Raw genomic sequence first — 54,238 nt, forward strand, 5'->3', positions numbered from 1 at the left:
CGAGCATGGGATAATTGCGGACTATTCCAAGGTGTCCGCCATTCCCCTGCTTCTTCCGGAAGGAGTTACCCTCAGCCGTGCGCTGGGAGATACAGCGGATTTACTGATTCTTCCGGGCGAGATTGAAGGTCAGGAGATTTTGTGGGAAGCAGGCGGCGACATAGCCATTGACGACAGCCACCAGGTTCTGGTGTCAGGAAAGACTGTGGGTCTTATATCAGCCGAGGCGGCTGAGGAAGAAGATACCACACAGGCGGAAGATATCACACAGGCGGAAGATACTGCACAGGCGGAAGATACGGAGCAGATATCATTTTCTCCCAGAGAACCTGTGCTGGTGCAGTCATCTTTGAATGATAATCAGGAATTCGAGGAGGATGTGCCACAGCCAGCGACATCAAATGGTAATTTAAAAGCGTCCATCGGCAGTATTTCCAAAACATTTTCCCTGTCAGGAAGCGAGGGGGAGATATCTGCCGGGGGTTACGCGGATTGGAACGCCGTGGGGAAAGCCGTACACGACGGAACACTGCCGATGCCGGAAACGGACACGGATGACGCCTATTTGTTAAGCCAGCCCTCTCATCTGGCATGGTTCATGTACATGGTAAATGAGGCAGGAGAGACCGGAATTCACGGAAAGCTGACAGCCGATATCAATATGGATGGAACGGCGGAAACTGATGTCTTCAACGTATTAAATACGGAGTGGCGCCCCATTGGAAATACGGAAGAACATGCATTTACCGGAGAATTTGATGGAGACGGACATACCATCAGCGCCATCAAAATAGAACGGGAGCAGACTTCGGGAAATGCCTACGGGCTGTTCGGTTACGCAAGAGATGCCCGCATTCAAAACCTGTATCTGAGCGGTACGGAAATACTGCTGGCCGGCACAAAACCGGTCTTGGCCGGAAGCCTGATTGGCCAGTCAGCCGGAAATACCGTGGTATTCAGAATTGGGGTGAAGAACAGCCGTATCCAGATCAGCAGCGCCGCCGGGGCCGTCCATGGCGGTGGAGTAGTTGGAAATCACGAAACGGGAGCCCTGGATTTCAGCGCCTGTTACGCCCGCGACACTGTCATTGAGTCGGAAGCGTCGGGAGATAATTGCGAGACGGCCGCCGGCCTGGTGACCGTGAACGGAACGGATGCTGGAGCCGCCGAAAGCTCTGTGAGAAGCGCCTATTTCACCGGGACAGCTTCCATCCTTGGAGGCGGGGCATCTCCACAGTCCGGCGCGGGAACCGTATGCCTGCGTGGCGGGACCGATACAATGGTTACCAACATTTACTATAACAGTATAGCCAGAAGCGCTCCGGAAGGAAGCCAGGCCGGGGAGGAATTGACGAGAGAACAGCTGACCGGAAAAGAGGGAACGTATCTGCTGAACGGTGAAAATGTGACCGGAGTGTGGGCTTATAGCGAAGGAGAACTGCCGGAGCTGTCTTTGTATGAGGCAAGGCTGACATTTTCCAACTGGATAGAAGTTGGCGAGGCCCTTGATAACGGGACACTTAGTACAGGAGCGAAACCATCAGGTGACGGTTCGGAAGCCCATCCTTATCAGATATCTACCCCTGAACAACTGGCGTGGTTTTCGTACCGGGTTTGGAAATTCAATGGCACGGACGGCGCAATCTGTGGAGATTTGACCAATGATATTGATTTGACAGGTGAGACATATGGAGGGACAACTGAAAACCCACTTGGCTGGATTCCGATTGGAAGAAACTGTGGAATAAATGTGGTAAGGCAGGAATATAAAGGAAAGTTTGGAGAAAATCATGAGAGAATCTACCGCATAAGCAATATGAACATTTATGGCACTAATTCCGTATCCAGATATGCTGGCCTGTTTGGAACTTGCAGTGGAGATGCGAGTATCAGGCGCATAGGTATTGAAAGTGGGAGTCTGATAGGATGTGTGATGGGCGGCATTGTAGGGGCAATAAAGGATAATGTAAAGGTGGAGGAATGTTACAATAAGGTATTCGTTAATTATATTTCGGATAATTATCACGATATAGGAGGCATAGTTGGAATGGCCTCTGGCAATTGTGTTATCAAAAACTGCTTTAGTTTGGGAGGAGTTGATGGCGGCTCAACCAGAGAGAGTTATGCAGGGGGAATTGTGGGTGCATCAAGTAAAAGTGTTCCAATTATTAATTGCTATTCTGGATTGGGAACATTGAGATGTTCGAATTCTCTAGGGGCAATTACGTCTAGTGCAGATGCGACGGTTCTTAATTGCTATTATGAAACAGGACTTGGAGGAACGGATAAAGCTGCTACCGGTGTTACCAAAACCCAGCTTCAGTCCTGGGCGGCGGCCTATGCGCTGAATGGCCAGAACATGGACGGCCTCTGGGTATTTACAGAAGGCAGCTATCCTGGCTTTGGTGAACTTGACCGCCCCAACGACTGGTCTGTGGTGGGCCAGGGACTGATCGATGGATTGATAACCTCCCCGTCCCTGCCAACAGGAGATGGAAATGCATCTTCACCGCTCCAGATAAGTTCAGCCGAACAGCTGGCAGTTTTGGCGGCAAGGGTGAATGCCGGGGAGACATCCCTCTATGCCGACCTGCTGATGGATATCAACCTGACTGGCGAGCGGTATAAGGGGAGCATAGGCAATCCCATCCGGTGGAAGCCGATCGGAATATCCTCCACGAACGTGTACCAAGGAGGGTTTAATGGAAAAGGAAACGCGATCGGTTACATGAAGGTGGAGGAGAACGGATATGCCGGCCTGTTTGGCTGTGCCGGAGGCGGAGCTGTCATCAGGGGATTAGGCCTTTATCCCAGCTGCAGTGTGACAGCAACCGGAACGTCTGGCGGAGAAGGAACCGGTGGATTGGTAGGAATGATGGTAAAGTGCAACGACGTTTCTCCACAGCTCAACATCTACAACTGCTATAACCGTGGTTCTGTCGCAGGCATGACAGGTAAGACAGGAGCTTTGGTCGGAAGCAGCACGACTACAAGTGGTTCCGCATACCGGATTGCAGGCTGTTACGCGGCCGGCTCTATCACTTCAAAAACAGGAACGCCAGGTGCGATTGCAGGAATGGGAGGGGTATCATCTACAAATATACAATACTGCTTTTGGAATAAAAACATAGCACCCGGATTAGCAGTGACAGGAGACGGTTTGGGAGAGGGGTTCGATTGCCGAGAAAAAAGTACGGCAGAAATGAATACCACAATAGCGGAGGAAAATTTGGGGATTCTTCACTATCTGAATTATAACGGTACAGATGATGGCCTGACATGGAAGAGAAGTGACCTGCGAAACGATGGCTACCCGGTGTTGGTATCCGGAGATGTCGCGGCGGTAACGTGGGCGGATGTAGGAGGGAAGGCAATTGCTCCCAGGTGTAAAGACCTGACATCCCCCGGAACCGCAGGCCAGGAGTCGAATCCATATCAGATTATGTCGGCGGAGGAGCTGGCGTGGTTTGCCCTCCAGGTGAATAACGGGAACCCGGAACTGTGTGCGGAGCTGAAAGCAGATATCAATCTGTTTGGAGGGTTGTACAGCGGATTTGCCTATGACACTGGGGACCCGGATATCATCAATAAGGCCTTGCAGTGGATGCCAATTGGCAGTGATGCGGATGGAAAACGGTATACAGGAACCTTCAACGGTAATGGATATACCGTTTCAGCCATGCTGGCAAAAGGTACGGAAAATCAGGGCCTGTTCGGCACCCTGGGTGATAATGCTGCCATCAAGAAAACCAGCATCTCCGACAGCCGGATCAAGGTGACAAACATGGGTGGCGGAGGAATTGCAGGATATGTGAATGGAACAGGAGTTAAGATAACGGAGTGTGGGAATAAAGGAAGTTTAAGCGGAACAGTCGGATATTTTGGAGGCTGTGTGGGGGTGTCGTCTGAGTCGGCAGAACTGATTCTGGATGGATGCTATAACATTGGGAACATCAGTGTACCGGGAGGAACAGTGGTAGGTGGAATTGTAGGTTTCGTATTGGGCGAAAATGGTGGTCATGGGACCATTCGAAACTGCATGAACATGGGTAAAGTAGAAGGGGATTCTATGATTGGTGGAATCGTCGGGGTTGCGAACACCGGGGGAATCACAGTAACCGGATGCTGGAATGCTGAAACTGTGACAGCAGCCGCAGGCAGTTCTTTGGCGGGTTCCATAATTGGTGTTTATTCAGGCAGTGCGGATGATGTCAGGGACTGTCTGATAGATGAAAATTATAATTACGGAAAAAGCTGGAATAATCCGGTGGTTAAAAAGGAAGCATTTGGAACCTGGGGAGCCGCCTGGCGGCTGAACGGAGGCAGTTTAAAGCAGACCACAGGCCTCTCCTGGACTTACGATAAGACGAGCCCCTATCCGGTCTTAAACACCACAGGCCTGCCATCCGCAGAAAGCTGGGAGCAGGTAGGGGAAGCGGTGGAATACGGCCTTATCAAAGACAAGGGTAAACCATCATCTGGAGATGGAAATGCATCCCCCTATCAGATAACAGCCCCGGAACAGCTGGCGTGGTTTGCCTACCAGGTCAATGTGCCAAAGGAGAGGGAAATCAAAGGGGTTCTTGTAAACGATATCGATATGAAAGCGGCGGAGGGAAGCTACATATCCGATGGGCGCCTGAACTGGATACCAATCGGAAAAGACCAGCTCCATATGTACCAGGGAACCTTTGAAAGTAAGGATTTATCCAATCCTGATGATACCCATAAGATATACCGGATTCAGAACCTGTATGCCAGCACAGAAGATGCCGCCGGATTATTCGGCTATGTGTGGAACGGAACAATTACCAGAATCGGATTAGCCAATGCACAGATAAGCGGAACGTCAGCCGGGGGAATTGTAGGAAGTCTTCTGGGGACGGCGGAGGCTGCCCAGTGCTACAACCGGAGTGAAAGCCCTGGAAGCGGGAGCGTGACAGCCAGTGACAGTGCCGGAGGAATCGCGGGACAGGTAAGTGGCGGGGTAGTCCGGGACTGTTATAACCAGGAAACTGTGATAAAGGGGACAGAAGCATCGTCCAGCGCCGGAGGAATTGCAGGGAGTGTGTTGGGAACGATACGAAACAGTTACAGCGCCTGCGGAACAGCTGGAAGTATTACGGCCGGCGGCAGCACCAGTGCCGCTGGAGCGGTAGCCGGATATCCTGACGGTGTAATGAGCCAGTGTTACAGTGATACCGGATGGAGTGGAGACGGCGTGTCGATGGCGGACAGCACGCATGTCAGCCGTCTGTATGCCACCGGGAATACGGAGCTGCAGAAGCAGACCGCCGAACTGAACACCGTAAACGGGACCCAGCAGATGAAGGAAAACCGAATCTGGTATACCAGTTTGGAATCAGAGGCAACAAAAGGTTGGCCGACACTGGAGCCGCCAGTAAAGATGCTGTCCCTGGGAACGGTGACGCCAGTGGACAACTCATCCGGAGCAGCCGGAGAGCAGTTATCCCTGGGCTCAGGAGTAACTATATCCGATGCAAAAGTACGCGATGTCCGCCAGGAAACCACCGGAACGCAGACGGTATCTCTGGCGGAGTGGAAGACTGAATACTATACCGGCTGGGGAACCACAAGCGCCAATGGAAAGATCGGTCTGTCCGGAGTGGGAGGCACATCCGCCATACTGAAGCCGGACCAGATGTCACTGGAGAATCCGGTGCAGGGACTTGGAACCATCAGCGGCCTGAAGGTATATATAGGAGCAGCATGCACGTATCCGACAGACAGAGACATCCTGGTGGAACTGTCTTCGGGAAGTGACCGTTATGAGATACGGTTTACTATCAAGGGAGTAACTGGCAAAAGTCTGGTAGTGGATTTGCCGCGTAGTGTGGCGATGGCAGATGAACTGATGCCGGATGGAACCGAGAAGACCGCATACAGCGTGGATACGGCCATCCAAAACAGCCAGAATTATCCCATGGAGGGAAAGATACTGAAAGCAGTGCCCATCAGTAAAACAGACATAGCCACCTACCAGGCTCTGAAACCAATCGCGAAAACGACGAATTATGGAAGCGGCCAGATTTATGAAGCTGGAGTCAGACTGGGAATCACGAATCCGAAGACGGGAACCGGAGTTATTAGTGGAGACCTTTACTATAATCCGGATGCAACAGGAGATACCAATCCCTGGATGACATGCCAGTTAAAAGCCGCCGGAGGGACTCTGCCATACCGGTATTTCCTGAAATACAAGGCAGACCCGTACTATGACAGCGGACATCCAAACTTTGGATACACCATCAGCTATCAGTTCGGGCTGATGGCGGATGATTACAGCGCTGCGGCCGGAGCCGTGGCATGGCAGTAGACGGGTGGCAGAACAGATGAGAGAACAGAAGAGAAATCAAGAAAGCCGGCCAGAAAAACGGAAAGAAAACCAGCCGGAAAGCCGGCAGATTGGGGACGGGCCAGTCTCCGCCCCGGCAGGAACGAAGACCAGCCATTCCAAGCACCGTCACCGCAGAAATTGGTGGATATCTGTGACAGCCGTGCTGCTGTTCATGATATTAGGCTTAGCCGCCGCTGTGTCCTGTTATGGGTTCCCCACACCCATCCAGGCCCAGCTTGATATCCGCCCGGAGAAGCATGCCAAAAAGGGGTCCCTGACATCAGGAGAACCAGGGGAATCAAAACCGGTGGAAGCCGGAAGCTTCCGGGTGATGCTCAACCAGCTGCCCACCATAGAGACAGGCAGCCAGGACTGCAACATCGAATACGAGAACCCGGAGGAAAACCATTACAGCTCCAGAATCAGTCTGTATCTGAAAGAAACCGGCAGATTGATAGGCGGCACCACCCGCGTGGACCCGGGATACTACGTGGAGAGCGTCTGGCTGAAAGAGAGTCTACCGCCCGGAGAATACCCGGTTACAGTCAGAATTGAATTGTTTGAGGACAAAACACCGGCTGGTGAGATGTCCATCGATATCACACTGCGGATGATAGAAAACCAGGGAGGAGAGACAGGATGAGCCACAAAAGAACACGCGTAACCCATATGAACCTGCTGGTCATCGGCCTGTCAGTCCTGTTCTGCCTGGCGGTGCTGGTGGCAGCCGGATACCTGGTATCCACCCGCACCCAGCCAGTCCAGGCTGCTGCGGAACCCGTTTCCCTGGCTGCTGAAGGCAACGTGAAAACAGGAACCTTGAACCAGGACCCGGAGAAACGCCAGGAGGAGTTAAACCAGGTGGTGGAGGAGGGCATGCTGGCCTTCTCCATCAACGCCACCCCGTTCATGAATAACGGGGCATCCACGGCCAACCTTCTGATAGAGAACCCGCCGGGCAATGGAAAGCGGTTCACGATCACTATCCAGAGAAATGACACGGAAGAAGTTATCTACCAGTCCGGCTACCTGGACCCGGAGCAGTACATCGATGATGTACCTCTGGACGTGGTGCTCCCCAAAGGGGAATACCCCTGCACGGCCTACTTTGACGCTTACCGGATCGAGGACAACGTCTACATCGGAAGAGCCGGAGCGGAGATTAAACTGTATGTCCTGGAGTAAGCCCGGATGCCGTCCGGGCACTGGGCAGAAAGCAGGGAGGTGAAAGGAAATGGAGATAGCGGAAGAAACACAAATCAGAGAGAGCCGGGGCAGCCGCAGAGGGGCCCCCGGCGGCAGAAACAGAAAAACGAATATCAAAGTGCTGGCTTTTCTCCTTCTGGCCGTCTGCTGTACGGCCGGAGCCGCTGCAGGCGTCTACCTGAGCCGCCAGAGGGCCGCCCCGGTATCCCAGCAGGGCCTGACCTACGAGGCAAACGTGGTCTCCGGTGATATCCCCGGAAAGACGAGGGAACAGCGCCAGAAAGAGCTGGACAGCGTAGTGGAGGAGGGCATGCTTGCTATGTCCATGAATGTAACGCCCTTCGGAAAAACCACCGGGGCGGACCGCTCCATCAACTGGATGATAGAAAATCCCTCCAACCAGGGAAAATTAATCCGCGTGGAAATCACCCGTGACGACACCGGGGAGAAGATATTTGAGACAGGAGCCATCCGTCCCGGAAACTATCTGGAGTCCGGCCCGTTGCTCGCACCTCTTCCCGCCGGGGAATACGACTGCACCGCCGTCTTCCTGGCATACCAGGAAGAAACCGAGGCCCTGATGGGACAGGCCGCCGTCAAAATCAAACTGGTCTTACGGGAATGAAAGGAGGGAAACGCTTATGAACAAGAATAGGAAACAGAACCATAGAACATCCGGTATGTCAGACACTGCCGGGATCTCCGGAAACTCCATAATCGCCGGAATCCGGGCCATTCTTCTTGCGTTTGTCCTCTGCACCGCACAGACCGGTCCAGTTTTGGCAGAGGCAGAGATGGGCGATGTCACCTTCCCCATCCAGGATTCCAGTGCGGCGCAGGACTCCGTCCTGACTGGCAACATCAACGTGGAACTGTTATCCATCGCCCTTCCGGCCGGCGGCCTGGAGTTCACCGTGGACACATTAAGGGAATTCAGCCTGGACAATCCCGGCGGCCAGTTTGAGGACATGGACCTGCCAATCATGAACCGCTCCAAAGTTCCCATCCAGGTAGAAGTCTCCCAGGTGGCAGAGGTGACAAAAGGAGACCTGCATTTCGAGGATAAATTCTCCGACCAGGAGAAACAGTCCTTCCAGCTGGTAGACCAGATATCCAAGGTAGGCCCCATGGGAACAGCCATCCTGGTGCTGGGAGTCTCCGGCCAGACATACAGTACTGCCCAGGAATTCGAACGGCAGGCATTCCTTCCAGGAAGAACCGGCAGCATTTACATCACGGAAATCCCGGCGGAGGAGACCGTACACCTGAAACTGTACGGAAAAGTGGCCCCAGATTTCTACGGACAGTACCAGTTCACCGTCCGTCCCACATTAAAAATCAGCGCAGCCAGATAACAGGAACCGCCGGCTGGTTGATATAAAGCAGCAAAGCATCAAAAAGAAAAAGGAGTAGGAGGATTCACACAATGAAAAGAGGAAAAAGAGCAGCAGCGGTGGTCTTAGCCATCGGAATGGCAGTGACGGGAAGCATGGCATCCTTTGCAGCCAATGACAAAGATCTGGTAGAAGGAAACTATGGAGGCGTAACCGATGGTAAGGCAGATTCCGTCTTAACAGGAACCATCAAGATTACTAACATCCAGGTGAAGGTGCCGATAGCGGCCAGCTTCGACATCGACCCCAACGTAACCGTGGCAGCCGATGTAGCAGTCACAACCAGCAACAACCAGATCATAGCCCAGGCCAGCAATTACACCATAACCAACACATCCAAGGTCCCGCTGGTAGTGAGCATCACAGGCGTAAAAACAAAGACCGGCTCCAATGAAAACACGCCGACCCTTGTCAATAAAATGGACGACCTTACCGGAAAAAATGTGATGTTTGCCATTTGCAAAAGCGGGGACAGCATCAAGTATCCATCCGCAGCCACGGACAGCAGCAGAAAATGGATGACGACAACGACCGTCACCACCGACTCCCCCTATCAGGTAGCATCCACCGCGGGAGACAATACCCTGGCACCGGAAGGCACATTAAACATGACCCTGTACGGAGCCACCGGAGCCGGCTGGAAAAACGGAGACAGCTTCCAGGTCATCCCGACCTTCACCATTGCACTGCAGAGTTCATAAGACTTAAAAATCAAACAACAAGGAGGAAACCCATATGGCAACAAGAATCCCATGCACCCCATTCGGCAAAAAGATGAAAATCGCAATGGTAGAGCAGGACATCCCCCAGCAGGAGCTGGCGAAACGTCTTGGCATCGCCAACTCCACCGTCAGCGACATCATTTATGGCCGCAACCAGTGTGAGCGCACCAAAGAACGCATAGCTGAAACACTTGGAATTAAAGGGTAAGATGAATAATGTATTATAAAAGCTAACCAATCTAACCATAACGATAGACAAGAATGGTTAGATTGGTTAGAATCTTACAAATAGGATGCAATTAAATAAAAGAAAGAGTTTTATTAATCACTATCGGAGTAGTCAACAAAATCATTTTCAATATCATCAAAGGCACCATCGCTTAGTTTGGTGACTGGCTTTGGACGTTCGGGTGGTATATAATTTAAAACCATATTTTGTTCATTTGCTAACGCAAGAGAGGCACTTACAATAGGTGTTTCTGCAAGCTGGTTTAATAATATTTCTAACTCAGTATCATAACTGGTGCTGATATCAGGGAGTGATATAGATACTTTTGGCAAAGGGTCTGCAGGGGGTGCCTTATATTGCATATTAGATTTAGAAACATCAAGAGCAGCATTATAGGTAAAAAGTCCTGCTCCAGTTCTAAATTCAATAGGAGTAGATGCTTGGGAGAGTATAGAAGTTAGTAATTCGTCCATTTGCCGTAAAGTTTCATTGGTCTTTTTCTTGGATATGAGGCCATATTCAGGAGGTTTATAATAACTGGTAGATGTTCCTATTCTCTGTATCAGGTATAAGCTCTTAAGCCTTGTATATATATTTAGGGCCCAAGAAGAAGTATCATAGAGAATAGAATCGCAGTTAAATATAGGCCATCCTGCCATGCGTATATTGAATGATTTAAATTGTTTAATTAATTCGTTAAGTGTTATTCTTAATTCGGAGAGAGTACTTTGGGGTATCCAATTAATGTTAATATTATTACAGTGTTTAGTTATTGGTTCTTCATCAAAGGTACGTATTAGATTTAAACCTATTTGAAGTGTATTCACCCAATAGAGCGCTAATTTTGAATCCTGCGATGTAACTGTGTCGTCATCACGACAAAGGGTTCGATAAATAGGAATACCAGAATCTGTGGGAGTAACAAAGACCGTATTGGAAGAACCTAATATTGTTATAGGGAACTTCATCTTTTGTACGATTGCGGAAGCTGTCTCTTGGATGAGATTACCTGTACTACACCCTAAAAGTATCAATCGTCCATGCCAAGGGTGTGCTTGGCTAAATCTATTTATATCGAGAAGAAGACAGATTAATTCAGCCAGCATAGATGGTGTGTATGATTGCATAGAATTAACCTCATGTACATCATCCGAAATCTGCCCATCAAATGTACCATGTCCTTCCAGTACAATATCTTCATGTTCTGTTATGCTCCTACGCAGTGATTCCGTAATGATTTTACTTTGGCTTAAACGTTCTTGAAAAGCAAGCGATGTTTCTGTGGTATTCAAAGAACTGTCTGACCATATCTTTTGAAGCTCTTCAGGTGCAGCCCTAATATCAGCTTCAGGAATAGCTGAGACAGGAATTTTTCTTATTACTTGAAAAAATTTAAAATCTTCCGGATTACTGTTTAAACTGAGCCGAAAAAATTGAGCAACAGGTTCCTGCTGTTGATGAGCGGGATGAGATACGAATGTTTGGGTATCCGGGCTAAAAGGACGTAAATTCAAATGAATTTGAGTTCCTGACATGGAATGGAGAGGTTTTGGGGAAGAATTAGAAGTTTGTTTACCGGGATGGATTTTTGCTTTATTTTCTTTGATATAACTTTCCATTAAAAACTCCTTCTCTATATAAAATATGGTAGTTTCATTATAACTTAACTACATATTTAGTAGTTTAAAGATTTATTAAAATATGAAAAAGGCATCTGCGATGGTGTTTATCACAGATGCCAATAAGGGAAGGTTATTGATACCGCTGCTCCACCGCCCCGCCAGGCACCGCCGGGTCCTTCATCTGGTATACCCGGTAGTATTCCTTGGTCTCCTGGTTTTTGATGGTTTCGGAGCGGTTCATGGCGAGGAACTTGGTCAGTTCGTAGCAGTTGACCCAGATTTCGTTGTTGCCTTCCTTCTGGGACTCGTCGAAGATGAGTTGGAGGCCGAAATGAAGGTGGGGCTCGTCGATGTTGTTGGTGTTTTCGGTGCGGCTGTATCCGGTGCGGCCCAGGTAGCCGATGACGTCGCCGGCCTGGACGACACTGCCTTCCTGGAGGGTCTTGTGGTAGGGGTAATTCTTTCGCAGGTGGGCGTAGTAGTAATAGCGCTTGCCGTCAAAGCTGCGGATGCCCAGCCGCCAGCCGCCGTACTGGTTCCAGCCGATGGCTTCCACGTAGCCGGACTCCACGGCGATGACGGGGGTTCCCACCTGGCCCATCATGTCGTGGCCCAGGTGCTGGCGTTTGAAGCCGTAGCTTCTGGCGACGCCGAAATCGTCAAAGTCGCTGTATGGGTAATTCTTCGCAATGGGGGAGAAACCCTTTAACCCGTATTTGGTTACCCAGACGCAGCCGTCGCTGACAGATGTAGACGTATCAGGGGATTCCCCTGCGGCCTGCTCCAGCACCCAGGCCGGCGCTTCCGTGGCCGGAATTTCCATCTGGTAAGTGCCCACCAGACCGCCCAGGACGGCCGTGTAGGCTTCCAGGTAGTAGGAGTAATATTTCATGTCGGCTGTGATATCGTCCATGGATTCCCCCGCCAGCAGCCGGTCCGCGATGGCGGCCATATCTTTGGAACTGTATTTGGAGAAATCCCCTCCGTATCTGGCGCCCAGGTAGGCCAGCAGGGAGATCCAATCCAGATGAATGTCGGACTGGACGGTGTCGACGTCATAGCGGAACGCCTGTTTCATGGCCTCGCTGGTGACGTCGAAATCGACCCATTTGATATATTTTTTCTCGGCGTCAGCCGGACTGGCGCTGACGGCCCCGGTGATGGTTTTCTCCACATGGTTGAGAGCCGGGGAGAGGCGGGGGGCCAGGGTGACCAGGAGCGTCAGAAGAACGGTGGATTCCAGTGCGATGACAGCGATATTTGTTTTTGGAGAGAAACGCATGGCAGTTTCCTTTCACTTGGGATTGTAGACGGGTGGATAACGAATAATATCTACGTAAAAGATATGCCGGAATGGATAGAAATATGAAAAAACCAGCCATCAGGCGGACGACCGTGTCTGCCAGGTGGCTGGTTTGTCTGTGTCAAAGTTCCAGAATCTCCCCGTCATAGGGAATAAAAAGGTTACCGTGATAGTACTGCGTTCCCTCGGCCATGTAGGTCTCCTTCCTGGTATCCAGGGATTTGTCCTCCGTGTGCCACAGGACCAGATTGGGAATGTGAAGTTCCTCCGCCAGCTGGCAGGCGTCCTTCACGGTGCTGTGGTGCTTCTCGTAGGGATTGAACCGCTCCCTGTCCCCGTAGAGGCAGAAGGCCTCGTGAAGCAGCCAGTCGCTTCCCGCCACAAATTTCTCACACAGCGGATTGTAGGGCTCGTCTCCCGCGCAGGTGAGCCGGCGGCCCTGCTCCAGCGTCATGGTGAAGCCAAACTGCTTTGCCTTGGTGGAATGGATATCGAAAAATGTCACCGGCCAGTTTAATATCTGCCTTGTCTCCCCGTCCTTCACCGCCACCAGATGGATGGTGTCCCCGATGGCCTTGAAAAATTTGGGCTGCAGCGTCAGCCGGCAGACGGTAGTCACCGTCTCCACCAAATCCTCATGACAGTAGATATAGAGATTTCCGTCATAAAGTTCCTTTTTCATCAGAACGGAAATCATCCGGACCAGCCAGACGATGCCAAGCAGATGGTCCGTGTGCTCGTGGGTGAGGAAAATGTGATGGATGCGTTTCATATCGACGTTCATGTCCTCCAAAATCCGCAGAATTCCGTTCCCTCCCCCCGTATCCACCATGAAATATTCTCCGTCGGAATTTTTGATGGCAAAACAGGTGTTGTAGCACCGGGTGACGATGGCATTTCCGGTTCCGAATACGTATAGCTGCTCCATGAGCGCCCCTCCTTTTGCATGTCATCTTAAACTTTTCATTTCGTTGTATTTATGTTACTATATCAGTAAGAAAAATGCAACTGGCGGGAGGAAACGTGTATGAGAGAACTGGCGTATCTGAAACTGTTATCCAGAGAATACCCCACGATAAAAGCTGCTTCCAGCGAGATTATCAACCTGACTGCGATCAGAGGACTTCCAAAGGGAACCGAGTATTTTTTCAGCGATTTGCACGGGGAGCACGAGGCATTTATCCATCTGCTGCGGAGCTCTTCCGGTATTATCAGAGAGAAGATCAAAGAGACCTTCGGCTACATTATCCCGGAGGAGGAGCAGGTGGAACTGGCCAATCTCATCTACTACCCGGACCAGGTGTTAAACCAGATTGGGGCGTCCGGCAAGGACACGGACGACTGGAAGCGGATTAATATTTACCGCCTGGTGCAAATCTGCAAGGAGGTGTCTTCCAAATATACCCGCTCCAAGGTGAGGAAGAAACTGCCGCCGGAATTTGCCTATATTATCGATGAGTTGATACATGTGGATTACAATGCGGACAATAAGCGAGTGTATTACAGCGAGATTATCCGCTCGATTATTGATATTGATGTGGCGGACAAGTTTATCATTGCGCTGTGCGAGCTGATACAGAATCTGACGGTTGACAACCTGCATATTATCGGGGACATTTTCGACAGGGGACCCAGGGCGGATTTGATTATGAATGAACTGATGCATTTTCATGACGTGGACGTGCAGTGGGGGAACCATGATATCTCCTGGATGGGCGCGGCCACCGGGAATCTGGCCTGCATCTGCAATGTGCTGCGGATTGCCATCAGCTACAACAGTTTTGACGTGCTGGAGGACGGTTACGGGATTAATTTGAGGCCGCTTTCCATGTTTGCGGCCAGTACATACCGGGATGACGAGTGCGCCAGATTCGTGCCCCATATCCTGGACCAGAATATCTATGACGCGGTGGACCCTGGGCTGGCGGCGAAGATGCACAAGGCTATTGCGGTGATTCAGCTGAAGGTGGAGGGGCAGATTATCAAACGCCATCCGGAATACAGGATGGACGACAGGCTTTTGCTGGAGCAGGTGGATGGGAAGAAGGGGACCGTGTGCATTGGGGGGAAAGAATACCCTATGCTGGATATGAAATTCCCCACCATCGACTGGGAGGACCCGTTGAAGCTCAGTGAGGACGAGGTGGAGCTGCTGCATACGCTGAGTTTGTCCTTCCGGCACAGTGACTTGCTGCACAAGCATGTGAAGTTTCTGTACTCCCATGGGGCTTTGTATAAGTCTTATAATAAGAACTTACTGTATCACGGCTGCATTCCTATGAAGAAGGATGGCAGTTTTGATACGATGGTGTTTAACGGGGTATCCTACTCCGGAAAGAGCCTGATGGATTTTGTGGACAGGATGATTCAGAATGCCTATTTCCTGAAGGGGGAGTCCAAGGAGAAGGAGGACGCCAGAGATTTTATGTGGTATCTGTGGTGTGGGGAGAAGTCGCCGGTTTATGGCAAGGATAAGATGACCACGTTTGAGCATTATTTTGTGGCGGACGCGGCGACCCACAAGGAGACCATGAATCCCTATTATCAGCTGAGTGTGAAGGAAGAGTACTGCGACAAGATTCTGGAGGAGTTCGGACTGCCGACCAAGGGAGCCCATATTATCAACGGGCATGTGCCGGTGAAGATTAAGGATGGGGAAACGCCGGTGAAGGCGGGAGGTAAGCTCTATATCATCGACGGCGGACTGTCCAAGGCATACCAGAGCAAGACCGGGATTGCCGGGTACACCTTGATTTACAATTCCAACCATCTGGCCCTGGCGGAGCACAAGCCGTTTACACCGGGGAAGGAAAATACGCCGAAGGTGACCATCGTGGAGAAGATGAAGAACCGGGTGATGGTTGGTGATACGGATTTGGGGAAAGAGCTGGCCGGGCGGATTGAGGATTTGAAGGAGTTAGTGGCGGCTTACCGGGAAGGTGTTATTAAAGAGAAGATGGTATAGTTTCTTAACATTCATAGAATTATAAAAAATGCATAAAAAGTTAAGAATTATTTTATGACGGATTTATTTACCAAATTGCGGAATAATGGTACAATAGGCCAATACATTGATTGTACGTCGCAGAGGAGAATTTCATGAATAAAGAAGAGTTCTTAAGACGCTTAAGACAGGCACTGGCGGGAGATGTGCCTCCGGGTGTGATTGAGGAGAATATCAGATATTACGACAGTTATATCTCAGGAGAGGTGAGAAAGGGTCAGTCGGAGGAGGAGGTCATTGCGGCCATCGGAGACCCGCGGCTGATTGCGAAAACCATCGAGGAGACCACGGAGGGCGCCGGCGAGGGAAGCTATACGGACGCGGATGACAGAAGCGGCTACGGCTCTTATGAGAGAAATCCCTACGAGAAAAACACCTACGAGCGGAACCCATATGAGACCAACCGAAGTTTTCACATGATAGATTTGAACAAATGGTACTGGAAGCTGCTGGCGGTCGTGCTGGTATTTTCCATCATATCCCTTATCATCACCGTGGTGGGAGGCATCTTCACGCTGCTTGCCCCACTCATCGGCCCCCTGTTTTTAATCTGGATGGTGGTATGGATTTTCCGGATGTTCAACAATCGAAGATGACAAATATTGCAAATGTTACAGCCCTTAAGCCGGCAGTTTTTGGCATAAGGGCTGTTTTTCTTGACTTCGCAACGAAAAAGTAATATAATTCGTAATAGATTTAACAAATTTGTAACAAATAAATGCGAAATGTATTATGATAATATTACATAGTGTTAGGAGTTCAAACAAATGCTGAAAACAATATTAAAAGCGATGGCCGCCTTCTGTGTGTGCGGTTTTTTCCTGGGCGCCGCGCCTGATACCAGTTATGGAGCCGTGAAGGAATCGACCTGTGTCGGTGTGGAGACCAGTTCCTCCTACCTGGTGAAAATAGACGCCCCAAGCGCCAGAATCTACACCGGGAAGAGCACCAGCGCCGCCGTGGCTGACACCGTGCAGAGGGGCCAGACCTACGATGTGATATCCTATCAGAACGGATGGGTGAAGATCAATACCGGCAAATCGGAAGGCTATTTAAAGACAGCCGGCCAGGCCACCGTGGTGGAAACCGCCAGGGAAAAAGTGGATGAGGCGGCGGCCGTGAGAGCCCAGGTTGTGGATTTTGCCCTTCAATTTGTGGGAAATCCCTATGTTTATGGTGGTACGGACCCCAATACGGGGGCTGACTGCTCCGGATTTACCTCCTATGTCCTGCGGCATGCAGCAGGGGTATCCCTAAGCCACAGCTCCGTAGCCCAGGCGGGAGAGGGAAGAGTTGTATCCGAGGAGGAGATGAAACAGGGGGATTTGGTGTTTTACAGCAACGGTTTCCGCATCAATCACGTAGCCATTTATGCCGGAAACGGCCAGGTGGTCCACGCCTCCACCAATAAGACCGGCATCAAGACGTCCCCATGGAATTACCGGACGCCGGTGAAGATTGTCCGTGTGTTACCATAAAAATGAATGAAAATAAATGGAAATGAATGGAGTTCTGTCTCGACAGGACTCCTCTTTTTTTGACAAAATAGCACCCGTTTTCTGGTGCTTGCCGGGGGCTTTTGAGATTTTTTAGAGAAAGGGGTTGACTATTAGGGAGATGTGGACTATAATACGATTTGTAACAAAATTTAACATTTTCGTAATACTTACGACAAAGACGTAATGTTAGGAGCAAACAGATGAATCTAAAAAAATCAGTTTACGGTATCGCAACTTTTGCCGCTTGCGGCATGTTCGTATTTGCCAGTCCCATGGAGGCAAAGGCATCAACAGCACTTGCAGGTCCAGGAATGGAAGGCGGCTCTTACGTAGCTACCGTAAATGCATCCACAGTTAATATAAATGCATCACAGAACAGCGACGTAGTGATTGCCCAGGCAACACAGGGCATGAGCTTTAATGTATTGGAAGATATGGGAGACGGATGGCTGAAGATTAAAGTCGGAAGCGCGGAAGGATTTATCCCATTCGACGAAAGTATCAGCCTTCAGGAAGAGATGGAGGCAAGTGATGACGAGGCCAGCCTTACCGTCAACATGAACGGTTTGGAAGTGACCACGGAGCAGAGACAGAATCTGGTAAACTACGCATTACAGTTTGTCGGTGGAAGATATAAATATGGCGGCAGCGACCCTCACTCAGGAGTTGACTGTTCCGGATTTACCCGTTACGTCATGGCAAATGGCGCAGGCGTGGCGATGAACCGCTCGTCAACGGCTCAGTCTACACAGGGCGTATCCATCGCGCTGGAGCAGATCAGACCTGGCGATTTGATTTTCTATGGTAATGGAAGCAGAATCAACCATGTGGCCATGTACATTGGCAATGGTCAGATTGTACATGCCTCCACCTATAAGACAGGGATTAAGGTTTCCGACTGGCTGTATCGTTCGCCAGTAAAAGTTGTCAACGTGCTTGGCGACTAATCTTCGGAAACTTTATAGATAAAGGATAAACAGGATATACAAGGATAAGAGACCCCGGCGGCGCAGAAAGATGCGCCGCCGGGGTTTCGCTTTGTCTTGATAAATTTTCCTAATTTTAACATGTTCCCCTTTTTGGATTTTACATTGCTCCGTTAAGATAAAGAAAGTCCGGGTGCCCGGAAGGCGAATCGGGTGTCTGGGCGGTCTTGGAGTCAGGAAAGAAAAAGGAGAATGTTTATGAAGAAATCATGTGTGAGTGTGTTACTGGCTATGAGTATGGCGGCTGCGCTGCTGTCAGGATGTGCCAAATCTGCCGCGGCAGAAAATGTGGATTACAACAGCAAGGGATGGGACGCTATCGTGGCGGATGCCAAAAAGGAGGGCAAGGTCAATTCCGTGGGAATGCCGGATACCTGGGCCAACTGGATTGGGACCTGGCAGGGAATTAACGATGAGTACGGCATTGCCCATGAGGATTTGGATATGAGCTCCTCCGAGGAGATTGCACTGTTCAAGGAGGAGGGCAAGGACGGAACCAAGGATATCGGCGACGTGGGACAGCAGTGGGGGCCGGTGGCGGAGTCCGAGGGGGTGACATTAAAATATAAGACCTCCTACTGGGACGATATCCCGTCCTGGGCGAAGGATGATGACGGTGACTGGATTGTGTGCTATGTAGGCACCATCTCCATCATTACCAACAACGCGCTGGTGGACAAGGCGCCCCAGAGCTTCCAGGATATTCTGGAGGGAGATTACAAGGTGACCATCGGCGACGTTTCCGCGGCGTCCCAGGCCCAGCATGCGATTCTGGCGACGGCTTATGCCATGGGCGGCGATATGGACAACTTACAGCCGGCCTACGACTTCTGGAGTACTCTGGCGAAAGAGGGGAGAATTGACACCGGCGACACCAGCACGGCGAGAATTGAGTCCGGCGAGATTGCGGTGGGACTGTTCTGGGATTACAACGCGTTAAATTACCGCGACAATGCCGTTTCCAACAATCCCAATGCCTCCTTTACGGTGTGTGTGCCGTCCGACGGCAGTGTGCAGAGCGGCTACGCTTCCATCATCAATGTGAACGCGCCGAACCCCAACGCGGCCTGCCTGGCGAGAGAGTATATCTTAAGCGACCAGGGGCAGATTAACCTGGCTATCGGTTACGCCACACCTATCCGCAGCAACGTGGTGATTCCGGCGGAGGTACAGGCTAAGAGAATCGACCAGAGCCAGTACGCAAGCGCCCACGCCATCGAGGATTTCGACAAGTGGACCAACGTCTGCCAGGATATCATTACATACTGGGAAGAGAACATCATTCCGGCGATTAAATAAACATCAGGAAAGCAGGGGCGGGCATGTGAACAACATGCCTGTTCCATTCGGGTAAACGATATGAACATAAAGAAACAGACGTGGAAGAACTGCCTGGTTCTTCTGCCTTTTGCAATTGTGGTGTGTCTCTATGAGCTGCTTCCGTTACTTCAGCTGGCGCTAAACAGCTTTCACGATGAGAACACCGGCGCATGGTCTTTGAGCAATTATGGGAAAATATTCTCGACCCCTCTCTATCAGGCTTCGATTGTGAACAGCATCCGCATCAGCCTGATATCCGCCCTGGTTGGCATCTGTGTGGCGTTTATCGCGGCGAAATCCTACCACGACGCGGGGGAGAAGTTCCAGAACTTTTTTACCATGGTGCTGAATATGACCTCCAACTTCTCCGGCGTGCCGCTGACCTTCGGGTTTATGATACTGCTGGGAAATACGGGCGTGCTGACATTGGTGGCCCAGAAGCTGGGATTTCTGCAGGACTTTAATCTGTACAGCGGAAATGGTCTGACGCTCATCTATATTTATTTCCAGATACCGCTGGCGACGCTGCTACTGATTCCGGCATTTCTGGGGATTAAGAAGGAGTGGCGGGAGGCGGCCATTCTGCTCCACTGCGGCTCCCTGCGGTACTGGTTCCTGATAGGGATTCCAAACCTGCTGACAAGTCTGTTAGGCACCCTCAGCGTGCTGTTTTCCAACGCCCTGGCGGCCTATGCCACGGCTTACGCGCTGCTGCTTTCCAACTACGCGCTGCTGCCGCTCCAGATTTCCTCCAAATTCAAGGGGGACGTGCGGATTAACAAGGAACTGGGCGGCGCGTTGTCGGTGGTGATGATATGTCTGATGGTGGCAGCGACGCTGGTTAACAACTATCTGACGAAGAAACATGCGAAGGGGGCGGCTTAGAGTGAAAAAATCAAAGAGACTTCCGCAGCTGCTGATTATTCTGATTTCCATCTATTTGCTGATACCTTTTGTGGTGACGTTTATCTACTCTCTGTCCACGGAGTGGGTGGGAATCATCCCGTCGGGATTTACGGTGAAGAACTATGTGGAGCTGTTTCAGGATATGGATTTCTGGCTCAGCGTGGGCCGGACCCTGGTTATCTGTGTGGTGTCGGTGTCCATCTCCATCGCACTGCTGCTGGGCGTCATGTTCGTGGTCACCATGTATGCGCCCTGGCTTGGAAAATACATTCAGTTCATCTGCATGATACCCTACGCGCTTCAGGGCGTGATTTTGTCCATCAGTATCGTCTCCCTCTTTTCAGGAACGGGGACCTTTCTGTCCAACCGGATGATGATGCTGTTCGGGGCGTACAGCATTATGGTGCTGCCCTACATTTATCAGGGAATCCGGAACAATCTAAATGCCATCAACAGCAAAATGCTGGTGGATGCGGCCCAGATGCTGGGAGCCGGCAGACTCTACGCCTTCTTCCGGGTGGTGATTCCCAACATCATGCCGGGGGTGATTGTCTCGTCCCTGCTGGCGGTCAGCATTGTGTTCGGTGACTTCGTGCTGGCCAACAATATCGCGGGGAACAATTACCAGAATATTCAGGTGTATCTGTATGTTAATATGACGAAGTCCAGCAGCAAGGCCAGCGCCATTGTGGTGCTTATCTTTGTGGTGGTGTTTGGAATTACAGGCACTGTGTTATGGCTTCAGAACAAAGGGAAGAAAGTGGCAGGTAGATAAACATGGCATATATTGAGTTTCGAAATATTACAAAAATGTTCGGCGACAACCGGGTGCTGGATGAGATCACTATGGAAGTGCAAAAGGGCGATTTAGTGACCCTTCTGGGGCCGTCGGGCTGTGGGAAGAGCACGCTGCTCCGCTGTCTGTCGGGGCTGGAATCAGTGACGGAGGGACAGATATTCCTGGACGGGGAAGATATCACGGAGACGCCGCCCAGCCAGAGAAATGTGGGCATGGTGTTCCAGCAGTACAGTCTGTTTCCCAACATGACGGTGGAGCAGAACATTGCCTTCGGCCTGAAAATGAAGAAGGCCGCGCCGGAGTTGATTGACGAGAAGGTGCGCGGCGCTATCCGCATGGTGGAGCTGGAAGGGAAGGAGAAATCATACCCGGCCAATCTGTCCGGCGGCCAGCAGCAGAGAGTGGCCCTGGCGAGAAGCATTGTCATGGAGCCCAAGGTGCTGCTTCTGGATGAGCCCTTAAGCGCCATCGATGCAAAGCTGCGCAAATCCCTCCAGTCCAGCATCCGGCAGATACATAAGGAGCTGGGGCTGACCACCATTTTCGTGACCCATGACCAGGATGAGGCCATGGTGATGTCGGATGTGATTCAACTGTTCCACGCGGGTAAGATTGAGCAGTCGGGAAGCCCGATTGCCATGTACACGGAGCCCAAAACCAAGTTTGCGGCCGGGTTTATCGGTAATTATAATATTCTGACCGCCAGCGAGTTCATCCGGGTGACGGGAAAGCCCTATGAGGCGTCCGAGGACGTGGCCATCCGGCCGGAGACCATCAGCGTGTCCAGGACGGTGAAGGATGTGGCCAACGCCTATCATTTTGAGGGCATTATCAAAAACAATACCCCGCGGGGAAATGTTCTCCGGTATGACATTGATGTCAACGGGGTCATGTTAAAAGCGGATGTGCTGTTTCGCAGCTTCCAGCTTTATGAAAATGGCAGCAGGGTGCAGCTGGCGGTGGAAAACCACAACTGCCTGGCGCTGAAATAAGGGCAGGAGGAGAAGCGTTTGAAACGGAATATAGAAGGATTTAAAGGAAGAGGGAACTGGTACAAGGGTAATCTGCACAGCCACACGGTGAATTCCGACGGGAAGCTGACGCCGGCGGAGTCGGTGAAGCTGTTCCAGGACAACGGGTATCATTTCCTGTGCCTCAGCGAGCATGATTTATACACAGATTACCGCAAGGAGTTTGACAGTCCGGAATTTATCATCCTGCCGGGATTGGAGGCGTCGGCGGTGCTGTTCGAGAAGGAAGACGGTATCCACAGAAAAAAGGTGCATCACATCCACGGGATATTGGGGACGGAACTGATGCAGCAAAAGGCGGTGAAACCGCTGTTTCGCCATATGGAACGGCTGGAAGTGCCGGTGTATTACGGGGAGTGGGATGGGGCCGCCGTGGCCCAGCAGCTGGCGGATGAGCTGGCGGCCAGGGGCTGCATCACCACCTACAATCACCCGGTCTGGTCCAGAGTGGAGGAGCGGGAGTTTGTGGATACCGACGGCATTTTCGGACTGGAAATCTTTAATTATAATACGGTAAATGAAAGCGGGACCGGATATGACACGGCCCACTGGGATGTGATGCTTCGAAAGGGCAGGCGGATTCACGGGTTCGCCTCGGACGACAATCACAACGAGGGACTGTTCGACGATGCTTGCGGCGGCTATGTGTGGGTGAAGGCGGATGGCCTGACTCACGACAACATTATCAGCGCGCTGGTGGAGGGCAATTATTATTCCTCCTCAGGCCCCGAGATATACGACTGGGGCATCCGGGAGGGGGTAGTCTATGTGGACTGCAGTCCGGTGAACCGGGTCAATGTGATTGCCGGCGGGTATGTCAACGGGGGAAGAACAGTGATGTGCGGCAGCCTTCAGGAGACCATGACACGGGCGGAGTATCCGTTAAACGGGGACGAGACCTATGTCCGCGTGGAGTGTGTGGACGCCAGTGGAAGAACGGCATGGAGCAACGCCATATTTTTATAATTGGAAATGCATAAGAAAGTGAAAAGCCTGACAGGGGAGCTGCCAGGCTTTTCTTGAGGGGAGTATCAATCTCTAATAAGGATTAATGGCGGGCTTTAAGGGAAGCCCATACTCCATGTATATTATAATATAATTATGTAAAAAAAGAAAGAATAAAATGCAAAATAAAAGACATACTATCCCTGTAACAAAAAACAGACTTTAACGTCCAGGAGGTAATGAATATGTCTAGAAATAACTATAATGACATGGAAGACACAAAGAGATGTCAGAACAGCAATCAGAACAACAGCCAGAACAGCAGCCAGAACAGCAGCAGAAACAACAGCCAGAACAGCGGCCAGAACAACAGCCAGAACAGCAGCAGAAACAACAACCAGAACAGCAGCCAGAACAGCAACCGCTAATCGGCATGACTGGCAGAGCCGTCCTATTATCATAGGGCGGCTTTTTACATATACTAATAGTATAATACCGTCAGGAAAGGACAGGTAGTGAATGATGATGTATCAGACCATAACCATGAAGCAGCTGGAACAGATGTTAGACTGCCATGAAGATATTTTTTTGCTGGATGTGAGAAACCGGGCTTCCTATGAGATGTGCCACATGGAGGGAGCGGTCAATATTCCCTGTGAGGAGTTGGACGAGAAAATGGAATCTCTTCCGAAGGACAAAACCATTGTATGCTACTGCGCCAGAGGCGGACAAAGCATGCTTGCCTGCAACCATTTGAGCGCAATGGGCTATTCTGTGGTAAACACGGCCAACGGATTGTCCTCCTACCGGGGAAAATATTTAGTGAAAGGTTAGAATCTTCGCCGATAGGCCGAATCTTCATTGACAGAAGGTGGTATCTGGCTTTAAAATAGTACTTAAGTTCAAAATAGGGTAACTGTGCCTTGATGCACGAAGGAGGAACCAATTATGAAATATATGTTTGCTTCAGATATTCATGGCTCTGCATGTTATTGCAGGAAGATGCTTGAGATATATAGACAGTCGGGGGCCGGCAGGCTGATACTTCTGGGAGATATCCTGTACCACGGCCCTAGAAATGATTTGCCAGAGGAGTATGCGCCCAAGCTGGTGACAGAGATGCTCAACCAGTACAAGGACCAGATATATGCGGTCCGCGGCAACTGTGACGCTGAGGTGGACCAGATGGTGCTGGAATTTCCGATTATGGCGGACTACGCGCTGCTGGAACTGAATGGGAAGACATTTTACGCCACCCACGGACACATTTACAATCAGGACTGTCTGCCTCCTATGCAGGCCGGAGATGTGCTGATTCACGGCCACATCCATCTGCCGGTGGCGGAGAAGATGGGGGATAAATTCCTGTTGAACCCCGGCTCCACGTCACTTCCGAAGGAAGGGAATCCAAACAGCTATGCCATGCTGGACGGGGAGATATTTACCATCTATGATTTTGACGGGAATAAAGTAAAAGAGATTGCTCTGTGAGAGGATAGAAATTTTGAAAAAGACGTTTGAGTTGATTGCGCCCTGTCATTTTGGGATGGAAGCGGTATTAAAGAGAGAGATTATTGATTTGGGATACGAGATATCCCTGGTGGAAGATGGCAGGGTGACGTTTGTCGGAGACGATGAGGCGATTTGCCGGGCCAATATATTTCTGCGGACGGCGGAGCGGGTGCTTCTGAAGGTGGGCAGCTTCCGGGCGGAGAGTTTTGAGGAGCTGTTTCAGGGGACGAAGGCCATTGCCTGGGAGGAGTACATTCCCCAGGACGGGAAATTCTGGGTGGCGAAGGCGTCCTCGATTAAGAGCAAGCTGTTCAGCCCTTCGGATATCCAGTCGATTATGAAGAAGGCCATGGTGGAGCGGATGAAGAAAGCCTATGGGCTGGAGCGTTTCCCGGAGACGGGGAGCAGCTATCCGCTGCGGGTGTTCTTATATAAGGATATGGTGACAGTCGGGATAGACACTTCCGGGGATTCCCTTCACAAGAGGGGGTACCGGACGCTGACCAGCAAGGCGCCTATCACGGAGACGCTGGCGGCTGCATTGATTCTGCTGACACCTTGGAATAAAGACCGGATTTTGGTGGACCCGTTCTGCGGAAGCGGAACATTTCCCATCGAGGCGGCTATGATGGCGGCCAATATGGCGCCTGGGATGAAACGAACGTTTCTGTCGGAGGACTGGAAGAACCTGATTCCCCGGAAATGCTGGTACGAGGCCATGGATGAGGCCAACGAGATGGTGGATGACACCGTGGAGGTGGATATCCAGGGCTATGATATTGACGGAGAGATTGTGAAGGCGGCCAGGGCCAATGCGGAGGCGGCCGGGGTTGGGCATATGATTCATTTTCAGCAGAGACCGCTCAGCGCCCTCAGTCATCCGAAGAAGTATGGATTTCTGATTACCAATCCGCCTTACGGGGAGAGGATTGAGGAGAAGGAAAATCTGCCGGCGCTGTACCGGGAGATTGGAGAGAGATTTCGGGCGCTTGATTCCTGGTCGGCTTATATGATTACGGCCTACGAGGACGCGGAAAAATATATGGGGCGGAAGGCGGATAAAAACCGCAAGATTTATAATGGAATGATGAAGACGTATTTCTATCAGTTCCTGGGGCCGAAGCCGCCCAGAAGAAAAGCAGGAGACGAGATTGAGACGTAAAGTTGTGTACACGGGACTGCTTATGCTGGTGATTCTGTTGTCCACTGCCAGCGCCTGGAGCATGGGGAAAACGGGAGACCCGGCTGTGGTGGCCGTGGATGGCACGCGTGTTTATTATCCGGTATATGCGCTGGATAAGACCCGGGTGGCGCCGCTTCTGCCTTCCAGCTATGATTACCGGAAAGAGGGACGGGCCCCGAAGGTGAAGGACCAGGGAAATTATGGGACTTGCTGGGCATTTGCCTCGCTGACGGCGCTGGAGAGCGCGCTGATGCCGGGGGAGAAGATGGATTTATCGGAAGACCATATGTCCCTTCAGAACGGGTTTAATCTGACCCAGGATGACGGCGGGGAGTATACCATGTCCATGGCTTACCTGCTGGGATGGCAGGGGCCGGTGTATGAAAAGGATGACCCGTATGGGGACGGCGTGTCGCCCCAGGGGCTGAAGCCGGTGAAGCATGTGCAGGAGATTCAGATACTGCCGCAGAAGGATTACCAGAAGATTAAGGCGGCAGTTTATTTTCGGGGCGGGGTGCAGAGTTCGCTGTACACCTCCATCAAGAACTATAAGAGCCGGTCTGTGTATTACAATGAGAATACATTTTCCTACTGTTATATCGGGGATGAGAAGCCCAACCACGACGCTGTGATTGTGGGGTGGGATGACAATTTCCCGAAGGAGAATTTTAATATGGAGCTTCCCGGGGACGGGGCGTTTCTGTGCGCCTCCAGCTGGGGGACGGCCTTTGGGGACGGGGGATATTTCTACGTGTCCTACTATGACTCCAATATCGGGATGCACAACATTTTGTATACGGGCGTGGAATCGGTGGATAATTATGACAGGATTTATCAGACGGATTTGTGCGGCTGGGTTGGGCAGCTTGGGTATGGGAAGGAGAGTGCTTACGGGGCGAATGTGTACCAGGCCGGGGAGCGTGAGAATCTGGAGGCCGTTGGGTTTTATGCTACGGATGTGAATACGGAGTATGAGGTCTATGTGTCAAGGCATGTGCCGGAGACGCCGGATTTTGCGGAGCGGGAGCTGGCGGCCAGCGGGAAGTTTGAGAATGCCGGGTTCTATACGGTGAAACTGGATACACCGGTGGAGCTGGACGCGGGGGAGCGGTTTGGGGTGATGATTAAGATTACCACACCGGGCTCGGTGCATCCGGTGGCCATTGAGTACCAGGCGGACAATACGCTGAGTCTGGTGGATATCAGCGACGGGGAAGGGTATATCAGCTTCCGGGGAACCAGCTGGGAGTCGATGGAAGAAAAATATGGGTGTAATCTGTGCCTGAAGGCGTATACGTCGGTGAGGGATGGTGCATCATAGAAGGGAAAGAGCTTTTATCCGGGATGTGGAGACGGGAGCGGCTGGGAGCCAGCGGTGCGTCTGCTAAGCGGGTGAGGGCAGGAGGTTGTTGAAGATGGGACATAAGATTGTGTTTGCCACCGGCAATGAAGGGAAAATGAAGGAGATCCGGCTGATACTGGCGGATTTGGGGCTGGAGATTCTCTCGATGAAAGAGGCCGGGGTGGATTTGGATATTGTGGAGGATGGAAAGACCTTTGAGGAGAATGCGGCCATAAAGGCGAGAGCGGTCTGGGAGAAGACCGGCGGGATTGTGCTGGCGGACGATTCGGGGCTGGTGATTGATTATCTGGACGGGGAGCCGGGGATTTACTCGGCGCGGTACCTGGGGGAGGATACTTCCTATGAGTGTAAGAACCGGGTGATATTGGAGCGGATGGAGAAAGCCCAGGGGGAAGAGCGCTCGGCGAGGTTTGTGAGCGCCATTGCGGCGGTGCTGCCGGATGGGAGAGAACTTGGGACGCTGGGGATTGTGGAAGGAGTGATTGCCGGGGAGCCGGCTGGGGATGGGGGATTTGGGTATGACCCGATTTTTTATCTGCCGGAATTTGGGATGACGTCGGCGGAGATTCCCATTGAATTGAAGAATGAAATCAGCCACAGGGGGAAGGCCCTGGTGGCGATGAAAGATAAGATTAGGAAGGTTTTTGAGGAGGAACATCGATGAAGATTCTGGTTGTGAGCGATACGCATCGCAAGGACGATGGCCTGAAAATGGTGATTGAGAAGGAGAAGCCGCTTGACATGCTGATTCATCTGGGAGATGCGGAGGGCAGCGAGAGGTACATAGCAGAATGGGTGAACCCGGAGTGCCGGCTGGAGATGGTGCTGGGGAATAATGACTTTTTTTCTATGTTGGATAAGGAGAGGGAGATTAAGATTGGGAAGTATCGGGCGCTGCTGACTCATGGGCATTATTATGGGGTGTCGATGGGAGCCGAGGGACTGGCGGAGGAGGCCAGGAACCGGGGCTGCGGGATGGCGCTGTTTGGACATACCCATCGGCCTTATTATGGGAAGATTGGGGGCGTTGTGGTGATTAATCCTGGGAGTTTGTCTTACCCTAGACAGGAGGGGAAGAAGGGGTCTTATGGGATTATGACGGTGACGGATGAGGGGGAAGTGGAATATAGTCAGAATTTTTTATGAAATTCGGACAACTTCTGAATTTATGGTGAGAAAGTGGTTGACAAGTGAGGGGGATTCGTATATAATAACTCTTGCGTTGTCGATTGGACGCGTGGAAGACCGGATGAGGACGAGATTGATGGATTGAGTGGAATCGATGGAATCGAGTTTTCGGAGGGGTTGGAACGCGGGGTGTGGCTCAGCTTGGCTAGAGCGCCTGGTTTGGGACCAGGAGGTCGCAGGTTCGAATCCTGTCACCCCGATTGGAGAGGATACGTTAGGATTCGTGAAGACTGTGAGGGACTGGAAGCCGGGAGGTGGAAGGGGGAACTGGCAGTGTGAGTCCGAGGTATTGTGGAACTTCGTTCCACAATCGCCGTTTGCAACGGCGATTCAGCCAGCCAAATAAAAAGCCACTTATGTAAGCGAGCTTACAACGTGGATTTTTATTTGTCAGTCTGTACCTCTCATTGGGTATTCGCGGGTGTAGTTCAATGGTAGAACACTAGCCTTCCAAGCTAGATACGTGGGTTCGATTCCCATCACCCGCTTACGAGTCTGTAGCTCAGTTGGATAGAGCAACGGCCTTCTAAGCCGTGGGTCGGGGGTTCGAATCCCTTCAGGCTCGTTTCATACTTTACAATTGCATATTGTCTATGGTATGACCTATGGTGGGTATAGCGCAGTTGGTTAGCGCGCCAGATTGTGGCTCTGGAGGCCAAGGGTTCGAATCCCTTTATCCACCCTAATTCCTTCGGGAATTATTTTTTTATCTATAATCGGCAATGTTGGGCTATCGCCAAGCGGTAAGGCACAGGACTTTGACTCCTGCACTCGTTGGTTCGAATCCAACTAGCCCAGTTTTTTCAAAATCTTTGTTATTTCGGGCATCTGTCCCGGTCTTTGGAATTCTGTAAGTGGTGTTTTCGATTGATTTCCCTTATTGGTATGTGAGTTGCGTCTGAGACGAACGAGGTAGTACGGGTGCGTACGGTTGGCAGGATTGACAGGAGTATTTATAGCTGCGTGGCGGATGATATTGTGACGGATGAAGTGATTATTACGGAGGAGCGGATTGCTCATATCGCGGAGAGGCATCCGGGAGATTATGAGCGGTTTTGTCAGTGCTTGAAGGAAGTGGTTGAACGTCCGGATTTTATAGTAGAGACACAAAAACCGAATACGGCGTTACTATTAAAAGAACTGGCGGAGCTGGATGGAAAGAAGTTTAAGACAATTCTCAGATTAATGACATCCAGGGAGAAATCGGACTACAAGAATTCAATTATTACATTTATGAAAATAGATGAAAAAGAATGGAACCGGCTTATCAGAAATAAAAAAATTATTTACAAAAGAGAATAAAACTGTTATATTAGAACTAGAATAATCATGTTATTCGCAGATGATTGTTTGAGGTGGAAGATTTCGTACCCGTCCACACGCCGATGGCTTGACAGGGGGAAACCCCGAGAGATGCAGGAGATTTGGTACGCCTGCCAAACAATCATCTGTACTATTATAAATGTTGCCCGAGGTGGAGGAGTTCGTACGGTCCACACGCCGATGGCACTGACAGGGGCGACCCGAGAGACGCAGGAGAAGCGTACGCCTGCCGGGCGGGCATTTATAATATGATGGCTTCCCCCCTGTATGCATTCGATTTTTTGAGGGAGCAGGATGATGGGAAACGGGATATCTTGGTTTCAGTTTACTTCGAGAAAAGAACAGAGAAATAAAGAAAAACGGTATTATAAAAAGATGTTTCCCCTTGGGGAAATGCAGAGAGGCAGAGAGCTGGACGTGTTTCGCCAGTTCTCTGTTCTTCGTGATATGAAGGAGCAGGATTTGATGTATCAGCTGCTCTGTCTGAAGGAGTGTCTGAGCCAGGAGGAAGAGGAGCGGGCGGAGGCAGTTCGGGTGTGGAGGGGCAGTATCCTGGCGAAACGGATGACCAGGGAAATGCAGAATATCCTCATCGCCCTGGCGGAGCTGGAAGCGGACTGTGAGAGTCTGGAGGAGTTTCCGACAGTGGAGGAGATTGCCGCGCGCGCAAAGACGATTGAAGTCTGGTGAGAGCCGCTGCGAAAAAATCAGATGTCTGTCTCATGTCCATATTGACAATTTAAAAATCCTATGTTACTATAATGAACGTGCCAATTTTCCTGATAAATTCAGGGGAATCCGGTATCAATGGGCGTGTAGCTCAGTCGGTAGAGCACTTGACTTTTAATCAAGTTGTCCGGGGTTCGAATCCCCGCACGCTCATGGGGTTAGATAGTTTAGGCGGATGTGGCGGAATTGGCAGACGCGCCAGATTTAGGTTCTGGTGTCCACGACGTGCAGGTTCAAGTCCTGTTATCCGCATGATGAGAATGAAAAGGTATGAATCCTGAAGATAAAAGCTAGGGATTGATACCTTTTTTGCATCTGTAGAGATGACTGAAAACCATGTTTTACGGGTAAAAATGATTTGTGATTTCATACGTGGAATGCTATAATAAAAACCAGAGGAAGGGGCGGTGACATGAGCAGAGCGCTGATTCATGCGAATATCTATTTACTTCCGGTCATTGTGCTTTTCATCATTTCGCAGGATGTGAAAAAGTCATTGCCCAGAAATTTGAATACTCATTTTTTTATCGTTTTAGTATGGCAGACCATCGGAATGATGGTGCTGGAGACCTGCTCCTGGGTGCCTGACGGGGAGATGTGGGAGGGAGCCAGGATGTTAGTCTGGGTGTGCAACATCCTGTATGCGATGCTGTATGCCGGGTTTGCATTTTCCTGGTTTGTCTACATATATAGCAGGATTCCGGGGGTGGAGAACCTTCTGGAGAACAGAAAGAAGCTGCGGCTGCTGTCAATTCCCGTGCTTATCAGCTGCTTGGTTCTGATTATGACTCCCTGGACCCACTGGGTGTTTTGGGTAAATGAGAATAATTCCTATGAGCGTGGGCCTTACTATATCGCCCCCTATCTGTTTATCAGCGGTTATATGCTGACCGCCATCGTGCTGTCATTCTTACAGCGGAGGCGGGTGACCAGGGCGGGGGAGAAACAGGAGTGCGTGCGGCTGGCGGTTTATGCCATGATTCCCATCGCCGGTCTGGTGCTCCAGCTTCTGGACTACAAGTTCTGGTCCGCCTGGCCGTTTACGGCGCTGGCGATTCTGACGATCTATGTCAGCATGCAGAATGGACAGATAACCACCGACGGACTGACCGGCCTCAACAACCGCAGACAGCTGGAGAAATACCTGCTGAGCCGCTGTGATATGAATGACGGAAAGCTGTGGTGCCTGATTATCCTGGACGTGGATGATTTCAAGAGCATTAACGATGTCTACGGCCACATTGTGGGGGATAAGGTGCTCTGCCGGGTGGCGAAGGTGTTGAAGGCGGCTTACGGCAATACGGACTCGTTTCTGGCCCGGTTTGGGGGAGATGAGTTTGTGGTGGTGGCCAGCTGTGACGGGGCGGAGAAGGCAAAAGACGTCCTTCAACTGTTTTATGACAAGCTGGAGGAATCCAACCGCCAGGCTGCAAAGCCGCTCCGGGTGACGCTAAGCGCCGGTTACGCGTGCTACGACGGCGTCCGGGTGAACGACAGACACAGTCTGATGAAGGCGGCCGACGAAGCCATGTACCGGGAAAAACAGCGAAAGAAAGCCGGAGACTGCATGCCTGCATAATAAAATGAACATGAACCAGGAAAAGGAGGAGATGGATGGGGCGTTTTGGCTATATCCAAATCAACATGTTTGCCGCGTTAATGCTGTTGATTTTATATATAAATTCCAAATCCAAATTTCCTTACTCCAGAAACAGTAAGCGATTTCGGAAAATAATCACACTGATGATTCTGACGCTGGTGACGGATACCGCCATCCGGGTGTTTGACGGACAGGGAGCGGCATGGGTCAGCACGGCGATGTGGGTCTGTGTCTGGCTGTACTACGCGGCGGTGGATATGCTGGCCTATGGCTGGTTTCTCTTCACCTATGCCAACCTTTACGAGGACAGGGATTTAATCGAGCACAAGTGGCTGATCCTGTTCACCTCGGCGCCGCTTCTGGTGCTTGTTCTGATGATGACCGGGTGGCCGGGGCTGGTATTCGGCGTGGATGGCCAGAACCATTATGTGAGAGGAGCAGCGTTTCTGCTTCAGTGCTTTGTCTGGGCGGCTTATATTCTGGCGGCGGGTGGCATGGCATTTTTCCTGAGACGGAAGGCGAATATGAGGGAGAAGCGGGAGGAGTACGTCTATCTGGCCTACTTCCCGGTGCTGCCCCTGGCTGGCGGCCTTCTTCAGCTGGTGGTGAAGGATATGGCGGCCATCTGGCCGTTTACGGTGGCGTCCATGGTTATGGTCTATGTGAAAATGCAGCGGACCCAGATATCCTTAGACCCCATGACAGGACTTAACAACCGGAGCCGTTTCAACCAGTTCATTCAATCCAAAATAGACGGCGGCAGGAATCAGAATCCCTGGTACCTGCTGTTGATTGACGTGGATAAATTCAAGCAGATTAACGATTCCTTTGGCCATATGGCCGGGGACGCGGCGCTAATAAAGGTGGCGTCCGTGTTGAAGCGGACCTTTGGGAAAATGAACGCGTTTATCGCGCGGTACGGCGGGGATGAGTTTGTGGTGGTGCTGGAGTGCAGAAAAGAGAAGGATATCTTAAATGCCATGCAGCAGCTGGATACCATGCTGGAGCATGAAAACCGCCATGAGAATACGCCCTACCAGCTCTGCTGCAGCGCCGGGTATGTGAGATTTGACGGGGAAATCATGAAGACGAAGGAGCAGTTGATTGCCGCCGCCGACAAGGAGATGTATCTTCAGAAAAAGAGCCGGAACGCGTAGAGGGCCAGGTGATGGTCCGGACGCGTTCCGGCTTGCAGATTTTCTGCGGTTTTCAATTATTCTTTCTTGTCCGGACGGATGGTCTCCTCGTGGCGCCGTATGGCTTCCCGGGTGCCGTCCATGTCGATGAACAAGAACAGGTATAAGATCTCTATCATGGCCGTGGCGGACACCCGGGAGAATGCAAAATCCCCGGTGAGCAGTTTCTCCCTTGTGGCGGTGATGAGGAGATAATTGGACAGCTTGGCCAGTGGTGATTCCCTGTCGTTGGTTATCAGCACAACGGTGGCGTGGTTGTCCCTGGCGGCCCGCACCAGCTGGGTCAGCCGTTTGGAGGTGCCGGAGGTGGAGATGACTAGCAGCACATCCCCCGGCGTCAGGGTAAGAGCAAAGGCGCTCTGTTTTTCCAGTATCTCGCTGCAGACGGTGCGCAGTCCAAGCTGGTTAAACTTGAAGGCGGCGTCCATGGCCACCGGGATGGTATTTCCCACGGCTGCCACCTGGATGATATCCGCCGATTCCAGGCACCGGATGATGGCGGTTAGGTTGTCCGCCTCAATCATGGATACGGTGGAGGTCAGTTCGGCCACCTTGTTGGCGAGGATATTCTGGAGCGACTGGTTGACATTGTCAAGGCTGATGTCGTTGGAGGTGGACAGAGATTGCTGCTGTTCCTCCATCACGTCCTTGGCCAGCGCCAGACGAAAGGTCTGATAATTTTTCAGCCCCAGCTTTTTGCAGAATCGGGAGACCGTGGCGTCGGAGGTATCGCTGGCTTTCGCCAGCTCGGCGATGGTCATGTCGAGAGCTGCTTTTTTATTGGCAATGATGTAATCAGCGATTTTCTTTTCTGCCTCGAAAAACTTGTCGTAGTCGGAGCAGAGCAGAGTGAGCAGGCTGGTTGTCTGATTCATATGGATGCCTCCTGTCGATATTTATGGTATAACTATATCACGGATAAATGTTTCATGCAATAAAATTTCACAAATTAGAAGAATGAGGAAAATTACACCACATTGTGGTGGAAATGCAGAAGGGCAGGAGGATATTCCTATGGAAGAAATGGTATTACAAGCGAAAGACGGTTTGGAACTGTCCGTGGCCGTGGCGGACATCGAGCATCCGCGGGCGCTGGTGCAGCTGGTTCACGGGGCGGTGGAGCACAAGGAGCGGTACTATGAGTTCATGAAGTTTTTAAATGACAACGGGTTTGCCGCCATCATTTCCGACAACCGGGGTCATGGGCTGTCTGTGAATGAGAAGTATCCGCTGGGATATATGGACGGCTATGAGGAGATGGTCGAGGACCAGATGGTGCTGACCCGGTACATCAAGGCGCGGCATCCGGGGAAGGAGCTGTACCTGTTCGGGCATTCCTTCGGTTCCCTGCTTGCCCGGTGTTATCTCCAGCAGCACGATGACGAGATCGGGAAGCTGGTGCTGTCCGGCACGGTGAATTATATTCCGGCGGTGCCCTTTGGAATCCTTCTGGGCCGTCTGATAACCGGCGTGATGGGAAAACAGCGGGTGAACCGGCTGCTCAACAGCATGGGGATGAACGGGAAGGATGACAGCTGGGTCAGCGCCAACGAGGAGAATTTGAAGGCGTACAGAAATGATAAACTGTGCCAGTACCCTTACAGCAACAGCGCTATCATGACCATCTTTGAGTCGGACAGGAGTCTTCACCAGTATGAGAAGTACCAGTGCCGGAACCGGGATTTGCCCATCTTGAGCGTGACAGGGGTGGACGACCCGGTTACGGGAGGAGAGAAGGGGCTGGCGGATACGGTGAAGTCCCTGGAGCGAATCGGCTATCACGATATCACAAATAAGGTTTACCAGGGAATGAAGCACGAGGTGCTCAATGAATGTGAGCGGATGACAGTGTATCAGGATGTGGTGGATTTTCTGCTGGGAGAAAAACAGGCAGGGAAATAGAGAGACACATAATAAGAAAAAGTGCAGGGGACTGTGAAATGACAGCAGCCGTCCTGCACTTTTTGCGTATGAAATAACACGGTTGTGTAGTTTGTGGTTATGATTGCTCCGGCAAGCCGGCCTGGCCTTCCAGCGTTATTCGCACCCCGCCAAGCAGAGATACATCCTCCTCCTGGTGGGTGGTGATTAACACCAGCTTCCCAGCCGTCTTTTCCTTGATATAGCCGATAACATGCTGCTTCGTCTGCTCATCCAGCCCCGTAAACGGCTCATCCATCAGTATCACATCGGAGTCAGCCAGCAGCGCCCGGCAGATGGCGGTCCGGCGTTTCATGCCGCCGCTTTGCGTGTAGACGGGGCGGGCCAGGGACTCCTCCGGGAGTAGTTTACATAACTCTGCCCGGGCCATGGCCGGCGTCATCTGCCGTCCGGCGGCCAGCAGCACATTTTCCAGTGGGGTGAAGCCTTCGCAGAGGCGGTCCTCCTGAAAGACGGCGGCCATGCGGGTTTGTTCCGGCATTTCTATCCGGCCGCTGTCCGCCCGCTCCAGTCCCAGCAGAATCCGAAGAAGCGTCGTCTTCCCGGAACCGGAGGCGCTCATCAGGCAGTAGATATTTCCGCCCTCCAGCTTCATGGAAAAATCGTGTAAAACCGGCAGACCGTCAAAGGATTTGGAAAGGTTGTTGATTTCAATGTTCATGGTAACCACTCCTTCCCGCCGCCTTCTTAAGCAGATACAAAAACAACTGCTCAAACAGGGCGCTGATGACGATAATGACGAAGGTCCACGCAAATAAATCAGCGGTACTCAAATAAATCTTGGCCATGTACAGCTTCTCGCCGATGGAGCTTGACGGCACGCCGATCACCTCGGCGGCGATACCGGATTTCCAGCTCATCCCCAGGGCCACTTTGCAGCCACTGATCAGGTAGGGCAGCAGGGCGGGGACGTAGATAAAACGAATCCGCCTCCAGGTGGAGACCCGGAAGACCTGTGCCATCTCCAAAAGCTTCTTGTCCGTGCTCTTAAGCCCAGCGATGGTGTTCACATAGATGATGGGAAATACCACCAGAAAGGAGATGAAGACGGACAGCTGCTTTGAGCCAATCCAGATAAGGGCCAGAATGACAAAGGACGCCACCGGAATGGATTTCATCAGCAGTATTACCGGCTCCAGCAGCTCCCTGAGCAGCGGAAAACGGTAGCCCCCGCTTCCGAGGAGGATTCCAAGGAAGAAGGCGGACAGAAAACCGAGGCTGATTTTCCCAAAGGAAAAGGCGATGGTTTTCCAGAACCCCAGGGAGGGCAGCTGGACGAGAAGGGCCATAACCATGTCGAGGGGGCCTACAAAAATGATGGAATTGTCAATGAGCACGCTGCCCGCCTGCCACAGAACCAGCCAGAACAGAATTACAGCGGTCTTTCTTATGAAAACTCTGGATTTCATAGCGTCCCCCAAATCATCAGTTTCCCATTATGGGATGTAGTAAAATGCGTCGTCCGGCAGAGTTCCGCCCACGGAAGCCGGGTCCTGGTCGAAGAGCACGGTCAGGTAGCCGTCCAGCATGGACTTCATCATCTCGCCGTCCACGAAGGTGATGCTGCAGTAGGGAATGGCCTTGGCGGCAACAGGAGCCTTCTCGATAATGCCGGCGGCAGCCACAAGGTCTGCAGTCTCCGCCACATTGTCGATGGCAAACATGGCGGATGCCTTGTGCTCTGCCAGGAACACGTCGATGGCCTCCGCGCCTGCCGGGTCAGCGAACAGCTCGGAGCGGCAGATGGTGACGCCGGTTACCAGGCTTCCGCCGGTTCCGCCCTGGATGGCTTCCCATTCCTTGGTCAAATCGAGAACCATTTTCAAGGACTCATTCTGTGCCATCGCAACGGTTACAAATGGCTGTGGTAGCAGGCCGATGGCGCCTTCCTGCTCTTTTAACACGGCGGCAACCTCGGTGGCCTCGGATTTATATTCGATGGTGACATCGTCGGTGGTGAGACCATTTTCCGACAACAGGTACTGAAGGACGTAGTCGGGGGTGGTTCCCTTGCCGGTCATGTAGAGGGTTTTGCCCTTTAAATCAGCCACGGATTGGATGGACTCATCGCTGGAAACCACATAGAGGACTCCCAGGGTGTTGATGTCGATGACATTGACTCCGTGATTGGTCTTGTTGTACAGGATGCTTGCCATGTTGGCCGGCACCAGGGCGATATCCAAATCTCCGCTGATAACCTTGGTCAGCAGCTCGTCGGCCGCGGTCACCATGGTGAATTCGTAGTTACCCTTGGCCTCGCCTTTGGAGGCTTGGTCCATCAGGGAGACAAGTCCCATGGAGGTGGGGCCTTTTAAGGAGCCGACCCGGAGTGTCATACCGGAAGATGCGCCTGGAGCTTCGGTGCTTACCTCGGCGGTGGTGGTCTCCTCCGGAGTGGTCTCAGGGGCGGCGGTAGTCTCGGCCGCTGTGGTAGTTTCCGGTACGGTTTCGGCTGTTTTGGTTGAGCAGCCCATCAGTGCGGCAGCTGTCACGGCGCAGGCCATCAACGCTGCAAGTGTCTGTTTTTTCATCATTCATATCCTCTCTTTCTGTTCGTGGCAAATAAGTATTATGTAACAAAAAATCCCATGCAAAAAGGCATGGGACGACCAGGGTCAAAATAATTCTCTCCTCGCCTTCTCCATCAGGTCATCCCTTTTGGGTTAGCACGAACAACCATATTATATCACCGTTAGGAGAAACCTGTCTATATCCTTTTGCGGGATTGGTAATTTACTGGAAAAACTGCCCGGTATATTATTTAAAAAAATACAGTATTTGGAAGGAAAAACAATTGATAAAAATATCACAATGTGAGATAATTGGTTTAAATCAGGAGTCTATAATAGATTTAATGCGGAGGGATAAACCATGAAAGTAACAATCTGTATTGGAAGCGCGTGTCATTTAAAAGGGTCAAGAGAGATTATCAAGGAAATGCAGGAGCTGGTGAGCAAAAATGGTCTGGACGACAAGGTGGACTTGAACGGTTCTTTTTGCAGCGGCAACTGCGTCAATGGTGTCTGCGTCACGGTTGACGGCCAGCTGTTCTCACTGAAACCGGAAGATACCAAGGAGTTCTTTGCAAAGGAAATCCAGGGGAGGCTGTAATCATGGGGATTATTGATTTCAAAGCCACAAAATGTAAGCATTGTTATAAATGCGTTCGCAATTGTGAAGTAAAGGCAATCATGATTAAGGATGGCCGTGCTGAAATCATGCCCGATAAATGTGTGCTGTGCGGGAAATGCCTTCAGATTTGTCCCCAGTCGGCCAAAACCCTGGTCAGCGATTTGGATATGGTGAAGGGGTACATAAAGAGCGGGAAGACGGTGGTGGTCTCCCTGGCTCCGTCCTATATGGGACTTTTGAAATACAAGACCATTGGCCAGGTGCAGTCCGCCCTGTTGAAGCTGGGCTTTGCCGATGTGCGGGAGACTTCGGAGGGGGCGGTGCTGGTGACGGAAGAGTACGCCAGACTTCTTCGGGAAGCGAAGATGGAGAACATCATCACCACCTGCTGTCCCAGCGTCAATGATTTGATAGAGATTTATTATCCCCAGCTGGTGCCCTATTTAGCGCCGGTGGTGTCACCCATGGTGGCCCACGGAAAGCTGTTGAAAAAAGAGTACGGCAGGGATGCCAAGGTGGTATTTATCGGGCCGTGTATCGCGAAGAAGAAGGAGTCCCAGGACAGACGACATGACGACTGCATTGACGCCGTGTTAAACTTCAACGATCTGCGCCAGTGGCTCCGGGAAGAGGAGATCGAGATAGAGGACTGCGAGGATATGCCGTTTGAGAAGGCGGATCCGAAGGTGAACCGGCTCTATCCGGTGACCAACGGGGTGGTGAATTCCGTCCTGGCCACGGAGGGCCGCGCTGACGACTACCGGAAGTTTTACGTTCACGGAATCCGCAACTGCATCGATTTGTGTGACAGCATGTCGAGAGGCGAGATCAGCGGCTGCTTTATTGAGATGAATATGTGCTCTGGCGGATGCATCAAGGGGCCGACGGTGGAGGACGAGACCATTTCCAGATTTAAGGTGAAGCTGGATATGGAGGAGACCATTGCCAAGGAGCCGGTGCAGGCGAAGACCGTGGCGGCCATGGAGGAGGGACTGGCCCTTCACAAGGATTACATGGACCGCTCGCCGGACGACGTCATGCCGACGGAGGAAGAGATACAGGCCATCTTGAAGAAGATTGGCAAGGTGCGGCCGGAGGATGAGTTAAACTGCGGCGCCTGCGGATATGCCACCTGCCGGGAGAAGGCGGTGGCCGTGTTCCAGAAGAAGGCGGAGATTAACATGTGTATCCCCTATATGCATGACAAGGCGGAGTCATTAGCCAACCTGGTGATGGAGACGTCGCCCAACGTGGTGCTTATCGTGGATAAGGATATGAAGATTATGGAGTATTCCGCCGTTGGGGAGAAGTATTTTGGAAAGACCAGGGCGGAGGCGCTGGAGATGTATCTGTACGAGTTTATCGACCCGGCGGATTTCCAGTGGGTGTATGACAGCCACCAGAACATCCACGGCAAGAAGATCACGTATCCGGAGTACAACCTGTCCACCCTTCAGAATATTGTCTATGTGGAGCAGCAGGACGTGGTGCTGGCTACCTTTATCGATATCACGAAAGAGGAAGAGCAGACCAAACAGGAGTATGAGAAGAAGCTGGAGACCATTGATTTGGCGCAGAAAGTCATTCACAAGCAGATGATGGTGGCTCAGGAGATTGCAGGTTTACTGGGCGAGACGACGGCGGATACCAAGACGACGCTGACGAAGCTGTGCCGCTCCCTGCTGGAGGACGCCCCTGAAAGCGAGGTCAAATAATGGGAATTACCGTAGACGTTGCTTACAAGAGCCTGAATAAATTTACTGAGATTCTGTGCGGCGATAAGGTCGAGATATTGAAGACCGACGATTCCGACATATTGATTCTGGCGGACGGCATGGGAAGCGGCGTGAAGGCCAACATCCTGTCCACGCTGACGTCCAAGATTCTGGGAACCATGTTCTTAAACGGCGCGACTCTGGATGAGTGCGTGGAGACCATCGTGGAAACGCTGCCGGTGTGCCAGGTGCGGCAGGTGGCTTACTCCACCTTCAGCATTCTCCAGGTGTTCCACAACGGGGAAGCCTACCTGGTAGAGTTTGACAATCCCGGCTGTATCTTTATCCGGGACGGAAAGTTGATGACGATACCGGAGAATACCAGAGTCATTGAGGGAAAGACCATTAACGAGTTCCGGTTCCAGGTGAAGAGGGGGGATGCCCTGATTCTCATGAGCGACGGAACCATTCACGCGGGCGTAGGGCAGCTGCTGAATTTCGGCTGGCTGTGGGAGGACATAGCCAATTATGCGGTGAAGCAGTACGCGCTGACCGTGTCGGCCATCCGGCTGGCCACGTCCATCTGCCACGCCTGTGATGAGCTTTACATGTTCCGGCCGGGGGACGACACCACGGTGGCGGCCCTGCGGGTGATTGACAGCAAGCCGGTGCATCTGATGACGGGGCCGGCCAGCAATCCGGAGGACGACAAAAAGATGGTGTCCGAGTTTATGTCCGGGGAGAACACGAAGCGGATTGTGTGCGGAGGCACCAGCGCTACCATTGTGTCACGGGAGCTGAACAGGAAGCTGGACGTGTCCTTAGACTACGTGGACCCGGATATCCCGCCTATCGCCTATATGGACGGCATTGAGCTGGTGACGGAAGGGGTGCTGACCTTGAACCGCGTGCTTCACCTGCTGAAACGGTATGTGAAGAATGAGAGCGTGGGAGAAGACTTCTTCCTGGAGCTGGATAAGCCAAACGGCGGCTCCATGGTGGCGAAAATGATTATCGAGGACTGTACGGAGCTTCACCTGTATGTAGGAAAAGCCATCAACAGCGCCTACCAGAACCCGGGGCTTCCCTTCGATTTGGGAATCCGGCAGAATCTGGTGGAGCAGTTGAAGAAAACGGTGGAAGAGATGGGTAAGACGGTGATAGTGACTTATTATTAAAGGGTAAAAGCTCACGCGGATGCTCATAAGTTTAGGAGGAAAAAAAGCATGGTAACAAATGATGCAACAGTATTAAGGATTAAACATGACGTATTATATGAAGTGGCGAAATTGGCATGGGAGGGAGCTCTGGATGAGAAGAAGGAGGATATCCCCTACAAACTGATTCCAGGTCCCCAGGCCAGATTCCGCTGCTGTATCTACCGGGAGCGTGAGATTATCCGCCAGAGAGTCAGACTGGCGGAGGGCCTCTGTCCGGCGGATGGCAAGGACACCACCAACATCGTCCAGGTGATTGGCGCGGCCTGTGAGGGCTGTCCGATCGCCCGGTTCACGGTGACGGATAACTGCCAGCTCTGTATGGGAAAGGCCTGCCAGAATTCCTGTAATTTCGGCGCCATTTCCATGGGAAGAGACAGGGCCTACATCGATCCGGATAAATGTAAGGAGTGCGGAAAATGTGCCCAGGCCTGTCCGTACAACGCCATTGCCGATTTGACCAGACCGTGCCGGAAGGCTTGTCCGGTGGACGCTATCACCATGGATGAGAACGGTCTTGTGGAGATTGATGAGAGCAAATGTATCCAGTGCGGGGCCTGTATCCACGGGTGTCCGTTTGGCGCTATCGGTTCCAAGTCCTTTATGGTGGACGTGATTGACATGATCCGCGCCGGCAAGAAGGTGGTTGCCATGGTGGCTCCGGCTACGGAGGGACAGTTTGGCGCGGACATTACCATGGCCAGCTGGAAGACAGCGCTCAAGAAGATTGGCTTTGCCGATATGGTGGAAGTCGGTCTGGGCGGCGATTTGACGGCGGCGGCTGAGGCGGCCGAGTGGGCGGAAGCGTACCGGGATGGAAAGAAGATGACCACATCCTGCTGTCCGGCATTTGTCAACATGATTAAACAGCATTTCCCCATGCTTTTGGAAAATATGTCCACCACCGTTTCCCCGATGTGTGCCGTGTCCAGAATGCTGAAGGAGAAGGACCCGGAGACGGTGACGGTATTTATCGGGCCGTGTATCGCCAAGAAGAGCGAGACATTGGATTTGAATATCAAGGACAATGCGGACTACGCGCTGACTTACAGTGAGATTCGGGCTGCCATGAAGGCGAAGAACGTGAATCTGGAACCGGAAGAGAATATATACCAGGAGAGCTCCGTGTTCGGAAAACGCTTTGGCAACGGTGGCGGCGTGACGGCGGCGGTTCTGGAGTGTCTGAAGGAGACGGGAGAGAACACGGATATCAAGGTTGCCAAGTGCAACGGAGCGGCGGAGTGCAAGAAGGCGCTGATGCTTCTGAAGGTTGGCAGACTGCCGGAGGACTTTATCGAGGGTATGGTCTGCGAGGGCGGCTGTGTGGGCGGCCCAAGCAAGCATAAATCAGAGGTGGAGGCCAGAAAGAGCCGGGATATTCTGATTGGACAGGCGGACGACAGAGGCGTCCATGCCAACTTGAAGAATCTGGGAGCGACTGACGTGGCGATGCACCGCCATTAAGCAGAAAAAGGCTTCGGGGAGAACATGCCCCGGAGCTTTTCTTTTTTAGATAAAGTTTATAAAATAAATATTGACCACATGGTCTGTTTTTAGTATGATACAGAAAACAGACCATGTGGTCAATATTTGCTTGGAGGAAGCGGCGGATGAAGAGAGAGGATAAAAATCTGCAGAGCAGGCAGAAGATTATGGATGCGGCATTGAAGGAGTTTGGCGGGAGGAGCTACGGGGAGGCGTCCCTGAATACCATCTGCAAAGAAGGGGAGATATCGAAGGGGATTATCTATCACTATTTTAAGGATAAAGACGCGCTGTTTCTCGCCTGTGTACAGGAATGTTTTGACGCGTTGACGATGTATTTAAAGGAACATATCAGGACAGCGGACGAAGACTGCACAGAGGGAATCCTGAAACAGTATTTTGATACCCGGATGGCATTCTTTCTGGAACATCCTGAGTACCGGAAACTGTTTTACGGTGCGGTAATCACGCCTCCGCCCCATCTGGCCGGCGAGATTCGAGGCATGCGAAAGACATTTGAAGAGTTGAATGTTTCCATCCTTACCGGAATGCTCTCGAAGGTGCCGCTGCGGGAGGGGATGAGCATTGAGGAAGTGATTCACATCTTTGAGATGTTTCAGGAATTGGTAAATACCCGGTGCTATGCGGAGACGGACGGGGGAACCGATTTTGGGGAATACGAGAAAATGTGTGGCCAGGTACTGGAAATCCTGCTTTACGGGGTGATTGAGAGGAGATGACAGAGGGATGAATTCGTCAGGTAACATACAGGAAACATCGGTTCTGGCGGCAATGAAACCGTCAAAGGCGATTGTGAAGCTGGCAGTTCCGGCCACCATTGCACTGCTGGCCAAGGCTGTTTACAATATTGTGGACACCGCTTATATCGGAATGCTGGACAGTGACACGGCTCTTGCCGCTGTGGGAGTAACGCTGCCGCTGCTTCTCATCTTTGTATCCATAGAAAATATTTTTGCCGCCGGTGCGGCGGTTCTGGCAGGCAGACAGCTGGGAGCAGGCGAGAAGGAAAAGGCGGAGGTCACCGTGTCTACCGTGGTGGCCGCTTCGGTAGCTGTGGGCGTGGCGCTGTGCGTGGGCGGAATCATTTTCATGGAACCGCTGCTGCGGGCTTTTGGGGCATCAGAGAACGTGATGGCACTGGCAAAAGATTATGCGTTCTGGATGTTTATTGCGGCAATTGCCAATCTTCCGGCGCAGAGCCTGAACTGTGCGGCCAGAGCTGAGTCCTCGGTAAAAATTTCTTCTGCCGCGGTGATTACCGGCGCGGCGCTCAATGTGATTCTGGACCCGGTGTTTATGTTTGACTGGGGATTGAATATGGGAGTGGCTGGTGCGTCGCTGGCGACGACCATATCCCAGTTTGTGACATTTGGAATACTGGCGTGGTTTTACTGGAGCGGGCGTTCCGTGATTAAAATCAGGGCTCGTGCAGTGAAGCCCGGCAAAAAGCTGTTTGGCGAGGTAATCCGGATTGGAGTGCCAACCGCGGTGATTCAAATCTGTCTGGCGGCAGCCACGTCTCTGACCAATGTAGCGGCCGCAGCGCTGCCGGAGAGCGATTACATCATTGCGGCCTACGGGGTGGTGCAGAGACTGATATTAATTGGCTGTTATGTGGTTATGGGATTTATGCAGGGATATCAGCCGGTGGCGGCCTACGCGTTTGGGGCAAGGATGGAGGAGCGGTTTCATGATTCCGCCAGGTTTGCGAAAAAGGCGACGCTGGCGCTGTCCGTCGGGGTGGCGCTTATCTATATCGCATGCTCCAAACTGCTGATTATGTTATTTAACAGCAATCCGGTTATTGTAGCCTATGGAAGCAGGCTGCTGATTTCCCAGGTGCTGTTATATCCGGCCTTTGGACTGTGCTATATGATGACGATAACATTTCAGACGATTGGGGCGGGGCGGTATGTGCTGTTTCTGTCTGCTATCCGGCAGGGAATCTTTTATATACCGCTGGTGCTGGTGCTGCCCGCTGTGTGGGGGATATACGGCATCTACGCGGTACAGCCGGTGGCGGATATCCTGACTCTGCTGGTGTGTCTGATGTCCGGAAATGCCATGAAACGAATTGCGTCGCAGAACATGAAAGAAGGTGTTCCCCAGGCCAGCTGATGGCTTGAGGGACACCTTTTTGATTGGACTTATCTGTTGTTTATCACCTGGTTCAGGGTCTGATACAGACGGTCTAAATTGATAGGCTTGGCCAGGTAGGCGTTCATGCCGCTCTGCATAGCCATATCGATATCTTCCCGGAACGCGTTGGCTGAGAGACCGATGATAGGGATGGACCCGGCGTCAGGGCGTTTCAGCGACCGGATGGCAAGACTAGCTTCCATGCCGTTCATGACGGGCATCTGGATATCCATGAATATCAGGTTGTAGGTACCTTCCGGTGACGATGCAAATTTATCCAGGGCGGCCTTGCCGTCGCTGGCCAAATCCACCTTAGCGCCGCTCTCTTCCAGGATGCAGGTGATAATCTCGGCATTGATGTCATTGTCCTCGGCCAGGAGGATGTGAAATCCGCTCAAGTCTCTGTCCGGCTGGCTGTCTTTGGCGGAGAGGGAGGCGGCTTCCACGGACGGGTCCTCTGTCTCGGCTGCGCGCTGCAGCGTGAGCTGTACAAGAAAACGGGAGCCCTCTCCGGGCTGGCTGTGAACGGAGATGGTTCCGCCCATCATTTTTACAAAATTGCTGGAGATGGCAAGTCCCAGCCCGGTTCCGCCATACTGACGGGCGGTGCCGGATTTCTCCTGCTCAAATGGCTCAAACAGATGGGCCTGAAATTCTTCGCTGATGCCCACACCGGTGTCCGACACCTCAAATTCCAGAGAGACACTCTGTTCGCTGACTGCTGTCTGACGGACATGGAGTGTCACCGTTCCACCTTGTGGGGTGAACTTTAAGGCGTTGGAGACAAGGTTAACCAGCACCTGGCTGAGACGAAGGTTATCACCGATAACTCTTGAGACAGTCAGTTCGTCGCTGATAATCTTAAGCTCCACGCCGCTGTCCTCCGCCTTCTGCCAGAACATATCGTAGATGCGCTCGCACACATCCGCCAGGCGGAATTCACTGTATTCCAGCTCGATTTTCCCGCTTTCTATCCGTGACATGTCGAGAACATCATTGAGCAGTGACAGCAGATATCCGGAGGATAAATCAATTTTATTGAGACAGTTTAATACCTTGTCCTTATCGTCGGCGGAGCGCCTGGCAATGGCTGTCATGCCGATGATGCCGTTGAGAGGTGTCCGGATTTCGTGGGACATCCGGGACAGAAATTCGCTTTTGGAGCGGTTGGCCTGCTGGGCCAGCTCCAGGGCCATCTGGGCCTTCTTGCTCCGCTTGCCGCTCACATAGAGAAGAGCGAACAGCAGGAGAAAACAGACGCCGAAATATAGCAGCGTATGGATGGAATTGCTGACCTGCTCCTCGGAATACCGCTCGGTGGCCGACACGGCTTCATTGGCCAGCTCGAAATGAGTTTCGCTTAACAGAAACAGCTTCTCCTGGTTCCCACCCTGCCGCACCTGGGTTATCTCTGCTTTCAACTCTTCCCAGGACTGGCGCATCTCTGCCATCAGATTCTGATAAGTCTCGTCGTGGATGACAATCAGCCCGTTTTCCCCATCCCCGGTGGAAAGTTCCGTCACAATTCCATCCAGAAAATGAATCAGCTCGTCGTTGGCATGGCCGTTCATCTCCTGCTTTACCAGCCGCTGCGTGGCGCCACGGACGATGCCGGTATAGTTGACAACGCGGGCATTTCCCTGCATATGAATTAAGGTCGAAAATGTTATGACACCGATGAGGCAGAACAGGATGGCCAGCAAAATGGGAATGGCGCTCTTGAGTATGTGTTTTTTCATGATACACGTCCTATGTTATGATTTTCTGGTGAAACCGAAAAACTTATGCGGGGTGTAATAATTCATCATCACGTATAGAATCTAGTATACCGTAGTTGATAGTAAAAAGCAACAATGGAAGAGAAGCCTCGACTGTTGGTTTACTTGGGGTATTTCGAGCGGTGGGTGGTTGTAAATGAGGGAGATTTCAGATAGAATTGAGAGGTGATAAAAGAAAGTCATATGGAAAACGGGAGGCAGTTATGGATCATGAGAAAATGGGTCAGTTTATCGCGCAGCTTCGGAAGGCGAATCATATGACGCAGAGGGAGCTGGCGGGAAAACTGAATATTACGGATAAGGCGGTTTCCAAATGGGAGAGGGGGCTGAGCTGTCCGGATATAACGCTTTTGGGGCCTCTGGCGGAGGCGCTGGGAGTGACGACAGGAGAATTGTTAAATGGGGAGAAATGCGGGGAGCTGATGGCGCCGGCCGAGGCGGATGTCCGTGTGGACCAGGCGTTAGAATATGCGGATAAGACGGCGAAGGGCCGGGTGCAGTCACTGCAGAAGCTCTGCGGGATTCTTTTTTCCGTGTCCCTCCTTTTGGGGGCGGCGGTCTGTGCAGTCTGCGATGTGGCGATTGCGGGCGGATTTACCTGGTCGTGGTATCCTATATGGTCGATTGTGTTTGGCTGGGCGGTACTGTTTCCGGTTATCCGGTTTGGAGCGAAGGGCGTGTGGGGAAGTCTGGCGTCCCTCAGTGTGCTGCTGATTCCCTTCCTGTATGTGATTGGGCGCCTGACGGGCCAGGTGAAGCTGATGATGGCTATCGGCGTTCCGTCGGCCCTGATCGCGCTGGCATATCTGTGGATTGCCGTGGTGGTGTTTAAGGTCTGGCGAAACAGGATGCTGCTGGTGGGGGCGGTATTTCTCTTGATGGCGGTTCCGGTGGAGCTGCTGGTCAACTGGAATGTAGCCAGAGTCCTGGCGGAGCCGGCGTCGGATCGGTGGGATATCCTGTCCATGGTTTTGATGGGGGTATTTGGGCTGTGTCTGCTGATGGTGGATATCTGGCGGCACAAGAAGCCAAGCGACAGCCGGTAATTCTCTCTTTTTTGTGCAGACAAAGAGAGGAAATACCGGTATTAGGACTTTATAATGGAGAAAGAAGCGAGGATGAGAGATATGGAATGGATAGAGCGTCTGAATCAAACGATAAACTATATGGAGGAGCATTTGACGGGGGAGATTGCGTATGAGGAACTGGCACGGCTGGCCTGCTGTTCGACCTATCATTACCAGAGAATGTTTGGATATATGGCGGGAGTTTCCCTGTCGGAGTATATCCGGCGCAGGAGGATGTCACTGGCGGCGGTGGATCTGCTTGGCGGGGAGGAGAAAATCGTGGACCTGGCGCTAAAGTATGGCTACTCGTCGCCGACGGCATTTAACCGGGCGTTTCAGAGTGTCCACGGGATCGCGCCCTCGGCGGTGAAAAAAGGCGGGGCGAACGTGAAAACTTATCCACCCATCAGCTTCAAAATCACGGTAAAAGGAGTGGAAGAGATGAATTATCGTATTGAGAACCGGGAGGAAATCCGGATTGTGGGAATTTCCCAGCCGTTACACAAGGAGATTGAGAAGAATTTTGAGGTGGTTCCGCAGATGTGGGGGAAGGCGGCCATGGATGGGACGATTCCGAGACTGGCGGGGATGATGGACGGCCAGCCCATGGGGCTTTTGGGCGTCAGTGCCTGCGGTGAGGAAGAAAACTGGAGGTATTTTATCGCCGTCGCTTCCTCGGCCCCAGCTGAGGACGGGCTTGAGGAGTACCGGATTCCTGCCTCCACCTGGGCTGTCTTTTCCGGAAGCGGGACAAACCTGTCGATTCAGGAGCTGGAGCGGCGCATCGTCACAGAATGGCTGCCCACCTCCGGCTACGAGTACGGCAACGCGCCGGATATCGAGGTCTATTTAAATCCGGACCCGGCAAACGCCCAGTTTGAGGTGTGGATTCCGGTGAGAAAGAAATAATAGGAATGGAAACATGAGAGGGTAAAAGTGAACCATACTTTTACCCTCTTTTTTCGCGTTGCTGCAACTTTTTGAGACAGAAAGGAATCTATATAGTAGAATGGATGAAGTTCTGAAACTTACTGAGGAGGGAAAGAGGGCCCGATGAGACAGGAATTGTACGACAGGATAGTCGCTTATATTGTGGAGAACCAGGAGAAATTTTACCGGCTGGCATACAGCTATGTCCGCAATCAGGAGGATGCTCTGGACATTGTACAGAATGCGGTGTGCAAGGCATTGGAACATTACGAAACATTAAAAAATGAGGATGCGGTCAGGACCTGGTTTTACCGGATTGTGGTGAATGAGAGCATGGCATTTTTAAAGAAAAACAGGCGGGAAATACCGACGGAGGATGGGTTTGCCGCGGAGATTCCCTACTACGAAGCCGGATATGAGGCGGAGGGTGATATTTATGAGGAGATAAACCGGATGGAGCTGGATGTACAGAATATTATGAAGCTCCGGTTTTATGAGGAACTGTCGCTGAAAGAGATAGCGGAGATTACCCGAATGAATCTGAACACGGTAAAAGCGAAACTTTACCGGGGGCTGAAACTGTTGAAACTGAATATACAGGAGGTGGAATGATGGGCCGGTTGCAGGATGCAAAAAACAGATATGATGAGATTCCGATTCCGGAGGAGCTTGACCTGCGTGTCAGGAACACGATTCAGGAGTTTGAAAAACGCCGGACACCGGCAGATGTAATTCAAATGGAAAAAAAGAAAAGGAGGAATGTTTATATGAAGAGAAGTGCAGTGGCGGCGGCAGCGGCGGTGGTATTGTTTACGGCGGTATTAAATACGAATACGGTATTTGCCGAGGAAGTGAGCACGCTTCCGGTGATTGGAACGATTGCGAGAGTGCTGACCTTCCGCTCCTATGAAAAAGAAGAGGACGATATGAAGGTTCAGGTGGAGATTCCTAGTATCGAAATGATTTCCGGAGAGACGGCGGGATTTTCTGACGAGGTGAACAAAGGAATCTATCAGCTGTGCGAGAATTATGCGAAAGAAGCGATGGAGCGGGCCAGAGAATACCGGGAGGCGTTTCTGGCTACCGGAGGAACCGAGGAGGAATGGGCGGCTCACAAGGTTGAGATAAAGGTGTGGTACGAGGTTCGTTACCAGACAGATTCCTACCTTTCTCTGGCCGTGATGGGGTCTGAAAGCTGGAGTTCGGCTTACAGTGAGACGAAATATTATAATATGGATTTGAAGGATGCAAGAGTGATAACGCTGAAGGATATGCTGGGGGATGATTATATCCGCATCGCTGACGAGAGCATTTCCACACAGATGAAGGAACGGGAGAGCAGCCAGGGGATTGTATTCTTTACGCCGGAGCAGGGAGGATTCCAGGGAATTACGGATGAGACCAGATTCTATATCAATGAGAGCGGAAGGCCGGTGATTGTGTTTGATAAGTATGAGATTGCGCCCGGCGCCTATGGCGAGATAGAGTTTGTGATAGATTGACGGTTGTGCGTCTTCCCGATTACCGTTATAATAGAGGTACTTGCATATAGATACGTACCAAGGACACCGGAGGGGAAGATGGATAGCGGGAAGAGGATAAAAAGGCTGATGGAAGTGGCGTCTCTCTACTATGAGGCGGATGAGACGCAGAGTGAGATTGCGAAGCAGTATGGGATATCCAGGCCCATGGTCAGCCGGCTTCTGAAGGAGGCCAAGGAGGCGGGGATTGTGAAAATTACGATTCAGCCTCCGGCCTCGGAGGAAGAGGTGCTGCTGGCACAGATAAAAAATGAATTTAAGTTAAAGGGCGGCGCGCTGGTGGCGGACGGCGGCAGCGATACGGTTACCAACGATATGCTGGCGGAGGCGGCCATTACATTTTTGAAGGGACTTCACGGAGACAATCTGGGAATGGGCTGGGGACACGTGATTGGCGTGTTTGTCAAACATATGGAGCGGGCGAAGCAGCCGGAGCCGGTGTGCAAAACCATCTGCCCGTTGATTGGAAATGGCGGCGTTGGGCTTAAGAATTACCACTCCAACGAGCTGGTGCGGGTGATTGCGGAGCACAGCGGCGCGGAGCCGGCATTTCTGTATTCTCCAGCCTATGTGCTGTCAGAGCAGGAGTTGAATCTGACGAAGGAGCTGGACAATTACCGGATGGTCAGCGAGGCGTGGAGGAAGCTGGATGTGGCCCTGGTCAATATCGGGAATTTCCCGTCGGTGCCGGATTTTGCATCGGAGGCACGGTATGGCGATGTGCTTGTGAAGCAGAAGGCGGTGGGGCGGATTCTCAATTATTTTGTGAACCGGGAGGGGCGGATTCTGTACTCGGAGACGGATTACGCCATTCAGATTCCGCTGGAACTGCTGCGAAAGACGAAGCATGTGGTGGGCATCTGCTCGGCCAATACTTCGTCCGCGGCATTGCGGGCGGTGCTGCGGACCGGGCTTGTGAATTACCTGATTGCCCCCGGACGGGTGGTGGAGACGGCTTTGAAGGAAGAAATGATATAAAAAGTTACATATGTAACGCATGCGGCTGGGATGGGCGCATGCGTTTTTCTTTTATCCTTCTTTGGATATTGTGAAATATGCACAAATGCAATTGGGATAAATAACCAAAATATGGAAACATAGCGGCAAAAAATTGACAAACCACCTGGCGAATGGTAACCTAAGCATAGAACATTCAGGAAGATTCTGGAAAGGAGAAATGAGTTACATATGTTAATTTCTAAACCGGAAATGAAAAGTATGTTCCATAAAGTGGCGGAGCTGTGGGCGGAGAACAAAGATTATCTCAGCCAGATAGACTCGAAGTTCGGCGATGGAGACCATGGGGTTACCATAGGAAAGATATCAGCGCTGATTGAGAGAAAGCTGTCTGAATGGGAGGACGAGTCCATGGCTTCTTTTGTGATGGACTTGGGCGACGAGACCATGGAGATTGGCGGAGGAAGCGCAGGACCACTGTATGGAACAATGATTGGCGGCATGGGAGAGGCGCTGGAGGATATGGATTCGGTTGACAGCGACGGATTAGTGGGCATGCTGAAGGGAAGCCTGGAGGCGATGGAGGATATCACCACGGCCAAGGTCGGGGACAAGACGATGATGGACGCGCTGATTCCGGCCGTGGAGGCGGCAGTGGCGGCCGGCCAGGCAGGCGGCGATGTGATGGCGGTTTTGACGGCGGCGAAGGAGGCGGCTGTCAGAGGGGCGAAGGAGAGTGAGCAGTATATCTCCAAATTCGGCAGAGCCAAGAGCTACAAGGAGCAGACCATCGGCACGCCGGACGCGGGGGCGGTCAGCACCTCCCTGCTGTTTGTGGGACTGTGCGACGGATTCAGAGAATCGTAACCGGGAACTATGTGGAATGTATGATGATAGAAAATGAATTGGAGGAGGCAGCGCTATGAAGATGAAGAAATTTATTAACAACCCTGAGAACCTGACACCGGAGCTTTTGGAGGGATTTGCGGAAGCCCATAAGGATTTGGTGGTTCTGGGGGAAAACAGAACCGTTATCAACAAAAATCTGGATAAGGCGGACCGCGTCACCATCGTGACCCAGGGCGGTTCCGGCCATGAGCCGGCTATCAGCGGCTTTGTCGGGGATGGAATGGTGGATGTGTCCGTGGTTGGCGATGTATTTGCGGCGCCGGGGCCACAGGCCTGTGTGGACGCCATCAAGCTGGCGGATAAGGGGAAGGGCGTTCTCTATATCGTTTTGAACCATGCGGGCGATATGCTGACCGGCAACCTGACCATGAAGAAATGTGCCAAGGAGGGTCTGCATGTTGTCAAGGTGGTGACCCAGGAGGATGTCTCCAATGCACCCCGCTCCAACGCGGAGGACCGCCGCGGTCTGGTTGGATGTATCCCAACCTACAAGATTGCAGGCGCGGCAGCGGCCGAGGGAAAGAGCCTGGAGGAAGTGGCGGCCGTGGCCCAGCGGTTTGCGGACAATATGGCGACCCTGGCAGTGGCGGTGTCCGGAGCAACCCATCCGGCAACCGGAAGTCTGCTTGCCGATTTGGGCGAGGACGAGATGGAGATTGGTATGGGCCAGCACGGGGAAGGCGGCGGCGGACGCCAGCCGTTAAAGAGTGCGGATGAGACGGCGGTCATCATGATTGACGCGCTGCTTGCAGATATCGGAATCAAAGAGGGCGAAAAGGTGATGCTGATTCTCAACGGAACCGGCGCCACCACGCTGATGGAATTGTTTATCCTTTACCGGAAATGTGCTTCCTATCTGAAGGAGAAGAATATTGAGATTGTGGCCAACTATGTGGGCGAGCTGCTGACCGTACAGGAGCAGGGCGGCTTCCAGATGTTTATGGCGAGAATGGATGACGAGCTTCTTCATTACTGGAACGCGCCGTGTAATACACCTTATATGAAAAAATAAGAGACGGCTGAAACGTGGCCGAAAGCGGGGACTTGAAACAGGAGCATAATAACCGAAGCCAGATAAACAGGAGGATAGGAAGATGGCAGCAGAATATATGCATATTGGAATCCCGGTATTGAATAAAAAAGAGGGCATGACCTATAATGCGGATATGAAGTTCTGGGTCAGCAATGTGGATGACTATGATTTTAAGATTGAGTATCTGAAATTTGAGGAGGGGACCCCGTTCCCGGAGATTTTGTCCAAACAGCCGCATGTGGCTTATAAAGTAGATGATTTGGAACTGTATGCGGAACAGGCGCAGCAGGTGATTTTCGGACCGATGGACTGCGGACCGGGGGTACGGCTGGCATTTGTCATCTGGGATGACGCGATTGTGGAGTTGTACGAAGAGAAGTAAGAGGAAGAGACGTAATGGAAACAGACATAATGGGAAGAGTAAGAGTCTGTGACAAGAAGGAGTAAGACAGATGTTAGTAACGATGAATGAAGTATTGCAATACGCCGAGGAGCGGGGATGTGCGGTGGGGGCGTTTGACACACCGAATCTGGAGCTTTTGATGGCGTCCATCCGGGCGGCCGAGAAGCGGAACGAGCCGGTCATCATCCAGCACGCCCAGCTTCACGAGTGCGAGATGCCCATCGCCATCATCGGCCCCATCATGGTGCAGATGGCAAAAGCGGCCAGTGTTCCGGTCTGCGTCATGCTGGACCACGGTGAGGACATGGACTATGTGAAGACCGCGCTGGAGCTGGGATTCAGCGCCGTGATGTACGACGGCTCCTCCAAATCCTATGAGGACAATGCGGCCATGACAAGAGAAGTGGTAGCCCTGGCCCGGACTTACGGGGCCAGTGTGGAAGCGGAAATCGGAATTGTCACCGGACACGAGGGCAAAGAGTTCCACATCAAGGAGGAGGCCGACGCCTACACTGACCCGGAACTGGCCGCCCGTTTTGTGAAGGAGACTGG

Annotated in this window: 51 protein-coding genes and 7 tRNA genes; 50 read left to right on the forward strand and 8 right to left on the reverse strand. The window is 51.9% G+C overall.

Annotated elements, in window-relative coordinates:
* The first annotated feature begins 31 nt into the window (after nucleotides 1–31).
* The 7 genes from HMPREF9473_RS04465 to HMPREF9473_RS04495 all read left to right on the forward strand — a co-directional run bounded on the left by HMPREF9473_RS04465 (nucleotide 32) and on the right by HMPREF9473_RS04495 (nucleotide 9,888).
* Nucleotides 32–6,337 (forward strand): hypothetical protein, encoded by a 6,306-nt coding sequence (locus tag HMPREF9473_RS04465; RefSeq protein ID WP_034857950.1) that lies wholly within the window; start codon nucleotides 32–34, stop codon nucleotides 6,335–6,337.
* Between the two features lie 16 nt (nucleotides 6,338–6,353).
* On the forward strand, nucleotides 6,354–7,001 hold the full coding sequence (locus tag HMPREF9473_RS04470; protein WP_006778876.1) for a hypothetical protein: 648 nt from the start codon (nucleotides 6,354–6,356) through the stop codon (nucleotides 6,999–7,001).
* Nucleotides 6,998–7,543 (forward strand): hypothetical protein, encoded by a 546-nt coding sequence (locus tag HMPREF9473_RS25980; RefSeq protein ID WP_006778877.1) that lies wholly within the window; start codon nucleotides 6,998–7,000, stop codon nucleotides 7,541–7,543. The genes HMPREF9473_RS04470 and HMPREF9473_RS25980 overlap by 4 nt, the downstream gene beginning before the upstream one ends.
* A 49-nt stretch (nucleotides 7,544–7,592) precedes the next feature.
* Nucleotides 7,593–8,189: a hypothetical protein gene (locus tag HMPREF9473_RS25985; RefSeq protein ID WP_006778878.1), complete on the forward strand. Its 597-nt coding sequence runs from the start codon at nucleotides 7,593–7,595 to the stop codon at nucleotides 8,187–8,189.
* Between the two features lie 16 nt (nucleotides 8,190–8,205).
* Nucleotides 8,206–8,919 (forward strand): hypothetical protein, encoded by a 714-nt coding sequence (locus HMPREF9473_RS04485; RefSeq protein WP_006778879.1) that lies wholly within the window; start codon nucleotides 8,206–8,208, stop codon nucleotides 8,917–8,919.
* Nucleotides 8,920–8,990: 71 nt separating this feature from the next.
* A complete protein-coding gene (locus tag HMPREF9473_RS04490; protein WP_006778880.1) occupies nucleotides 8,991–9,659 on the forward strand; it encodes a hypothetical protein in 669 nt (222 codons plus the stop codon).
* Nucleotides 9,660–9,693: 34 nt separating this feature from the next.
* Complete coding sequence (locus tag HMPREF9473_RS04495; RefSeq protein ID WP_006778881.1) at nucleotides 9,694–9,888, forward strand: helix-turn-helix domain-containing protein; 195 nt, start codon at nucleotides 9,694–9,696, stop codon at nucleotides 9,886–9,888.
* Between the two features lie 113 nt (nucleotides 9,889–10,001).
* Here the strand turns inward: HMPREF9473_RS04495 and HMPREF9473_RS04500 are convergent, their stop codons facing one another.
* From HMPREF9473_RS04500 to HMPREF9473_RS04510, 3 genes are all read right to left on the reverse strand, one after another.
* Complete coding sequence (locus HMPREF9473_RS04500) at nucleotides 10,002–11,528, reverse strand: hypothetical protein (RefSeq protein ID WP_006778882.1); 1,527 nt, start codon at nucleotides 11,526–11,528, stop codon at nucleotides 10,002–10,004.
* Nucleotides 11,529–11,661: 133 nt separating this feature from the next.
* The gene (locus tag HMPREF9473_RS04505) at nucleotides 11,662–12,813 is read right to left on the reverse strand and encodes a M23 family metallopeptidase (protein ID WP_006778883.1); all 1,152 of its coding nucleotides are present in this window, start codon (nucleotides 12,811–12,813) and stop codon (nucleotides 11,662–11,664) included.
* Nucleotides 12,814–12,955: 142 nt separating this feature from the next.
* Nucleotides 12,956–13,762, reverse strand: coding sequence for an MBL fold metallo-hydrolase (locus tag HMPREF9473_RS04510; protein ID WP_006778884.1), 807 nt, complete (start codon nucleotides 13,760–13,762; stop codon nucleotides 12,956–12,958).
* A gap of 99 nt (nucleotides 13,763–13,861) precedes the next feature.
* On the opposite strand from HMPREF9473_RS04510, the gene HMPREF9473_RS04515 reads away from it, so the two are divergent.
* The 27 genes from HMPREF9473_RS04515 to HMPREF9473_RS04645 all read left to right on the forward strand — a co-directional run bounded on the left by HMPREF9473_RS04515 (nucleotide 13,862) and on the right by HMPREF9473_RS04645 (nucleotide 33,379).
* The gene (locus HMPREF9473_RS04515) at nucleotides 13,862–15,799 is read left to right on the forward strand and encodes a fructose-bisphosphatase class III (RefSeq protein ID WP_006778885.1); all 1,938 of its coding nucleotides are present in this window, start codon (nucleotides 13,862–13,864) and stop codon (nucleotides 15,797–15,799) included.
* A 134-nt stretch (nucleotides 15,800–15,933) separates the two neighbouring features.
* Nucleotides 15,934–16,434 carry a DUF1700 domain-containing protein gene (locus HMPREF9473_RS04520; RefSeq protein ID WP_006778886.1) on the forward strand — a complete coding sequence of 167 codons (501 nt, stop codon included), beginning with the start codon at nucleotides 15,934–15,936 and terminating at the stop codon, nucleotides 16,432–16,434.
* Between the two features lie 171 nt (nucleotides 16,435–16,605).
* Nucleotides 16,606–17,316: a C40 family peptidase gene (locus HMPREF9473_RS04525; protein WP_006778887.1), complete on the forward strand. Its 711-nt coding sequence runs from the start codon at nucleotides 16,606–16,608 to the stop codon at nucleotides 17,314–17,316.
* Between the two features lie 221 nt (nucleotides 17,317–17,537).
* Nucleotides 17,538–18,284 (forward strand): C40 family peptidase, encoded by a 747-nt coding sequence (locus HMPREF9473_RS04530; RefSeq protein ID WP_006778888.1) that lies wholly within the window; start codon nucleotides 17,538–17,540, stop codon nucleotides 18,282–18,284.
* 237 nt (nucleotides 18,285–18,521) lie between these two features.
* Nucleotides 18,522–19,622: an ABC transporter substrate-binding protein gene (locus HMPREF9473_RS04535; protein ID WP_006778889.1), complete on the forward strand. Its 1,101-nt coding sequence runs from the start codon at nucleotides 18,522–18,524 to the stop codon at nucleotides 19,620–19,622.
* 60 nt (nucleotides 19,623–19,682) lie between these two features.
* Nucleotides 19,683–20,528 (forward strand): ABC transporter permease, encoded by an 846-nt coding sequence (locus HMPREF9473_RS04540; RefSeq protein ID WP_006778890.1) that lies wholly within the window; start codon nucleotides 19,683–19,685, stop codon nucleotides 20,526–20,528.
* 1 nt (nucleotide 20,529) lies between these two features.
* Complete coding sequence (locus HMPREF9473_RS04545; protein WP_006778891.1) at nucleotides 20,530–21,324, forward strand: ABC transporter permease; 795 nt, start codon at nucleotides 20,530–20,532, stop codon at nucleotides 21,322–21,324.
* A 2-nt stretch (nucleotides 21,325–21,326) separates the two neighbouring features.
* Complete coding sequence (locus tag HMPREF9473_RS04550; protein ID WP_006778892.1) at nucleotides 21,327–22,340, forward strand: ABC transporter ATP-binding protein; 1,014 nt, start codon at nucleotides 21,327–21,329, stop codon at nucleotides 22,338–22,340.
* A gap of 18 nt (nucleotides 22,341–22,358) precedes the next feature.
* Nucleotides 22,359–23,345, forward strand: coding sequence for a PHP domain-containing protein (locus HMPREF9473_RS04555; protein ID WP_006778893.1), 987 nt, complete (start codon nucleotides 22,359–22,361; stop codon nucleotides 23,343–23,345).
* A 224-nt stretch (nucleotides 23,346–23,569) separates the two neighbouring features.
* A complete protein-coding gene (locus tag HMPREF9473_RS04560) occupies nucleotides 23,570–23,752 on the forward strand; it encodes a hypothetical protein (protein ID WP_006778894.1) in 183 nt (60 codons plus the stop codon).
* 91 nt (nucleotides 23,753–23,843) lie between these two features.
* On the forward strand, nucleotides 23,844–24,158 hold the full coding sequence (locus HMPREF9473_RS04565) for a rhodanese-like domain-containing protein (RefSeq protein ID WP_006778895.1): 315 nt from the start codon (nucleotides 23,844–23,846) through the stop codon (nucleotides 24,156–24,158).
* Nucleotides 24,159–24,272: 114 nt separating this feature from the next.
* Nucleotides 24,273–24,815 (forward strand): phosphodiesterase, encoded by a 543-nt coding sequence (gene yfcE / locus HMPREF9473_RS04570; protein WP_006778896.1) that lies wholly within the window; start codon nucleotides 24,273–24,275, stop codon nucleotides 24,813–24,815.
* 13 nt (nucleotides 24,816–24,828) lie between these two features.
* Nucleotides 24,829–25,998 carry a THUMP domain-containing class I SAM-dependent RNA methyltransferase gene (locus tag HMPREF9473_RS04575; protein ID WP_006778897.1) on the forward strand — a complete coding sequence of 390 codons (1,170 nt, stop codon included), beginning with the start codon at nucleotides 24,829–24,831 and terminating at the stop codon, nucleotides 25,996–25,998.
* A 22-nt stretch (nucleotides 25,999–26,020) separates the two neighbouring features.
* Nucleotides 26,021–27,340 (forward strand): lectin like domain-containing protein, encoded by a 1,320-nt coding sequence (locus tag HMPREF9473_RS04580; protein ID WP_080568850.1) that lies wholly within the window; start codon nucleotides 26,021–26,023, stop codon nucleotides 27,338–27,340.
* 94 nt (nucleotides 27,341–27,434) lie between these two features.
* Nucleotides 27,435–28,046, forward strand: a complete 612-nt coding sequence (gene rdgB / locus HMPREF9473_RS04585) for an RdgB/HAM1 family non-canonical purine NTP pyrophosphatase (protein ID WP_006778899.1) — start codon at nucleotides 27,435–27,437, stop codon at nucleotides 28,044–28,046.
* Nucleotides 28,043–28,528: a metallophosphoesterase family protein gene (locus tag HMPREF9473_RS04590; protein WP_006778900.1), complete on the forward strand. Its 486-nt coding sequence runs from the start codon at nucleotides 28,043–28,045 to the stop codon at nucleotides 28,526–28,528. The genes rdgB and HMPREF9473_RS04590 overlap by 4 nt, the downstream gene beginning before the upstream one ends.
* Before the next feature lie 167 nt (nucleotides 28,529–28,695).
* Nucleotides 28,696–28,770 (forward strand) — tRNA-Pro (locus HMPREF9473_RS04595).
* Nucleotides 28,771–28,987: 217 nt separating this feature from the next.
* Nucleotides 28,988–29,058 (forward strand) — tRNA-Gly (locus tag HMPREF9473_RS04600).
* A gap of 3 nt (nucleotides 29,059–29,061) precedes the next feature.
* A tRNA-Arg gene (locus HMPREF9473_RS04605) sits at nucleotides 29,062–29,135 on the forward strand.
* A gap of 43 nt (nucleotides 29,136–29,178) precedes the next feature.
* A tRNA-His gene (locus HMPREF9473_RS04610) sits at nucleotides 29,179–29,252 on the forward strand.
* Nucleotides 29,253–29,296: 44 nt separating this feature from the next.
* A tRNA-Gln gene (locus HMPREF9473_RS04615) sits at nucleotides 29,297–29,368 on the forward strand.
* 123 nt (nucleotides 29,369–29,491) lie between these two features.
* The gene (locus tag HMPREF9473_RS04620) at nucleotides 29,492–29,872 is read left to right on the forward strand and encodes a PBECR2 nuclease fold domain-containing protein (protein ID WP_006778901.1); all 381 of its coding nucleotides are present in this window, start codon (nucleotides 29,492–29,494) and stop codon (nucleotides 29,870–29,872) included.
* A 318-nt stretch (nucleotides 29,873–30,190) separates the two neighbouring features.
* The gene (locus tag HMPREF9473_RS04625) at nucleotides 30,191–30,583 is read left to right on the forward strand and encodes a hypothetical protein (protein ID WP_034857962.1); all 393 of its coding nucleotides are present in this window, start codon (nucleotides 30,191–30,193) and stop codon (nucleotides 30,581–30,583) included.
* Between the two features lie 119 nt (nucleotides 30,584–30,702).
* Nucleotides 30,703–30,775 (forward strand) — tRNA-Lys (locus HMPREF9473_RS04630).
* 18 nt (nucleotides 30,776–30,793) lie between these two features.
* Nucleotides 30,794–30,874, forward strand: a tRNA-Leu gene (locus HMPREF9473_RS04635).
* A 160-nt stretch (nucleotides 30,875–31,034) separates the two neighbouring features.
* Nucleotides 31,035–32,201: a GGDEF domain-containing protein gene (locus HMPREF9473_RS04640; RefSeq protein WP_006778903.1), complete on the forward strand. Its 1,167-nt coding sequence runs from the start codon at nucleotides 31,035–31,037 to the stop codon at nucleotides 32,199–32,201.
* Nucleotides 32,202–32,236: 35 nt separating this feature from the next.
* Entirely contained in the window at nucleotides 32,237–33,379 is a 1,143-nt protein-coding gene (locus tag HMPREF9473_RS04645) for a GGDEF domain-containing protein (RefSeq protein ID WP_006778904.1), read from the forward strand.
* A gap of 56 nt (nucleotides 33,380–33,435) precedes the next feature.
* Here the strand turns inward: HMPREF9473_RS04645 and HMPREF9473_RS04650 are convergent, their stop codons facing one another.
* Nucleotides 33,436–34,293, reverse strand: a complete 858-nt coding sequence (locus HMPREF9473_RS04650) for a MurR/RpiR family transcriptional regulator (RefSeq protein ID WP_006778905.1) — start codon at nucleotides 34,291–34,293, stop codon at nucleotides 33,436–33,438.
* Nucleotides 34,294–34,432: 139 nt separating this feature from the next.
* On the opposite strand from HMPREF9473_RS04650, the gene HMPREF9473_RS04655 reads away from it, so the two are divergent.
* On the forward strand, nucleotides 34,433–35,320 hold the full coding sequence (locus HMPREF9473_RS04655; protein ID WP_006778906.1) for an alpha/beta fold hydrolase: 888 nt from the start codon (nucleotides 34,433–34,435) through the stop codon (nucleotides 35,318–35,320).
* Between the two features lie 97 nt (nucleotides 35,321–35,417).
* Here the strand turns inward: HMPREF9473_RS04655 and HMPREF9473_RS04660 are convergent, their stop codons facing one another.
* Genes HMPREF9473_RS04660 through HMPREF9473_RS04670 form a run of 3 tightly spaced genes read right to left on the reverse strand, consistent with a single transcriptional unit; the run spans nucleotide 35,418 to nucleotide 37,890 of the window.
* Nucleotides 35,418–36,020, reverse strand: a complete 603-nt coding sequence (locus tag HMPREF9473_RS04660; protein ID WP_006778907.1) for an ATP-binding cassette domain-containing protein — start codon at nucleotides 36,018–36,020, stop codon at nucleotides 35,418–35,420.
* Nucleotides 36,010–36,768 (reverse strand): ABC transporter permease, encoded by a 759-nt coding sequence (locus HMPREF9473_RS04665; RefSeq protein ID WP_006778908.1) that lies wholly within the window; start codon nucleotides 36,766–36,768, stop codon nucleotides 36,010–36,012. Before HMPREF9473_RS04665 ends, HMPREF9473_RS04660 begins: the two co-directional genes overlap by 11 nt.
* A gap of 27 nt (nucleotides 36,769–36,795) precedes the next feature.
* Nucleotides 36,796–37,890 (reverse strand): ABC transporter substrate-binding protein, encoded by a 1,095-nt coding sequence (locus HMPREF9473_RS04670; protein ID WP_006778909.1) that lies wholly within the window; start codon nucleotides 37,888–37,890, stop codon nucleotides 36,796–36,798.
* A gap of 340 nt (nucleotides 37,891–38,230) precedes the next feature.
* On the opposite strand from HMPREF9473_RS04670, the gene HMPREF9473_RS04675 reads away from it, so the two are divergent.
* The 6 genes from HMPREF9473_RS04675 to HMPREF9473_RS04700 all read left to right on the forward strand — a co-directional run bounded on the left by HMPREF9473_RS04675 (nucleotide 38,231) and on the right by HMPREF9473_RS04700 (nucleotide 45,047).
* Nucleotides 38,231–38,470, forward strand: a complete 240-nt coding sequence (locus HMPREF9473_RS04675; RefSeq protein WP_006778910.1) for a (2Fe-2S) ferredoxin domain-containing protein — start codon at nucleotides 38,231–38,233, stop codon at nucleotides 38,468–38,470.
* Nucleotides 38,471–38,472: 2 nt separating this feature from the next.
* The gene (locus HMPREF9473_RS04680; protein WP_006778911.1) at nucleotides 38,473–40,206 is read left to right on the forward strand and encodes a [Fe-Fe] hydrogenase large subunit C-terminal domain-containing protein; all 1,734 of its coding nucleotides are present in this window, start codon (nucleotides 38,473–38,475) and stop codon (nucleotides 40,204–40,206) included.
* Complete coding sequence (locus tag HMPREF9473_RS04685) at nucleotides 40,206–41,384, forward strand: SpoIIE family protein phosphatase (RefSeq protein ID WP_006778912.1); 1,179 nt, start codon at nucleotides 40,206–40,208, stop codon at nucleotides 41,382–41,384. The genes HMPREF9473_RS04680 and HMPREF9473_RS04685 overlap by 1 nt, the downstream gene beginning before the upstream one ends.
* A gap of 48 nt (nucleotides 41,385–41,432) precedes the next feature.
* Nucleotides 41,433–42,887 (forward strand): 4Fe-4S dicluster domain-containing protein, encoded by a 1,455-nt coding sequence (locus HMPREF9473_RS04690; RefSeq protein ID WP_006778913.1) that lies wholly within the window; start codon nucleotides 41,433–41,435, stop codon nucleotides 42,885–42,887.
* A gap of 146 nt (nucleotides 42,888–43,033) precedes the next feature.
* On the forward strand, nucleotides 43,034–43,648 hold the full coding sequence (locus HMPREF9473_RS04695; RefSeq protein WP_006778914.1) for a TetR/AcrR family transcriptional regulator: 615 nt from the start codon (nucleotides 43,034–43,036) through the stop codon (nucleotides 43,646–43,648).
* A 7-nt stretch (nucleotides 43,649–43,655) separates the two neighbouring features.
* Nucleotides 43,656–45,047 carry an MATE family efflux transporter gene (locus tag HMPREF9473_RS04700; protein ID WP_006778915.1) on the forward strand — a complete coding sequence of 464 codons (1,392 nt, stop codon included), beginning with the start codon at nucleotides 43,656–43,658 and terminating at the stop codon, nucleotides 45,045–45,047.
* A 29-nt stretch (nucleotides 45,048–45,076) separates the two neighbouring features.
* Here the strand turns inward: HMPREF9473_RS04700 and HMPREF9473_RS04705 are convergent, their stop codons facing one another.
* Nucleotides 45,077–46,807 (reverse strand): hybrid sensor histidine kinase/response regulator, encoded by a 1,731-nt coding sequence (locus HMPREF9473_RS04705; protein WP_006778916.1) that lies wholly within the window; start codon nucleotides 46,805–46,807, stop codon nucleotides 45,077–45,079.
* A gap of 242 nt (nucleotides 46,808–47,049) precedes the next feature.
* Here HMPREF9473_RS04705 and HMPREF9473_RS25990 point away from each other — a divergent pair, with 242 nt between their 5' ends.
* The 9 genes from HMPREF9473_RS25990 to HMPREF9473_RS04750 all read left to right on the forward strand — a co-directional run.
* Complete coding sequence (locus tag HMPREF9473_RS25990) at nucleotides 47,050–47,892, forward strand: helix-turn-helix domain-containing protein (RefSeq protein ID WP_006778917.1); 843 nt, start codon at nucleotides 47,050–47,052, stop codon at nucleotides 47,890–47,892.
* A gap of 81 nt (nucleotides 47,893–47,973) precedes the next feature.
* On the forward strand, nucleotides 47,974–48,822 hold the full coding sequence (locus HMPREF9473_RS04715) for an AraC family transcriptional regulator (protein ID WP_006778918.1): 849 nt from the start codon (nucleotides 47,974–47,976) through the stop codon (nucleotides 48,820–48,822).
* 144 nt (nucleotides 48,823–48,966) lie between these two features.
* Complete coding sequence (locus tag HMPREF9473_RS04720; protein WP_006778919.1) at nucleotides 48,967–49,455, forward strand: RNA polymerase sigma factor; 489 nt, start codon at nucleotides 48,967–48,969, stop codon at nucleotides 49,453–49,455.
* Nucleotides 49,456–49,610: 155 nt separating this feature from the next.
* Nucleotides 49,611–50,345: a DUF3298 and DUF4163 domain-containing protein gene (locus HMPREF9473_RS04725; protein WP_242830774.1), complete on the forward strand. Its 735-nt coding sequence runs from the start codon at nucleotides 49,611–49,613 to the stop codon at nucleotides 50,343–50,345.
* 78 nt (nucleotides 50,346–50,423) lie between these two features.
* Nucleotides 50,424–51,362: a sugar-binding transcriptional regulator gene (locus HMPREF9473_RS04730; RefSeq protein WP_006778921.1), complete on the forward strand. Its 939-nt coding sequence runs from the start codon at nucleotides 50,424–50,426 to the stop codon at nucleotides 51,360–51,362.
* A gap of 210 nt (nucleotides 51,363–51,572) precedes the next feature.
* The gene (locus tag HMPREF9473_RS04735) at nucleotides 51,573–52,208 is read left to right on the forward strand and encodes a DAK2 domain-containing protein (RefSeq protein ID WP_006778922.1); all 636 of its coding nucleotides are present in this window, start codon (nucleotides 51,573–51,575) and stop codon (nucleotides 52,206–52,208) included.
* A 55-nt stretch (nucleotides 52,209–52,263) separates the two neighbouring features.
* Nucleotides 52,264–53,262, forward strand: a complete 999-nt coding sequence (locus tag HMPREF9473_RS04740) for a dihydroxyacetone kinase subunit DhaK (protein ID WP_006778923.1) — start codon at nucleotides 52,264–52,266, stop codon at nucleotides 53,260–53,262.
* 82 nt (nucleotides 53,263–53,344) lie between these two features.
* A complete protein-coding gene (locus HMPREF9473_RS04745) occupies nucleotides 53,345–53,665 on the forward strand; it encodes a hypothetical protein (protein WP_006778924.1) in 321 nt (106 codons plus the stop codon).
* Nucleotides 53,666–53,747: 82 nt separating this feature from the next.
* Nucleotides 53,748–54,238 (forward strand): class II fructose-bisphosphate aldolase (locus tag HMPREF9473_RS04750; RefSeq protein ID WP_242830775.1); only part of this gene is annotated, 491 nt, incomplete at its 3' end.

The organism is Hungatella hathewayi WAL-18680, from assembly GCF_000235505.1.
Classification (GTDB): Bacteria; Bacillota; Clostridia; order Lachnospirales; family Lachnospiraceae; genus Hungatella_A; species Hungatella_A hathewayi_A.

Coding starts and splice junctions, on each gene's coding strand:
- HMPREF9473_RS04645 (WP_006778904.1), top strand. CDS start 32,237: ATGGGGCGTTTTGGCTATATCCAAATCAACATGTTTGCCGCGTTAATG.
- HMPREF9473_RS04660 (WP_006778907.1), bottom strand. CDS start 36,020: ATGAACATTGAAATCAACAACCTTTCCAAATCCTTTGACGGTCTGCCG.
- HMPREF9473_RS04655 (WP_006778906.1), top strand. CDS start 34,433: ATGGAAGAAATGGTATTACAAGCGAAAGACGGTTTGGAACTGTCCGTG.
- HMPREF9473_RS04665 (WP_006778908.1), bottom strand. CDS start 36,768: ATGAAATCCAGAGTTTTCATAAGAAAGACCGCTGTAATTCTGTTCTGG.
- HMPREF9473_RS04735 (WP_006778922.1), top strand. CDS start 51,573: ATGTTAATTTCTAAACCGGAAATGAAAAGTATGTTCCATAAAGTGGCG.
- HMPREF9473_RS04695 (WP_006778914.1), top strand. CDS start 43,034: ATGAAGAGAGAGGATAAAAATCTGCAGAGCAGGCAGAAGATTATGGAT.
- HMPREF9473_RS04530 (WP_006778888.1), top strand. CDS start 17,538: ATGAATCTAAAAAAATCAGTTTACGGTATCGCAACTTTTGCCGCTTGC.
- HMPREF9473_RS04675 (WP_006778910.1), top strand. CDS start 38,231: ATGAAAGTAACAATCTGTATTGGAAGCGCGTGTCATTTAAAAGGGTCA.
- HMPREF9473_RS04705 (WP_006778916.1), bottom strand. CDS start 46,807: ATGAAAAAACACATACTCAAGAGCGCCATTCCCATTTTGCTGGCCATC.
- HMPREF9473_RS04745 (WP_006778924.1), top strand. CDS start 53,345: ATGGCAGCAGAATATATGCATATTGGAATCCCGGTATTGAATAAAAAA.
- HMPREF9473_RS04520 (WP_006778886.1), top strand. CDS start 15,934: ATGAATAAAGAAGAGTTCTTAAGACGCTTAAGACAGGCACTGGCGGGA.
- HMPREF9473_RS25980 (WP_006778877.1), top strand. CDS start 6,998: ATGAGCCACAAAAGAACACGCGTAACCCATATGAACCTGCTGGTCATC.
- HMPREF9473_RS04560 (WP_006778894.1), top strand. CDS start 23,570: ATGTCTAGAAATAACTATAATGACATGGAAGACACAAAGAGATGTCAG.
- HMPREF9473_RS04500 (WP_006778882.1), bottom strand. CDS start 11,528: ATGGAAAGTTATATCAAAGAAAATAAAGCAAAAATCCATCCCGGTAAA.
- HMPREF9473_RS04715 (WP_006778918.1), top strand. CDS start 47,974: ATGGAATGGATAGAGCGTCTGAATCAAACGATAAACTATATGGAGGAG.
- HMPREF9473_RS04700 (WP_006778915.1), top strand. CDS start 43,656: ATGAATTCGTCAGGTAACATACAGGAAACATCGGTTCTGGCGGCAATG.
- yfcE (WP_006778896.1), top strand. CDS start 24,273: ATGAAATATATGTTTGCTTCAGATATTCATGGCTCTGCATGTTATTGC.
- HMPREF9473_RS04490 (WP_006778880.1), top strand. CDS start 8,991: ATGAAAAGAGGAAAAAGAGCAGCAGCGGTGGTCTTAGCCATCGGAATG.
- HMPREF9473_RS04470 (WP_006778876.1), top strand. CDS start 6,354: ATGAGAGAACAGAAGAGAAATCAAGAAAGCCGGCCAGAAAAACGGAAA.
- HMPREF9473_RS04510 (WP_006778884.1), bottom strand. CDS start 13,762: ATGGAGCAGCTATACGTATTCGGAACCGGAAATGCCATCGTCACCCGG.
- HMPREF9473_RS04505 (WP_006778883.1), bottom strand. CDS start 12,813: ATGCGTTTCTCTCCAAAAACAAATATCGCTGTCATCGCACTGGAATCC.
- HMPREF9473_RS04670 (WP_006778909.1), bottom strand. CDS start 37,890: ATGAAAAAACAGACACTTGCAGCGTTGATGGCCTGCGCCGTGACAGCT.
- HMPREF9473_RS04740 (WP_006778923.1), top strand. CDS start 52,264: ATGAAGATGAAGAAATTTATTAACAACCCTGAGAACCTGACACCGGAG.
- HMPREF9473_RS04690 (WP_006778913.1), top strand. CDS start 41,433: ATGGTAACAAATGATGCAACAGTATTAAGGATTAAACATGACGTATTA.
- HMPREF9473_RS04730 (WP_006778921.1), top strand. CDS start 50,424: ATGGATAGCGGGAAGAGGATAAAAAGGCTGATGGAAGTGGCGTCTCTC.
- HMPREF9473_RS04580 (WP_080568850.1), top strand. CDS start 26,021: ATGCTGGTGATTCTGTTGTCCACTGCCAGCGCCTGGAGCATGGGGAAA.
- HMPREF9473_RS04650 (WP_006778905.1), bottom strand. CDS start 34,293: ATGAATCAGACAACCAGCCTGCTCACTCTGCTCTGCTCCGACTACGAC.
- HMPREF9473_RS04720 (WP_006778919.1), top strand. CDS start 48,967: ATGAGACAGGAATTGTACGACAGGATAGTCGCTTATATTGTGGAGAAC.
- HMPREF9473_RS04525 (WP_006778887.1), top strand. CDS start 16,606: ATGCTGAAAACAATATTAAAAGCGATGGCCGCCTTCTGTGTGTGCGGT.
- HMPREF9473_RS04495 (WP_006778881.1), top strand. CDS start 9,694: ATGGCAACAAGAATCCCATGCACCCCATTCGGCAAAAAGATGAAAATC.
- HMPREF9473_RS04640 (WP_006778903.1), top strand. CDS start 31,035: ATGAGCAGAGCGCTGATTCATGCGAATATCTATTTACTTCCGGTCATT.
- HMPREF9473_RS25985 (WP_006778878.1), top strand. CDS start 7,593: ATGGAGATAGCGGAAGAAACACAAATCAGAGAGAGCCGGGGCAGCCGC.
- HMPREF9473_RS04485 (WP_006778879.1), top strand. CDS start 8,206: ATGAACAAGAATAGGAAACAGAACCATAGAACATCCGGTATGTCAGAC.
- HMPREF9473_RS25990 (WP_006778917.1), top strand. CDS start 47,050: ATGGATCATGAGAAAATGGGTCAGTTTATCGCGCAGCTTCGGAAGGCG.
- HMPREF9473_RS04685 (WP_006778912.1), top strand. CDS start 40,206: ATGGGAATTACCGTAGACGTTGCTTACAAGAGCCTGAATAAATTTACT.
- HMPREF9473_RS04625 (WP_034857962.1), top strand. CDS start 30,191: ATGGGAAACGGGATATCTTGGTTTCAGTTTACTTCGAGAAAAGAACAG.
- HMPREF9473_RS04535 (WP_006778889.1), top strand. CDS start 18,522: ATGAAGAAATCATGTGTGAGTGTGTTACTGGCTATGAGTATGGCGGCT.
- rdgB (WP_006778899.1), top strand. CDS start 27,435: ATGGGACATAAGATTGTGTTTGCCACCGGCAATGAAGGGAAAATGAAG.
- HMPREF9473_RS04725 (WP_242830774.1), top strand. CDS start 49,611: ATGAAGAGAAGTGCAGTGGCGGCGGCAGCGGCGGTGGTATTGTTTACG.
- HMPREF9473_RS04540 (WP_006778890.1), top strand. CDS start 19,683: ATGAACATAAAGAAACAGACGTGGAAGAACTGCCTGGTTCTTCTGCCT.
- HMPREF9473_RS04550 (WP_006778892.1), top strand. CDS start 21,327: ATGGCATATATTGAGTTTCGAAATATTACAAAAATGTTCGGCGACAAC.
- HMPREF9473_RS04590 (WP_006778900.1), top strand. CDS start 28,043: ATGAAGATTCTGGTTGTGAGCGATACGCATCGCAAGGACGATGGCCTG.
- HMPREF9473_RS04565 (WP_006778895.1), top strand. CDS start 23,844: ATGATGATGTATCAGACCATAACCATGAAGCAGCTGGAACAGATGTTA.
- HMPREF9473_RS04680 (WP_006778911.1), top strand. CDS start 38,473: ATGGGGATTATTGATTTCAAAGCCACAAAATGTAAGCATTGTTATAAA.
- HMPREF9473_RS04515 (WP_006778885.1), top strand. CDS start 13,862: ATGAGAGAACTGGCGTATCTGAAACTGTTATCCAGAGAATACCCCACG.